The sequence below is a fragment of the Goodfellowiella coeruleoviolacea genome (assembly GCF_024171785.1).
Lineage (GTDB): Bacteria > Actinomycetota > Actinomycetes > Mycobacteriales > Pseudonocardiaceae > Goodfellowiella > Goodfellowiella coeruleoviolacea.
The window spans coordinates 395,819-446,271 of the sequence record NZ_JAMTCK010000007.1; the positions used below are offsets into that span (position 1 = coordinate 395,819).

A 50,453-nucleotide genomic window follows, 5' to 3' on the forward strand; every position below is an offset into this window, starting at 1 on the left:
ATCCGGGCGGCCGGCCTGCCGTGCGGGGTGCTCATCGCGCCGGTGCTGCCCGGGCTCACCGACGCGCCCGAGCAGCTCGACGCCCTGCTCGCCGCCATCGCCGCGGCCGGGGCCACCGGCGCCACGGTCCTGCCGCTGCACCTGCGGCCCGGCGCCAGGGAGTGGTTCGCCGCGTGGCTGCAGCGGGAACGACCGGACCTGGTGCCGGGCTACCGCAGGCTCTACGGCGCGGGCAGCTACGCGGACCGCGGCTACCGGCGGTGGCTGGCCGCCCAGGTGGCGCCGCTGCTGCGCGAGCACGGCCTGGCGCCCCGGGTGAGCCGCGAGGCCACCGGCGTGCCCGGTGACGACGAGGCCACCTGGCCGCACGGCAGCATGCCCTCGGGTGGCCGGGCCGGCCAGATCGACCAGGAGCAGCTCACCCTGCTGTGACCGGCCCTGCTGGAGTTGGTTCTCACCGGCCCAGGTGCAGGGCGCGGAACAGGGTGAGCCACTGGTCCGGTGCGACGAACGCCACGACGGTCCGCGGGTCCAGGTCGGCCCGGTGGAAGGCCGCGCTCACCCGGCCGGCCGGGTACCGGCGACGCAGCGAGGCGTGCAGCGAGCCGCCCACCCCACCGAAGCCGAGCTGGACGAACCGGGCGAAGGCGGCCAGCTGGCCGGGTGGCAGCAGGGCGCTGGGCCGGCGGTCCAGCCGCAGGATCCCCGCGTCGGTGGCCGGCACCGGGTGGAAGCTGGTCCGCGGGATCCGGCCGAGCAGCCGCCAGTGGAAACTCGGCCAGGACGACACGGTCAGCATGCTCCAGCGGCCGTAGTCGCCGCTGCGCTTCCGCGCGTACTCCCACTGGGTGAGCATGGTCGCCGAGGTGAGGGACGGGGCGCGCAGGCACCAGTCCACGATCGCGGCGGTGGCCCCGAACGGGATGTTGCCCACCACGGCGAACGGCTCGGCAGGTGGCCGGGCCAGCAGGAAGTCGCCGCGGACCACCCGCAGCCGGTGCTGGTTCCGGCCCAGCTCCGCCAGCTTCGCCGCCAGCGGGGGGTCGATCTCGTAGGCGATCAGCCCGCGGCAGTGGCGGACCAGGACGCGGGTGAGCGCCCCGTCGCCGGCGCCGACCTCCACGAGCAGGTCCTGGGCGCCGGGGCGGGCGGCGCGCACCAGGGCGGCGATGGCCGCCGGATCGCGCAGGAAGTTCTGGGACAGGCGGCGGCGCGCCTGGTGGCGTCCGCCGCGGGATCGGTGTTCGTCTTCGCGCTGGGCTGGGTGCGGCACGGCCGGTCGTCCTCTCCGGCCGGCCCGACGCGGTCGGACCGGCGGATCGTGGACAGGCGGCACGGGGCACCACGGCGGGCGCGGCGGGCGCGGTCGTGGTCGTGGTCGGCGCGATGAGGGTGGCGCGCCGAGGGTGGCGCGGCGGGACTTCCCAGCCGGCCTCGGCCGGCCACAGTGGACGGATACCGGCCGCTGCCCTCCACGGTGGACCTCGGCCGCCCCCGGTCGTCCACAGTGGACGAATGCGGGCGACGGCGCGGCACCCCGTGGCCTGTCCGAGTTGTCGGGGACTACTCGGTGGCCCGGGGTCGGCAGCAGGCAGGCGCACCCGCACACCCGCTGGGGCGGGGAGGGCAGCGTGATCGGGACGAGCGGGCCGAGACGCACCGCTCGCCGAACGACGTGCTACGGGATCAGGCGCCGAACGCGGTCTTGCCGACCGGGGCCGGACGCCCGTCCCGCAACCTGATCAGCCTGGACCAGCCCCAGGACCGGGGGCCGGCCAGCTTGGTGAAGACAGCGCACACGCTCGACACGGTAGGGGCCGGGCGCGGGCGGCACCAACGCATTTTCCGAGCGCGGGCGCTCAGGCCGACGGGTCCAGCTGCTCGGCCAGGTCGGAGAAGTCCGCCGTGTTCCACCGCTCCGGCCGCAGGGTGATGGCCACGTTGCCGGCCTGCCCCTCGTGGGTGGCGGCCACGTAGGCCGCGGCCAGGTCCGGGCCCAGGTAGCGCTCGGCGAACGCGCGCCGCTGGTCCTCGGTCACCGGGCGGGTGGCCACGACCGGCCCCTCCACGGTCACGTACCGGTAGGGCGCGCCCTCGTCCTGCACGCACAGGCTGAACCGGCCGGCCTCGGCGATCAGGCGCGCCTTGCGCAGCTGGGGCGAGGTCAGCACGGTGAGGTCGCCGCCCGGCTGGTAGTCGTACCAGATCGGCACGGACAGCGGCGCTCGGCCGACCTCGGCCTGCACGCTGAGCACGCCCACCCGGGGCTGCGCCAGGAACGCCTCACGTTCGGCAACGGTCATCTTCCGGGCCACGGTGGCCACCTCATTCCGGTAGGGAGCTGCTAAAGCAAGAACTGTTGTTTTAGCCACCCTAGTCCAGTCGGGAACGTTAAAACATCGGTTATCGCTTTAAGCTGGTCGGGTGATGGGGCAACGACCGGGCGGGCGCAGCGCGCGGGTGCGCGAGGCGGTGCACAACGCCGTGGTCGAACTGCTGGCCGAGGGCGATTCGGACGTGTCGATCGGGGAGATCGCCCGGCGTGCCGGGGTGAACCCGGCGAGCGTCTACCGGCGGTGGGGCAGCCGGGACCGGGTGATCATGGACGCCGCGGTCACCCGGCTGCGCGCCGCCTGGCCCATGCCCGACACCGGTTCGCTGCGCGGCGACCTGCGCGCCTGGGTGGCCGCCGTGGACCAGGCACTGGCCAGCCCGAGGGACGCGGTCCTGCTACGCGCCCTGCTGGCCACCCTGCCGACCACCCCGGAGCAGGGGCGGGAGCGGGCCGGCTACCTGGCGGACCGGGTGGCCGACATCCAGCGCGTGCTCGACCGCGCCGCCGACCGGGGCGAGTGCCGGCTCACCGTCGACGAGGTGCTGGACCGGCTGATCGCGCCGCTGTACGTGCGCGCCCTGTTCGGCGCGACCACGGCCGGGCACGGCCACCGGCTGGTCGACCAGCTGCTCGCCGACCACGGCCAGCCCGGGTGAGGCGGACCCGCGTCGGGTGTGGCTCACCCGGTACGGCGGCCCGGCCCGTCCGGCGGACGCGTGGCGAGCCGGTCCTGCATCCGGGCGTGCCGGAACTGGTAGGCGGAGCCGGCCTGGCGCAGCACCCCCCGCGCGTAGGCGTCCTGCAGGAAGCCCACCAGCCGCCAGGGCAGCCGTCGCCGGACCGCCAGCACGGTGCGGGCCACCAGGAACCACGCCCACGCCGTGCCCATCAGGCCCCGCGCGAGCACCCCCGCGACCCCGCCGGAGATCGCGCCCGGGATGGCCGCGGCCGGACCGAAGACCAGCGTGCACGCCGTGCCCGAGACCAGTCCGCCGGCCACGCCGATCGCCGTGCCCCGCACGGTCGCCACCAGCCGGTCCCTGCGGAGCAGGGACACCGGGCTCACCGGATGGGTGGCCTGGGTGGGCGCGGCCAGCCAGCTCGCCAGTCCGTCCGCCAGCCCGAAGACCAGCCCGTAGGCCAGGCCCACGGCCAGCCCGCTGGTCACCCCGACCACCAGGCCCACGGCCAGCCCACCCACCAGGCCGATGGCCAGGCCCACGGCCACCCCGCCGGCCAGGCCGGTCAGCAGCTCGTCCAGCAGCGGTCGCTGCCGCCGGCGCACCCGGATGTCCAGCCTGGACGGGGTGCCGGGGCCGAGCAGGACGGTGACGCAGCCGGCCAGCAGCCCGAACACCAGCGCGGCGGACAGCCCGCCGACCAGCCCGCCGACGATCCCCGAGGCCAGCCCGCACACGGCCCCGGCGGCCACGCCGACCCACAGGCCGATCACCGCCCTGGGCACGGCCCGGTGCAGCTGCCACCACTCCAGGTCCCGTCCGCTGCCCCGGCACGGCTGCACCGCCAGGAACGCCAGCCAGCGGGCCGCCTGGTCCGGGTCCCACCGCCGGTGCCGGCGCCGGGCGCTGGGCGCGTCGGGCGGTGCCACCGGCTGCGCGCTGAACGCGATGGGAATGACCTGGTCGAGCAGGTGCTGCTCGATGGCCGCGCGGTCGGGGAAGTCGCGCGGTTCGAGCAGCCGGCCCGGATCGGCGTCCCAGCGCGAGTAGACCAGGCCGGCGAGCGAGGCCATCAGCGGCGTGGTCAGCGCGCTGGCCAGTGCGCTGTCCGGCTGCTCGCGGAGGTGCTCGAACACCCGGTTCCACCGCTGTTGCCGGCCGTCGGGCGGGGTGGCCAGCCGGAGGTAGGTCTCCAGGTCGTCGACCCGGACCGGACCCAGCTCGACGACCGCGGCGCCGGTGAGCACGTCGTTGCCGACCACCGTGTCCTGGTACTCCTCGGCGCGGCAGGTCAGCACCAGCCGCTGACCGCCGTGCAGCACCTGGTTGAGTTCCCGCACGGCGGGAAACCGCAGGTTCTCGTCGATCTCGTCCAGCCCGTCCAGGACGTAGACGACCGATCCGTCGCCGGCCAGCTCGGCCAGGGCGGTGGCGCCGTAGGTGCGGTCGTCGCCCAGCCACGGGTAGTCCTCGCCCAGCCGGCGCCGCGCCCAGGCGTAGAAGTTCTCCCCGGTGGGGTTCCAGGTGGACAGCGACAGCAGCACGGGCACCGGGCCGTCCGGCCGGCGCCGGCTCAGCGCGCCGAGCACCAGCAGCACGGCGGCCACGGTCTTGCCGCCGCCCGGCTCACCCAGGATCACCATCCGCCCGGACGGCAGCCGCTCGAAGAAGTCGACCAGCCGGTCGAGGTCGCTGTCCGGGCCTGGCGCGGGCGTGCCCGCCAGCACGGCGGAGCCCAGCGCGGTCCTCGGGTGGTCGGCGACCGGGCGCCTGGTCAGCGTCCAGCGCAGCCGCAGCGGCTGGGGGTCGTGCAGGTTCCTGGACGACGCCTCCGCCGCCCACTGCGCGCGGACCGCCCTGGCCAGGCTGTCCCGCGCCTCGGTCAGCTGCGCGCGGGTGCTGGCGCTGGGCCGGCGGCCCGGACCGGCCCAGACCCAGGTGAGCACGGCCAGCACGCAGCAGCCCACGGTGACCAGGCCGGTCAGCGGCTCGCGCCCGTTCTCGACCCAGACCAGGCCCACGGCCGCGGCCAGCGTGACGGTGATGGCGGCTGCCGCCGCGGTGGACAGGGCCCGCATCAGGCCGGCCAGCGCGGTGACACGTGCGGGGAACGGCTCGCGATCATGCTGGTTCTCTCTGCTCAGCAAGACTTCGGTTGGGCGGCGCAACCACTGTTCAGCCGTATGTGCGTTGCTCCAAAGGCTACCGCCGAAAGTCGCCCATCGTGATCGACAGATCACATTTCGTGATGAAGGGCGCCGGTCGACCAGCGTGGGCGTGCGCCGCTTGACCACCGGGTGATCAGCCAGCACGCTGCGTGGCGCGGGGTGATCAGGAGCCGCCCCGGCGGCGGGAGCGAGGAGGCTGCCCACGTGACCGACCTGGCGAGCGTGCTGGCCGACCTGCGCGCGGAGAGCGCGGAACTGGAATCCCTGGTGGTGGGGCTCGACGCGCCGGGGCTGGCCACCCCCACGCCGGCACCCGGCTGGACCGTCGCCCACCAGCTCAGCCACCTGTGCTGGACCGACCAGCAGGCGGTGTGGGCGGCCACCGACCCGGCCGGCTTCTCCGCGCACTACCAGCACATCAGCCCGGAACAGCTGGGCGAGCGGGTCGAGGCCGGCGCGGCCGAGGGCGTCGGCCGGCCACCGGCCGACCTGCTGGCTGACTGGCGCGCCGGACGCGACGCCCTGGCCGACGCGCTGCGCGCGCTCCCGGCCGACACCCGGGTGGTGTGGTTCGGGCCGGCCATGAGCCCGACCTCCATGGCCACCGCCCGGCTGATGGAGACCTGGGCGCACGGTCAGGACATCGCCGACGCCCTGGGGCGGCGCCGACGGCCCACCGCCCGGTTGCGGCACGTGGCCCACCTCGGCGTCCGCACGTTCGGCCACGCGTTCCGCACGCACGGGCAGCCCGTGCCGGACGAGCCGGTCCGGGTCGAGCTGCGCGGTCCGGACGGCGAGTCGTGGACCTGGGGGCCGACCGAGGCGGCCAACCGGGTCACCGGCCCGGCACTGGACTTCTGCCTGCTGGTCACCCAGCGGCGCCACCGCGACGACCTCGGGGTGCGCGCCCAGGGCGAAATCGCCACCCGGTGGCTGGCCCTGGCCCAGGCGTTCGCCGGACCGCCCGGGCCGGGCCGGACCCCCGGACAGTTCTCCTGACCGCTTTTCCCGGCCGCGTCCGTGAATTCCGGCCGGCCGGTTTCACCGGATTTCCCGTGAATTCCGGGCAGGCCGGAGGAACGACTGCGCGGAAACTGCGGCGATCGCGTCGAAAACCGATGTGGGAATTTCCGCGAACAGCGTGGTGAACCAATCCGCGCGCGGTGCTTCTGATCGCTCGGGGAAATCGCACGCGGAAAACGCGCGGTGGGCGCCGGCGCGCGGAAACAGTGGACTACCGGTGGCGACAGGCGGCGCTGGCCACCCGGAGCAGGTCGATGTGCCGGCGGCGGGAGTGCCGGGACACCAGTGCGCCTCGGGCGCCGGGGCACAGGGCCCGGTCGGTCGGAATGGCCACCGGCTGCTCCTCTCCTGGTGCGCCGGACGCGGCCGGGGCGGGTCCGCGGCCACCACCGATGGAAACCGGCCGACTCCGCCGGGTCAACCAGCGGCGCTGGTCGTCCGGGATGTGGGAGCGGCTTGCGCCGGGTCGGCCGGCCACTCCCAGCGCAGCTCCACGCTGCCCGGCCCGAAGTCCAGGACCACCGCGTGCGCGAACCCGTCCTCGGCCACGGCCACGATGCGGGTGGGCGCCAGCGGCCGCCCGTCCGGGGCGTGCGCCTGGCGCAGGCAGCGCACCGGCAGCGCCGCCGGGGCGAAGCGCACCTCGACCAGGTACTCCCGCACCGGCAGCCGGAACTTGCGGCAGAACGTGTCATCGGGGTGCGGGCCGGGCCGGGTGTGCACCAGCTCGTACTCCACGACGGTGGTCTCGCCCCGGCGCAGCGGGCGGGGGAACAGCAGCTCGGCGGCGAGCAGCCCGAGGGCGGGATCGCTGGTCAGCCGGCCGAGCCGGGCCGAGCGCACCGGCCGCACCTCGGGCAGCCGGTTGGCCGAGGACATCCCGTGGAAGACCAGCACCCACCGGTCCACCGCGTCCCGCTCGGCCCGCAGCACCTGCCTGACCCGGACCGCGCGCAGGCTCCGGTCCGCCCCGATCTCCACCTGGTCGTGCTGGCTGATCCTGGTCAGCGCCGAGTCCGCGGTGGTGTCCAGGCCGGCCACCAGCGCGGCCACCCGCCGGTCCCGCCACAGCGCGGCGACGGGCAGCGCGCGCCCGGTCCGGGTGGCGGTCCTGCCCCGCGGCCGGGGCGGCCCGAGCAGGCTGCCCAGCGTGCCCACGGGCAGGTCGAGCACGTCCTCCAGGTGACGCAGCGCGGCCAGCGACTCCGGCCGCTCCGGCCGCCGCCGGCCGGACTGCCAGTAGCTCAGCGCGGTGACGCTGATGGGCACGCCCCGCTCGTGCAGCCGCCGCTGCAGCCGCTGCAGGCTCAGCCCCCGCGCCCGGATCGCCGCCCGCAGCGCGGCCGCGAACGGTCCGGTGCTGAGCAGGTCGGCCAGTTCGGCGCCGGCCGGCTGGCCCGAGGTGGCCCGCCGGGAATCGGGTGGGGAGCTGCTCCGAGTCGTGGCCGGACGTGACATCTCCACTCCCCGTTCATTCGTGACGCGCTGAACCAGATTACGTCCGCGGTGTTCGCGGTGATACGGCCGAACGGTCCCATCCCGCCGAATTGCGGGCCGGCTGTGCGCGAATCGGTCGAATGGCAACTGGGAAATTCTGACACTTCCGCGACGAGTGCGCCCGTTCGTAATGTCGATGCCGTTGGGAAAGGGCGACGGGGCCCGGGAATTCGGTTCGAGGAGAGCGGGAAACACAGATGCGAAGGACAGGATTGGCGCGCTGGCTCGGCGGTGTGGGCCTGGCCACCCTGGTCACGGCACTGGCCGCGACCGGCACACCGGCGCAGGCCGCACCCGACGCGGCTACCGAGGGCGCGGTGCTCGCGGCCGACTCGGCCACCGCCGTGCCAGGCAGCTACCTGGTGGTGCTCAAGGACTCGGTGCGCGCCCAGGCGGCGACCGCGGCCACGGCCGACGCGCTGGCCGGCCGGTTCGGCGGCCGGGTGGAGCGGGTGTACCAGCACGCGCTGCACGGCTTCTCGGTGACGAACCTGTCGGCGGCGCAGGCCCGCCGGCTGGCCGCCGACCCGGCGGTGGCCTCGGTGGAGCAGAACCAGGTGGTGCGGGTCGACGAGACGCAGACCAACCCGCCGTCCTGGGGGCTGGACCGGGTCGACCAGCAGAACCTGCCGCTGAACAGCCAGTACTCCTACACCACCACCGGTTCCGGCGTGAACGTCTACGTGGTGGACACCGGCGTGCGCGTCAGCCACCAGACCTTCGGCGGCCGCGCCCACTCCGGCTACGACTTCGTCGACAACGACAGCAACGCCGACGACGGCTACGGCCACGGCACGCACGTGGCCGGCACGATCGCCGGCGCCCAGTACGGCGTGGCCAAGGACGCCCAGGTCTGGGCGGTCCGGGTGCTGGACAGCAACGGCAGCGGCACCACCGCCGGGGTGATCGCCGGCGTCGACTGGGTGACCCAGAACGCCCGCAAACCCGCCGTGGCCAACCTGAGCCTGGGCGGCGGCGCGTCCACCACGCTGGACAACGCGGTGCGCTCGTCCATCGCCTCCGGCGTGACCTACGCGATCGCCGCGGGCAACTCCAACGCCAACGCCGGCAACTACTCGCCGGCCAGGGTGACCGAGGCGCTCACCGTGGGCGCCACCACCTCGACCGACGCCAGGGCCAGCTACTCCAACTACGGCGCGGTGGTCGACCTGTTCGCCCCTGGCTCGACCATCACCTCGGCCTGGAACAACAGCGACACCGCCAGCTACACCGGCAACGGCACCTCCTTCGCCGCGCCGCACGTGGCCGGCGCCGCCGCCCGGTACCTGCAGAGCAACCCGGGTGCCACCCCGGCGCAGGTGGGCTCGGCCCTGGTCGGCGCCGCCACCAGCGGCAAGGTGACCAACCCCGGCACGGGCTCGCCGAACAAGCTGCTCTACCTCGCGCCGTGACACCCGCCCGTGACATCCGCCCATGGACACCGCCGCCGCACCTGGCGGCCTGACCAGGTGACCAGCTGATCCGCCGCCGAACCCGGGCTGGCCGTGCCTTCTCGCGCACGGCCAGCCCGGACGCGTGTCCGGGGCGAGCGCCGCCCACGACGGGGGAAACCTGCTGGACAGGGTGTTCGAGGGGTTGGCTAGCCTTTTCGGCGAAGGTCGGCGCGCTGGCGCCGGCCGCTCCACCCGCGACAACCCCGATGAGGAGAGCACACCCGTGATGCGCACGCACGAGGCCGGAACACTCCGGGCCGAGCACGCCGGGCACACCGTCACCCTGACCGGGTGGGTGGCGCGTCGGCGCGATCACGGTGGAGTGATCTTCATCGATCTGCGGGACGCCTCCGGCGTGGTGCAGGTCGTCTTCCGCGAGGGCGAGATGGCCGAGCGCGCCCACCGGCTGCGCGCCGAGTTCTGCCTGCGCGTGGTCGGCGAGGTCGCGGTGCGGCCGCAGGGCAACGAGAACCCGGAGATCCCCACCGGCGAGATCGAGGTGCTGGCCACCGAGCTGGAGGTGCTCAGCGAGTCGGCCCCGCTGCCGTTCCCGCTGGACGAGCACCTGGAGGTGGGCGAGGAGGTCCGGCTCCGGCACCGCTACCTGGACCTGCGCCGCTCCGGCCCGGCCCGGGCGCTGCGGATGCGCAGCGAGGTCAACCGGATCGCCCGCGAGGTGCTGCACGCCCAGCGGTTCGTCGAGGTCGAGACCCCCACCATGACCCGGTCCACGCCCGAGGGCGCGCGCGACTTCCTGGTGCCGGCCCGGTTGCAGCCCGGCTCGTGGTACGCGCTGCCGCAGTCGCCGCAGCTGTTCAAGCAGCTGCTGATGGTCGCCGGCATGGAGCGCTACTACCAGATCGCCCGCTGCTACCGCGACGAGGACTTCCGCGCCGACCGCCAGCCGGAGTTCACCCAGCTCGACATCGAGATGAGCTTCGTCAGCCAGGAGGACGTCATCGCGCTGGGCGAGGACATCCTCACCGCGCTGTGGGGCGAGCTGGCCGGCCACCAGATCCCCCGGCCGTTCCCCCGGATCAGCTACGCGGACGCCATGGCCCGCTACGGCAGCGACAAGCCGGACCTGCGCTTCGACCTGGAACTCACCGACCTCACCGAGTTCTTCAAGGACACCCCGTTCCGGGTGTTCCAGGCGCCGTACGTGGGTGCGGTGGTCATGCCGGGCGGGGCCAGCCAGCCGAGGCGGACGCTGGACGCCTGGCAGGAGTGGGCCAAGCAGCGCGGCTACAAGGGCCTGGCCTACGTGCTGGTCGGCGAGGACGGCACGCTGTCCGGTCCGGTCGCCAAGAACCTGGCCGAGCACGAGCGGGAGGGCCTGGCCAAGGCGGCCGGCGCCCAGCCGGGCGACTGCGTGTTCTTCTCGGCCGGCGAGCCCACCGACGCGCGCACCCTGCTCGGCGCGGTCCGGCTGGAGGTCGGCCGGCGCTGCGGGCTGATCGACGAGTCGGCCTGGTCGTTCGTGTGGGTGGTGGACTTCCCCATGTTCGAGCCGGCCGGCAAGTCCGGTGACGTGCCGACCGGCCACAGCCAGTGGACCGCGCTGCACCACGCGTTCACCTCGCCCACCCCCGAGTGGATCGACCGGTTCCAGGACGACCCGGGCAACGCCCTGGCCTACGCCTACGACATCGTCTGCAACGGCAACGAGATCGGCGGCGGGTCCATCCGTATCCACAACGCGAACGTGCAGCAGCGCGTGTTCGAGGTGATGGGCATCGGGCCGGAGGAGGCCAAGGAGAAGTTCGGCTTCCTGCTGGACGCCTTCCAGTACGGCGCGCCCCCGCACGGCGGCATCGCCTTCGGCTGGGACCGCGTCTGCATGCTGCTGGCCGGCGCGGACTCGCTGCGCGACGTGATCGCCTTCCCCAAGTCCGGTGGCGGCTTCGACCCGCTCACCGGCGCGCCCGCGCCGATCAGCGCGGAGCAGCGCAGGGAGGCCGGCGTGGACGCCAAGCCGGCCGCGGTCAAGGCCAAGTAGGGCCCGACCGGCCGTGCTGCTGCACCTGCGGGTGCTCTGCCCCGCCGAGCAGACCCAGGACGTGCTGGCCCGGCTGGCCGACCAGCCGGGTGTGACGCACCTGGTGCTGCTGCGCGGCGCGGCCGTGCGCCCGGCCGGCGACGTGGTCGAGGCCGACGTGGCCAGGGAGGCCGCGGACGAGGTGCTGGACCGGCTCTGCCAGCTCGACCTGGACCACACCGGCGGGATCACCCTGGAACAGGTGGACACGGCCGTGTCCGACCACGCCGAGCGGGCCGAGCGGGCGGCGCCCGGGGACGGGGCCGACGCGGTGGTGTGGGAGGAACTGCTCGCCCGCACCGGCGACGAGGCCCGGTACACCGCGACCTTCCAGGCGTTCCTGGTGATCGCCTGCCTGCTGGCCGCGGTGGGCGTGGTCACCGACTCCCCGGTGACCATCGTCGGCGCCATGGTCGTGGGGCCGGAGTTCGGGCCGCTGGCCGCGATCGCGGTCGGCCTGGTGCTGCGACGCTGGCGGCTGGTCCGGTCCGCGGCGCTGGCGCTGGCCGTGGGCTTCCCGGTGGCCATGCTGGCCACCGCCGGCGCCACCGTGCTGGCCGAGTGGACCGGGCTGCAGGACCGGGCCGCGCTGGTCAACGGCCACCAGGTCGACTTCGTCTACCAGGTCGGCCCCTACTCGCTGATCGTCGCGCTGCTCGCCGGCGCGGCCGGCATGCTGGCGATGACCTCGGCGAAGTCGGCCGCCCTGGTGGGCGTGTTCATCTCGGTGACCACCGTGCCCGCGGCCGGCTACGCGGTGGTGGCCGCGCTGCTCGGCGAGTGGGGCCGGGCCGGCCAGTCCTTCGCGCAACTGGTCGTCAACCTGGTGGGAATCGTCGCGGCCGGCGTGGTGGCACTGCTGCTGCGCCGCCGCGCCGAGGGCCGGGCGAACCGGCGGGCCAGCCCCGGTACTGCCCGCACCGGCCGCGCCCCGGTCCGGCTGCCCTGACCGTGCGGCTGCCCTGACCGTCCGGCCGACCTGCGGCAGGGGCTGGAACGGGGCGGCGGACGGCGCCGCCGGCCGGTTCCGCCACGAACCCGTTACCAAGCCGTGGTAGTGGATGCTGCCACGCAACGATTACGGTCTCTTGCGCCTTCGCATCCGGTCGGGACACGACTCGCCGTCGCGCCCCGGCGTCACCCAGCAACCGTCGTGCGTCAACCACGGAGAGTAGGGTCGGAGGAGATGAGTGTGGAGATCACCGCCGACCAACCGCTGATCGGGGATGCGGCTGGTCCGGAGGTCATGGAGGCGGTGGCCGCCGCGGAGTCGGTGCTCAGCCGGCGGTACGGCGCGGCCATCCGGTTAGCCGACCCGGAGGAACTCGACGGCACGGGTCGTTCGGTGGTGGTCCGGGTCCGGGTCGCCGCCACCCCGTTCGCCATGCCACGCACCCTGGTGGTCAAGCGGTACCCGCCGGCGGTGGGCGACCGCGACCCGTTCGCCCACGAGGCCGTCAGCCACCAGCTGTTGACCGCGCTGCCCGTGGAGGACCGGCCGGCCCCGGAGATGCTCGCCCACGACGTGGGCAAGCGACTGGTGGTGCTGGAGGACCTGGGCCGGGCGCCCCGGCTGGCCGAGAAGCTGCTGGGCGCCGACGCCAGGGCCGCCGAACGCGGCCTGCTGGCCTGGGCGCGGGCCATGGGCCGGCTGCACGCCACCACCGCCGGCCGGGAGGCCGACTTCGACGCGCTCATGCGCCGGCAGGGCGTGAAGTGCTGCCAGGACCCACTGGCCTCGGACATCGGCGCGGCCCTCGCCCGGCTGCCCGACCTGCTGGCCACCTCCCTGGGCGTGGTCACCAGCGAGGCCGCCGCCACCGCGGCCAGGCAGAGCGGCCGGCGGGTGGAGACCTCCCGGTTCCGCGCGTTCAGCTCGTCCACCTCCTGCCCGGACAACAACCTGGTCACCAGCAGGGGCGTGCGCTTCCTCGACTTCGAGGGCGGCTGCGTGCGCGACGTCGTGTTCGACGCGGCCTGCCTGCGCGTGCCGTTCCCGTCCTGCTGGTGCGCGTTCGCCCTGCCACCCGGCATGTCCGAGGCCATGCTCGCGGCCTGGCGGGCCGAGGTCGGCTCGGTGTGGCCGGAGCTGGACGACGACGCCGTGCTGCTGCCCCGCCTGCTGGACGCCCAGCTGCTGTGGGTGTGGCTGTCCACCTGGCGCGCGCTGCCCCGCATGCTCGACCCGCTCACCGCCGGCGCCCACGACATCCAGGTGCCGCCGCGCAGTGCCGTGCTGGCCGCGCGCTGGTCGCGGCTGCGGGAGAACGCCGCGGCCCTGGGCGTGGGCGAGATCGCCGACCACGCCGACGCCGTGGTGGCCGGGCTGCGCGGCCGGTACGGGTCCGCGGCGATCGAGCTGCCGGTGTACTGGGCCTTCCGCCAGTCGAACTAGGGTGCCGGGTATGGCCATGGCTGACCGCATCCTGCTCGGACCCGGACCGTCCAACCCCTACCCGGAGGCCACCTCGGCGCTGGCCGCGCCGCTGCTCGGCCACCTGGACCCGGAGTTCCTGCGCATCCTCGACCAGACCTGCGAACGCCTGCGCCAGGTGTGGGGCACGGCCAACCGGCGCACCCTGCCGCTGTCCGGCACCGGGTCGATCGGCATGGAGGCCGCCTTCGCCAACCTGGTCCGGCCGGGCCAGCCCGTGGTGGTGGCGGTCAACGGCCTGTTCGGCGAGCGCATGTGCGACGTGGCCGCCCGCTACGGCGCCACCGTGCACCGGGTGGACCACGAGTGGGGCCAGCCCGTGGACGTCGACCGGGTGCTCGCCGCCCACCCGGCGCCGGCCCTGGTCGGCGCGGTGCACGCGGAGACCTCCACCGGGGTGCGCAGCGACATCGCCGCGCTCGGGGCCGCGCTGCGCGCCCGCGACGAGGACACCCTGCTGCTCGCCGACTGCGTGACCTCGCTGGGCGGCATCGAGGTCGCGGTGGACGACTGGGGTGTGGACGTGGCCTACTCGGGCACGCAGAAGTGCCTGGGCGTGGCGCCGGGGCTGGCCCCGTTCACCATCTCCGAGCGGGCCTGGGCGCACCGGGTGGAGCACCCGCCCACCTGGTACCTGGACCTGGGCATGATCGGCGACTACGTGAGCGGCACCGCCTCGGGCGGCCGCACCTACCACCACACCGCGCCGGTGGCCATGATCGCCTCGCTGCACGCGGCGCTGGGCCGCGTCCTCGACGAGGGGCTGGACGCGGTGGTGCGCCGACACCACGCGGCCGGCCAGCGGCTCCAGGACGGCCTGGTCGACCTGGGGCTGGAGCTGTTCGCCGCCGACGGGCACCGGCTGCCCGAGCTGACCACCGTGCGCGTGCCGGACGGGGTGGACTCGGCGCAGGTGCGCGGCCGGCTGCTGACCGAGTACGGCATCGAGATCGGCGCCGGCGCCGGCAAGTACGCCAGTACGGTCTGGCGGATCGGCCTGATGGGCCACAACGCCCGGCTCGACCGCGCCGAACTGGTGCTGGCCGCGCTCCGCCAGGTCCTGCGCCGCTGACCGCCCGCGCTGCCCGCCAGCGCTGCCCGACGGCCTGCGCCCGCTGAGCCAGCGCGGTGGCCGGCGCCTACCTGGCCGCCGCGCCCACCGCGCCCACCGGGGCCAGCGCGGCCAGGTCGAGGCGGGCCCTGGCCGGGTCGGCCCGGCGCATGCCGTTGGCCAGCCCCCGGCGCACCACGGCCGGCTGGTTGCGCCACAGCCGCAGGCCCCGGCGGACGAGCACCGGCACCGGCTTGCGCGCCTCGGCCAGGTCCCTGGTCAGCCGGCGCAGGAAGGTGACGGGCGCGGCCGAGCAGAGCAGGATCGCGTCGGCGAGGACACCGGCCCGCGCGCAGTCGGCCACCAGCAGGTCGGCGAACAGCCCTTCGGCCACGAACACCGGGGCACCGTCCAGTCGCACGGTCCTGCTGCCCACCCGGCGGTCCTCGCCGAGCGCGTACACCGGCGCCTCCACCGTCCCGGTGCTGGCCAGGGTCAGCACCGCGGCCAGGGCGTCCTCGGCGTGCCAGGACTCGGGCCGGTCCCAGTCCACCCGGCCGGCCGGGTCAACGGGCAGCAGCGGATCGCCGGCCTCGCGGTAGAAGTCGTCCAGGCGCAGCACCGGCCAGCCCAGCTGGCGGGCCAGGGTCGACTTGCCACCACCGGACGGGCCGGCGAGCAGCACGACCCGGGCCTGGACGGCGTCGGAACGGGGGATCTCGGGGAGCGAACCGGCGATGGGAGAGGGCACGGGACACAAGTTTCGCATGAGGTGTTGGGGTGTCAGTGGTGGCGGGTAGCGTCGGACGGGTGGATGCCCCACTGGAGGACGACCCGCTGGAGGACACCCTGTTCGATGACGGGCTGTTCGACACGGCACCGGCGCGTGACGACCACCCGGCCCCGACCCGGCCGGCCGCCGGGATGAGCCGGCCTGGCCTGAACCGGCCGCTGGCGGTGCGGATGCGCCCGCGGTCGCTGGACGAGGTGGTCGGGCAGCAGCACCTGCTCGGACCGGGCGCGCCGCTGCGCCGACTGGTCGAGGGCGCCGCGCCCGCGTCCGTGCTGCTCTACGGCCCGCCGGGCACCGGCAAGACCACCCTGGCCACCCTGGTGTCCCAGGCCACCGGGCGGCGGTTCGTGGCGCTGTCCGCGCTGTCGGCCGGGGTCAAGGAGGTGCGCGGGGTCATCGAGGAGGCCCGCCGCCGGCTGGTCCGCGGCGGCGAGGCCACCGTGCTGTTCATCGACGAGGTGCACCGGTTCTCCCGGACCCAGCAGGACGCCCTGCTGGGCGCGGTCGAGGACCGGATCGTGCTGCTGGTCGCGGCCACCACGGAGAACCCGTTCTTCTCCGTGGTCTCCCCGCTGCTGTCCCGGTCGCTGGTGCTGCAGCTGCGCTCGCTGGACGACGCGGACGTGCGCGCGCTGATCCGCAGGGCCGTGGCCGACGAGCGCGGCCTGGACGGCACGGTCACGCTGACCGACGAGGCCGAGGACCACCTGGTCCGGCTGGCCGGTGGCGACGCCAGGCGCGCGTTGACCGCGCTGGAGGCGGCGGCCGAGTCGGCCACCGACACCGGTTCCGGCGTGGTCGACCTGGCCACGGTGGAGCGGACGGTGGACCGGGCCGCGGTCCGCTACGACCGCGCCGGCGACCAGCACTACGACGTGACCAGCGCGTTCATCAAGTCGATCCGGGGATCGGACGTGGACGCCGCACTGCACTACCTGGCCAGGATGATCGAGGCGGGGGAGGACCCGAGGTTCATCGCCCGCCGGCTGGTGGTGCACGCCAGCGAGGACGTGGGCATGGCCGACCCGACCGCGCTGCAGACCGCGGTGGCCGCCTACCACGCGGTGCAGTTCATCGGCATGCCCGAGGGCAGGCTGGCGCTGGCCCAGGCCACCGTGCACCTGGCCACCGCGCCCAAGTCCAACGCGGTGGTCATGGCCATTGACGCGGCACTGGCGGACGTGCGCGGCGGCGCCGCCGGCACGGTGCCGGCCCACCTGCGCGACGGGCACTACGCGGGGGCGAGTCGGCTGGGCAACGCGCGCGGCTACCGCTACCCGCACGACGTGCCCGAAGGGGTGCTCGCCCAGCAGTACCCGCCGAACGAGCTGGTCGGCCGCGACTACTACCAGCCGACCCAGCGCGGCGCGGAACGGGTGCTGGCCGACCGGGTGCCCCGGCTGCGCCGGGTCGTGCGCGGGCAGGATCAGGCGTAGCGGGCGTCACGCCGGCTCGGCCGGTTGGTCGAGCCGGTGGCTGCCGGGGCGCACCCGGGGCAGCTGGCGTTCGGCCCAAACCCGGCTGACCGCCCTCGGCACCGTTTCCCGGACGCGCCGGACTGACTACCCTCCGGATTGGGAGCGCTCCCAAAGAGGGGCGCGCTTCGTCCGTGAGGAGATCAACGATGATGCCTCAGCGAGGAACAGCGGGCCCGCGCACGGCGCTCGCCCGAGGACTCGCCGTCGTCGCGGCCGCACTCGCCGGGTTCGGCCTGGTCACGGCGGGCACCGGTGCCGCGCAGCCCGGAGCGGCCAGCGCGCCGGGCACCGCGGCCGCGGTGGCGGCCTGCGGCTCCGACGGCTTCTGCGACGGGTTCGAGGACCAGACCGGCAGCGCGCCCGGTGGCCGCTGGCAGGTCAGCTACCCGAACTGCCAGGGCAGCGGCACCGCGGTGGTGGACACGAGCACGGCACACGCCGGCAGCAGGTCGATCCGGATCACCGGCACGGCCGGCTACTGCAACCACGTGTTCGTGGGCACCGCGCTGAGCACGGCCAGCAAGGTCCACTACGGACGCTTCTACGTCCGGCACAGCACGCCGCTGCCCAGCGCCCACGTCACCTTCCTGGCCATGCGCGACACCAGCAACAGCAGGGACCTGCGGATGGGCGGCCAGAACCAGGCGCTGCAGTGGAACCGCGAGTCCGACGACGCCACCCTGCCCGAGCAGAGCCCGAACGGCGTCGCGTTGAGCCGGCCGCTGCCGGTGAACACCTGGACGTGCGTGGAGTTCGTGGTCGACGGCAACCAGGGCCAGTTGCGCACCTGGGTCAACGGCGCGGAGGTGGCCGGGCTGGTCGTCGACGGCGTGCCCACCCAGGACGTGGACGGGCAGTGGCTGCGCGGCGCGACCTGGCGGCCGGCCCTGACCGATTTCCGGCTGGGCTGGGAGAGCTACGGCAACGGCGACGACACCCTGTGGTTCGACGACGTGGCCGTGTCCTCGACCCGGATCGGCTGCTGACCGGGCGCCGGCCGGGCACCGCGTCACGGTGATCTTGGGTCGCCCAACCGGATGAACACCCACGCCCATGTGGTGATCCCGCCTGACGGAACCAGGGCCGACGTGGCAGAAACACGGCCTGATCCGCCCAGGCGGGGCGGAGTGCGCAGAAGGGATGCCGTGATGGGTGTCGTCGGAGACTTCATCGTTGTCAAGCCGCCGGAGGAGCCAGACCTGAGCGCGGTCGAGCGGCAGCGACTGGCCGAGGTCGACCACGACGACGCGGCGGAGAACTGAACCCCGCGTCAGGTCACCCCGAACACCGCCCACGTGCCGGCGGGACGCGACCGGACCGCGCCCGCCGGCACCGGCCTACCAGCCGGGAGGAAGCCCCGACCGTGAGTAGCGAACTGCTGCACGCCACCGTCGCCCCGATGCGCGGCACGCTCGACGCCGCGCTCCCCACCACCTTCGGGGCCACCACCCTCGGGACCGGCGCTCTCGGCACCGGCGCCCTCGGACCAGGCGCGCTGGGGCCCGGCGCGCTCGGTGCCGCCGAGCGGGCGGTCCCCCTGGCCGAGGCGCACGCCCTGGGCCTGGCCGCCATGGGCCACCTCGGGCTGCGCCCGCTGCTGCGCGACCTGGGCCGGGACGGCGAGCTGACCGCGTGGACCTGCACGCTGCGCGGACCGGACGGGGTGGTGGCGCCGCAGGCCAGGGGCGCCGGCAAGGGGCACCGGGCCGAGGCCAGGGTCGGCGCCATGTTCGAGGCGCTGGAGCACTTCCTGTCCGGCCCGGCCCGGTTCGACCACGACCAGGTCGAGCTGTGCCCGGCCAGCTGGCTGGCCAGGGGAGAGCTGGCGGCCGAGGCGAGCGCGGTGCTGCTCGCCGAGGGCGGCGAGCAGCCGCTGGCCTGCGCCAGCTACGCCGGACTGCTCGACGGCAGGGAACTGCTGGCCCCGCTGTACCTCTCGCAGCCGTGGTACACCGCGCCGGCCAGCCACCAGCTGCGCGCGCGCTGCGGCGACCACTACGACTACCGGCAGCTGGCCCGCTACTCGGTCAACAGCGGCAGCGCCATCGGCGTCACCGAGGCCGAGGCGGTGGTGCACGCGCTCAACGAGACCATCGAACGCGACGCCTTCTCCCTGCTGCTGGTCCGCGCCTTCCTCACCGCCGGCCAGCGGCTGACCGTGATCGACCCGGGCAGCCTGCCGGCGGGGCTGGCCGCCGAACTCGACCAGGTGCGCCGCCGCGTCGGCACCGAGGTGCACCTGCTCGACATCACCACCGAGCTGGGCGTGCCCACCGTCCTGGCGTACGTGCCGCCCACGGCCGAGCGCCCGCACCTGCGCGGCGCCGGCACCTCGCTGAGCGCGCACCACGCCATGCACCGCGCCATCAGCGAGCTGCTGCAGTACGCGCTGGGCTGCGCCACGCTGCCGCGCCAGGCCGACCCGTTCGCGCACCTGGCCCCGCTGCGCTGGCACGCCGGCCTGCACGCCTGCGGCCGGTTCGACCTCACCGCCCACCTGGCCAGGGCGCGCCGGGTCGCGTTCGTCGAGCGGTTCGCCCCCGAACACCCGCAGGGGCACCTGGACCGGCTCGTGTCGATCCTGACCGGGCACGGGTTCATGCCCTACCTGCGCCGGCTGGCCACGCTGCCCGGCGGGATCACCGCCGTGCACGTGCTGGTGCCCGGGCTGGAGCGGTTCATGGTGATCGCCGACGGGGTGCTGGTGCTGCCCGGTCCCCGGGCCCTGCGGGCGCGCACCGAGTGGCGGCGGCGCACCGTCGGCCGGCCCGAGTCGGTGCCGCGCTGAGCGTGCCCGGACCGCGCCACGCCGGCTCGTCGCTACCGTGGGTAACCGGAATCCGGCGCGCTCTGGTCCGACTGGGCGCGGTAGCCTGACCTCCAATCACAAGACGGCGAATTCGCCAATCACGCAAGGAGGGCCTGTGTCGCCAGGGCAGATCGCCGCGCTGATCGCAGCAGGCGCGTTCGTGCTGCTGGTGCTGTTGCTAGCGATCCCGTTGCTCAAGCTCGGACGGACGCTGGACGAGGCCACCATTGCGATCCGCAAGGCGCACGAGAACAGCGACCCGCTGTTCGACCAGGCCAACTCCACGTTGACCCACGTGAACACCCAGTTGGAGCGGGTCGACGGGATCACGGCCAACGCGCGCGCGGTGACCGGCAACGTCTCCGCGCTCACCTCGCTGTTCACCGCCACCCTGGGTGGTCCGCTGGTGAAGGCGGCGGCGCTGTCCTACGGGGTCAGCAAGGCCGTCCGCCGGCGCCGCAGGGCCGCGGCGGAGAAGGCGGAGCGGACTTCCCGGCGTCGGGGAGGCCGACGGTGAGCCGGCTGTTCTGGTTGGGCGTCGGGGTGGCCGCCGGTGTGGCCATCACCCGCAAGGTGAGCGGGGTGGCCAGGCAGGCCACCCCGGCCGGGGTCGCCGCCAACGTCAGCGACGCCCTGCGCGAGCTGGCCGAGGCGGTGGGCGCGTTCGGCGCTGACGTGCGGGTCGGAATGGCTGAGCGGGAGCGGGAGTTGTACCAGGTCGTGGAGCACCAGACGGGAATCGCCCCGGGTGCTCGGCCGGCGCTCGACCAGGGCGCCGACCGGTGGGGCTACGGGGCGGACAGCCAGACCCCGGCCCGCCTGCCGAGGAACGCGGCAGCCGGGCGGGGCGCCCGCGCGCGAGCTCGCCGGGCGGACGGCTGACCCGCGCGAGGACTTCCGCGAGGACTTCTCGGCACCGCCGCCCGCCGCCCAGACCCCCACACCGACCCCGGTGCCGGCGCGCCGCTGACCTCGGCGCGCCGAGCCCGCTCTCCACGAGGGACCAACCGTGCAGACCCACGAAATTCGCAGGCGCTTCCTGGACCACTTCGAACGTCACGGGCACACCGTGGTGCCGAGCGCGTCGCTGCTGTCCGACGACCCCACGGTGCTGTTCACCATCGCCGGGATGGCCCCGTTCAAGCCCTACTTCCTGGGTGAGGCCCCGCCGCCGTTCCCCAGGGCCACCAGCGTGCAGAAGTGCGTGCGCACCCTGGACATCGACAACGTCGGCCACACCACCCGGCACAACACGTTCTTCCAGATGGCCGGCAACTTCTCGTTCGGCGACTACTTCAAGGACCGGGCCATCGAGCTGGCCTGGGAGCTGATCACCAAGTCCCAGGAGGACGGCGGCTACGGGTTCGACCCCGAGCGCATCTGGGTGACCGTCTACCAGGACGACGACGAGGCGTTCGAACTCTGGCGCAGGATCGCCGGCCTGCCGGAGGAGCGCATCCAGCGCCGCGGCGGCGAGGACAACTACTGGGACATGGGGGTGCCCGGTCCCGGCGGCCCGTGTTCGGAGATCTACTACGACCGTGGTCCCGCGCACGGCGCGGAGGGTGGCCCCGTCGCCGACGAGGACCGCTACCTGGAGATCTGGAACCTGGTGTTCATGCAGGACATCAGGGGTGAGCAGAGCCCCAAGTACGGCCACCCGCCGATCGGGGTCCTGCCGAAGAAGAACATCGACACCGGGCTGGGCGTGGAGCGGGTCGCGTTCCTGCTCCAGGGCGTGGACAACGTCTACGAGACCGACCTGGTCCGCCCGGTGATCAGCAAGGCCGAGCAGCTGTCCGGCCGGCGCTACGGCGCCGACGAGGGCGACGACGTGCGCTTCCGGGTGATCGCCGACCACGCGCGCAGCGGGGTCATGCTGGTCGGTGACGGGGTCACGCCGGGCAACGAGGCCAGGGGCTACGTGCTGCGCCGGCTGCTGCGCCGGATCGTGCGCGCCTCCCGCCTGCTGGGCATCGACCAGCCGGTGCTGCCGGCCTTCGCCGAGGTCGTGCGGGACGCCATGGGGCCGTCCTACCCGGAGCTGGTCCGCGACTTCGACCGGATCGTCTCGGTGGTGCGCACCGAGGAGGAGACCTTCCTGACCACGCTCACCAGCGGGTCGCGCATCTTCGACCTGGCCGCGGCCGAGACCAAGGCGGCCGGGCGCGGCGTGCTGTCCGGGGACAAGGCGTTCCAGCTGCACGACACCTACGGCTTCCCCATCGACCTGACCCTGGAGATGGCGGCCGAGCAGGGGCTCACCGTCGACGAGACCGGGTTCCGCGCGCTCATGGCCGAACAGCGGGCCAGGGCCAAGGCCGACGCGGCCGCCCGCAAGACCGGCCGCGGTGACGTGTCCGCCTACCGGGCGGTGCTGGAGCAGCACGGCCCCACCGAGTTCCTCGGCTACACCGACCTGGAGTCGTCCAGCCGGGTCATCGGGCTGCTGGTGGACGGCGTGCCGGTGGCCTCGGCCAGCGCCGGCACCGACGTCGAGCTGGTGCTGGACCGCACCCCGTTCTACGCGGAGAGCGGTGGCCAGATCGCCGACACCGGCCGACTGGTGGGCTCCGGCGTGGAACTGCACGTGTCCGACGTGCAGAAGCTGGTGCCCGGGCTGTTCGTGCACCGGGCCACCGTGGTGGCCGGCGAGGTCGGCCTGGACACCACCGTGGCAGCCGCGGTGGACGTGGCCCGGCGCAACGCCATCCAGCGGTCGCACTCGGCCACCCACCTGGTCCACGCGGCCGTGCGCGGCGCCTACGGCAAGCGCGCCGCCCAGGCCGGTTCGCTGAACTCGCCCGGCCGGATGCGGTTCGACTTCACCACGCCCGCCCCGGTCTCGGCCGACGTGCTGGCCCAGGTCGAGGAGGAGGTCAACGACTACCTCCAGGACGACGTCGAGGTCACCAGCTACACCACCACCAAGGACAAGGCGCTGGAACTGGGCGCGGTGGCCCTGTTCGGCGAGAAGTACGGCGACCAGGTCCGGGTGGTGGACATGGGCGAGTACTCCCGCGAGCTGTGCGGCGGCACCCACGTCCAGCGGATCGGCCAGCTCGGCGTGGTCAAGCTGGTCGGCGACTCCTCCATCGGCTCGGGCGTGCACCGGGTCGAGGCCCTGGTCGGCATGGACGCGCTGCGCTTCATCAGCAAGGAGCACCTGCTCGTCGGCCAGCTCGCCGACCAGCTCAAGGTGCCGCGCGACGAGATCCCCACCCGGATCTCCAGCGTGCTGGAGCGGCTGCGCTCGGCCGAGCGCGAGCTGGAGCGGCTGCGCGTCGCCCAGCTGCTCTCCTCCGGCGGCCAGCTCGCCGACACCGCCGAGGACGTGCACGGGGTGTCGGTGGTGGCCACGGCCGTGCCCGACGGGGTGCCCGGCAACGACCTGCGGGCGCTGGCCACCGACGTGCGCAACCGGCTGGCCAGCCGGCCGGCCGTGGTGGCGCTGTTCTCCGTGGACGGCCCCAAGGTCAGCTTCGTGGTGGCCACCACCCCGGCCGCGCGCGACCTCGGCCTGGCCGCCGGCCGGCTGGTGCCCGCGTTCGGGCCGGCCGTGGGCGGCCGGGGCGGCGGCAAGCCGGACATGGCCCAGGGTGGCGGCACCGAGCCGGCCGGCGTGCCCGAGGCCGTCGCCGCGCTGCGCCGGGAGATCGAACACGCGGTGACGCAGGCGTGAGCAGGCACGGGTCCGGGGCGGGCGGGCGAGCACCCGACCGCCCCGGGGTCGACGACCCGGGATCGGGGCGCCGGCTCGGGGTCGACGTGGGAGCGGTCCGGGTCGGCGTCGCGCTGAGCGATCCGGCTCCACTGCTGGCCACGCCGCTGGTTACGCTGTCCCGCGACGAACAGGCCAGCCGCGACCTGGACGAGCTGGCCCACCTGGTGGCCGAGCATGAGGTGGTCGAGGTGGTGGTGGGGCTGCCCCGCACGCTGGCTGGCCGACACGGCCCCGCGGCCCAGGCCGCCGAGTCCTACGCCGCCGCACTGGCCGAGCGGATCGCGCCGGTGCCGGTGCGCCTCACCGACGAGCGGCTGACCACGGTGACCGCCAGCCGGGTGCTCGCCCAGCGCGGGGTGCGCGGCCGGCGCCAGCGCGCCGTGGTCGACCAGGCGGCGGCCGTGGAGATCCTGCAGTCGTGGCTGGACGGCCGGGCGCGCCAGCTGGCCCGCCCCTGAGACCGAAGGACGCCCCGTGAACGACGATCTCGGGTTGTTCGCAGACAACAACGCGGACTCCGACGCCGAGTCCGACGACGCCGGCCGGGGCAGAGACACGGCCGACGCCAACCGAGGCGCACGCGGCCTGTTCACCCGGTGGCGGCGCAACCGGCCGGTGCTGCTGGCGGTGGGCCTGGTGGTGCTGCTGGTGGTCGGTGGCGGTGCCTGGTACGGGGCGCAGCAGCTGCTGGGCATCGGCGACTACGCGGACTACCCGGGCAACGGGGACTCCGAGGTGGTCGTGCAGGTCAAGGACGGCGACTCGGTGGGCCAGATCGCCAGCCGGCTCAAGGAGAAGGACGTCGTGGCCAGCGCCAGGGCGTTCGTCGTGGCCAGCGACGCGGACAAGCGGGTGCTCGCCATCCAGCCCGGCTACTACATCATGAAGACCAAGATGTCCGGCGCGTCGGCGGTGACCAGGATCGTCAAGCCGGAGGTCAAGGTCGGCACGCTGGAGATCAAGGGCGGCTACCAGCTGCACGACATCACCCAGCCGGACGGCACGGTCAAGGAGGGCGTGCTCTCCCTGCTGGCCAAGGCGACCTGCGCGGAGCTGAACGGCAAGAGCACCTGCATCCCGGTGGAGCAGATCCGCCAGGCCGCGGAGACCGCGGACCTGGACGCGCTGGGCGTGCCGGACTGGGCCAAGACCGACGTGGCCAACGCCGAGCCCAAGAACCGGCTCGAAGGCCTGATCGTGCGCGGGGTGTACAGCGTGGAGCCGGGCGCCTCCGCCGAGAACGTGATCAAGAGCGTGATCACCGCGTCGGTGGCCAAGCTCCAGGCCGCCGGCCTGCCCAAGGGCGCCGACGCCACCGGCTTCCGCCCCTACGAGGTGCTGATCGTGGCCTCCCTGGCGGAGAAGGAGGGCATCGAGAAGGACTTCGGCAAGGTCGCCAGGGTCGTCTACAACCGGCTGGCCAAGCCCATGTCGCTCGGGCTCGACTCGACCATCAACTACGAGCTGGAACGGCCCACGCTGCTGACCAACGACCAGGACCGGGAACGGTCCGGGCCGTACAACACCTACGACCTGCAGGGCCTGCCGCCGACCCCGATCGGCTCGCCCAGCGACCAGGCGGTCAAGGCCGCCATCCAGCCCGAGGACGGCACCTGGCTGTTCTTCGTCAAGTGCGACAAGGACGGCACGTCCTGCTTCGCCGACACCTACGACCAGCACAACGAGAACCGGCACCTGGCCGAGCAGCGGGGTGCCTACTGATGTCGGCGCGGGCGAGCCAGCCGGAGGCGGCCGACCGGCGCGCGGCCGTGGTGGGCTCCCCGGTGGGCCACTCGCTGTCCCCGGTCCTGCACCACGCCGCCTACCAGGCCCTGGGGCTGACCGGGTGGCGCTACGACCGGCTGGAGTGCGACGCCGGGGGACTGCCCGCCCTGGTGGCCGGCCTGGGGCCGGAGTGGGCCGGGCTGTCCGTGACCATGCCGGGCAAACGCGCGGCACTGGCGCTGGCCAGCGAGGTCACCCCGAGGGCCGCCGTGGTGGGCGCGGCCAACACCCTGGTACCGACCGAACAGGGGTGGCGGGCCGACTGCACCGACGTGGACGGCGTGCTCGGCGCGCTGCGCGTGGCCGGCGGCTACCAGGACCAGCCGGGCGGGCACGGTCTGGTGCTCGGCGCCGGCGGCACCGCGTCGGCCGCGCTGGCGGCCCTGCCGGAACTGGGGCTGTACCAGGCCACGCTCGTGGTGCGCGAGCCGGCCAGGGCGGGCGAGGCCGTGGCCTGCGCGGAGCGGGCCGGCCTCAAGGTGACCGTGCTGCGCTGGGCCGACGTGGACCTCGGCGCGCTGGCCGCGGCCGCCGCGGTGGTGGTGAGCACCGTGCCGGCCGAGGCCACCGCCGACTGCGCCGACCAGCTCGCGCTGGCGCCCTGCCTGCTGGACGTGATCTACCACCCGTGGCCCACCCCGGTGGCGCTGGCCGTGCACCGCCGAGGCGGTCGGCTGGCCACCGGTCTGGACATGCTGCTGCACCAGGCGTTCGGCCAGGTCGAGCAGTTCACCGGGCAGCCGGCCCCCAGGCAGGCCATGCGCCAGGCGCTGCGCGCGGCCACCGGCGGGGCACTGGAACTCCCGGTCGACTGACGACCGTCTGCCCTGCGCTGATCCGCGGTGACCCGCGTCCCCCGGCCGGTCGACCAGGGGACGCGGGTGTGCTCAGCTCTCGTCCAGATCGGTGGAGATGATCTTGACGATCGCCTCCAGCGCGGTTTCCGCGCCGTCGCCGTCAGCGGCCAGCACCACCTCGTCGCCGTGCATGGCGCCCAGCGTCATCAGGTTGAGCACGCTGGCCGCCGGCACCGGCTGGCCGTCCGGCTTGCGGATGGTGATCGTCACCGGCTGTTCGGCCGCGGCCTTGGCCAGCAGCGCGGCCGGCCGCGCGTGCAGTCCGACCCGGCTGGCCACGGTGACCCGTCGTTCGGGCATGTCCCACTCTCCCTGTTCGCTGCGCCGGCCACCTCAGGCGGGGGCGGCGTCCCCGGTCTTGCTGGTCGTTGCCTTGTCCGCGTCGGACTTGTCCGCCGCCGCCCCGCCGTCCTCGGGGGCGGCACCACTGCCGGCGGTGCCCTTGCCGGTGGTGCCCTTGTCGGCGGTCGGCTTGCTGGCCTCGGCCTCGGGCGTGGCGTCGTCCTCGCGGCCCGGCGTCTTCAGGTTCCACTTGGTGATCACCCAGCGGAACAGGAAGTAGTAGACGACCGCGTAGACCAGGCCGATCGGGATGAGCAGCAGCGGGCTGGTGGCGATGCCGAAGTTCAGCAGGTAGTCGATGGCGCCGGCGGAGAACGAGAACCCGTCGTGGATGCCCAGCGCGTTGGTGATGGCGTGCGACGTGCCGGTGAGCAGCGCGTGGATCAGGTACAGCGGCCAGGCCACGAACATGAACGCGAACTCCAGCGGCTCGGTCACGCCGGTGATGAACGCGGTGAGCGCGGCCGAGCCCATGATGCCGCCGACGATCTTCTTCTGCGACGGCCGCGCCGTCTGCCAGATGGCCAGGGCGGCGGCGGGCAGGGCGAACATGAAGATCGGGAAGAACCCGGTCTGGAAGGTGCCCGCGGTGGGGTCGCCGGCCAGGAACCGGTTGATGTCGCCGGTCTTGCCCTCGAACTCGCCGAACTGGAACCACACCACGTTGTTGATGATGTGGTGCAGGCCCAGCGGGATCAGCAACCGGTTGAGCACGCCGTAGAGGAACGCGCCGACGATCGTGCTGCCGGTGACCGCGTCACCGACCGCGGTCAGGCCCTGGTTGAACCAGGGGTAGATCAGGCCGAACACCACGCCGAGCAGCATCAGCACGAACGCGTTGATGATCGGCACAAACCGCCGGCCGCCGAAGAACGCCAGGTAGGGCGGGAGCTTGGTGCGGTGGAAGCGCTGCCACAGCAGGGCGGTCACGATGCCGACGATGATGCCGGCCAACACCCCGTAGGGCCACTTGGTCGGGTTCAGCGCGTTCTTCGGGTCCACCGGGGCGAAGACCTGGACGACCTGGGTGAACACCACGAAGCCCACGGCGGCGGCCAGACCGGTCGAGCCGTCGCCCTTGCGGGCGAAGCCCACGGCCACGCCCACCGCGAACAGCAGCGGAAGCCAGTTGAACAGCGACCCGCCCGCTGCGGCCATGACGGCCGCGACCTTCTTCAGCGGGGCGAACTGGCCGAGCATGTCGTCGGCGCCGAGCCGCATCAGCAGGCCGGCCGCGGGCAGCGCGGCGATGGGCAGCATCAGGCTGCGGCCGAGGCGTTGCGCCACGGCTAGCCCCTTGATGTCTCGACCGCCGGTCGCCGAGGTGGCGCTGGCGCTCATGGGGTACCTCCCTGGGCGGAGTGCGGACCAGAACCCGGGCCGTTCCGGTCCAACTGCATGGTCACCTGGTAGAGATCACCCCGGTACCAGGACGTCATGTCCTCCACCGGCTGTCCGCTGGCGCTGGACGTGCGGTGGAAGACCAGAACCGGGCTGCCCACGCGGATTCGCAGCAGCCGGGCGGTTTCCGCGTCGGCGGCGTCGGCCCACACCGTCTGCCGCCCCTGGTCGAGTTGGACGCCGTAGTGCTCGGCCAGCTGGGTGTACATCGAGCCGGTCAGGTCGTGGTCGAGCAGACCGGGCACGACCCGGGGGTTGTACCAGCCGCGTTCCACGGCCAGCGGCATGCCGTCCGCGCGGCGCAGCCGGAACAGCCAGTACCCGGGTTCGTCCTCGGCCAGCCCCAGGGTGTCGCCGACCGCGGGCGGCGGCGTCTGCTCGCCGCAGGCCAGCACCTCGGTGTCCGGGGTGAGGCCGCGCCTGCGCATGTCGTCGGTGAACGACTCCAGGTAGAGCTGGGTTTCCACCCGCCGCCGCGCGGTGAACGTGCCCTTGCCGGCTGCCCTGATCAGCAGGCCCTCGGCAACGAGCTGGCCGACGGCGGTGCGCACGGTGAGCCGGGAGACCCCGTACCGCTCGGCCAGCTCGCGTTCGGACAGGATCGGCGATCCCGGGGGCAGCTCGCGTTCGGCGAGCCGGCGCAGGATCTCGCGCAGCTGCACGTGCTTGGGCTGGGGCCCGTCCACGATCGGGGAGACGCCAGTGGTCGAGCCGGTGTGGCGCGGCCGTTCTGTCATGACACCTCCTGTTCGCGTGGTCCTCGGGCGGTTGTCCGTGCGTGTGCCGGGTGCTGGTGACCGAGGTGGCCCGTCGTGGCCGCCCAGTGGGGCCTGGCACTCGATCTCAGCCGGCGGGATTGGTACTTTCCGGTCTAGACCAGTTGGTTCGGGGAGGATGCTCCGCCCGGTGAGCGGGTGTCAACCCGCCGTTACGTGTTCGTGCTGGCGCATGGCACGATCCGGCGAACCCCGCGCGCGACTGGCGGCAGGAACGGGGGACCCGGGCACGGGCCCGACCGTGCCCCGACACGGGCAGGAAAGGACACCTGAGGTGGCTGACAACAGGGCGGAGAAGATCCTCGCGGCGATCGGCGGCGCGGACAACGTCGTGGAGATCGAGCCGTGCATCACCCGGCTCCGCTGTGAGCTGGAGGACGGCTCGCTGGTGGACGAGGCCGCGCTCAAGGCCGCCGGCGCGCACGGCGTGATGCGGGCGGGCAAGGCCGTGCAGATCGTGGTCGGCCCGGAGGCCGACACCATCGCCAGCGACATCGAGGACCTGCTGTGACGCCGCTCGCGGTGAACAGCCCGGTCAGCGGGCGGGTGGTGCCGCTGACCGAGGTGCCCGACCAGGTGTTCGCCAACGCCATGGTCGGCCCCGGGCTGGCCGTGGAGCCGGACCGCGCCGCCGGGGCCGCCCTCGCCCCGGTGGACGGCACGGTCGCCGCGCTGCACCCGCACGCGTTCGTGGTGGCCACCGAGGACGGCGCGGCCGTGCTGGTGCACCTGGGCATCGACACGGTCAAGCTCAAGGGCGAGGGCTTCACCCTGCACGTGGTCAAGGGGGAGAAGGTGCGGGCCGGCCAGCCCATCGTGAGCTGGAACCCGGCCGATGTCGAGGCCGCTGGCTACGCGCCGATCTGCCCGGTCGTCGCGCTCGACGCGGTGGCGGAGACCCTCGAACCGCGCCAGGCCGACGGCCCGGTGGGCGCGGGCGAGGTGCTGTTCTCCTGGCGGCGCTGAGTTTCCTGGCAGTGCTGAGTTTCCTGGCGGCGCTGGGGCCGTCCGGCTGAGCGGTCGGGCTGGGGCCACCGGCTCGCCCGGTCGAGTTCTCGCCGGTGTCGCCGCATCCGAAGCCGACCGGCCGGCGCTCACGCTGGTCGGGTTCGGAGCGGTGGCGGGCAGGGCCCCGGGATGCGCCACGCTTGTCACTGGGAAGCGCCACGCTTGTCACTCACTCGGGTGTGGTGTCGAGTGAATGGCGCCTCCCGCCCAACAGGTGCTGGCCAGCGGTTGGGGCGGTGGCCCACGGTGGGGGCATGCGCACCAACGGCACGCTCGCCCTCGGCCCGTCCGCTCCTCGGGACCACGCCGGTCCGGTGGACCTGGCCGCCCTGTTGCCGCCGCCCGGGCACCCGTGGCTGCCGCCCGTGGTGGTCGCCGGCCTGTTCCTGGCCGGGGTGGCCGCCGGCCACGTGGGCGCGCGCCTGCTGGCCCGGCTGCGCCGGGGAACGCGGGTGCCGCCGCCGTGGTGCCAGCTGGCGGTCGGGCTGCTCTGGGCGCTGGTCGCGGCCAGATGGGCCGGTGGCGGCCTGTCCGGCTGGTGGCTGCCGGTTCCGTTGGCCCTGGCCTGGTTCGGGGTGCTGCTGTCCGCGGTCGACCTCATCCACCAGCGGCTGCCCAACGCGCTGACCCTGCCCGCCTACCCGGTGTTCGCCGCGCTGCTCGCGGTGGCCGCCGGCTGGGCCGGCGGCTGGCCGGTGGCGGTGCGCGCGCTGCTGGGCTGCCTGGTGTTCGGCGGCCTGCACCTGCTGGTCCACCTGGTGGCCCCGGCCGCGCTCGGTGCCGGCGACGTGAAGCTGTCCGGATCGCTGGGCGCGGTGCTCGCCGCGCTGTCCTGGTCGGCGCTGCCCGTGGCGGCCGTGGTCGCGGCCGGGCTCACCCTGGTGCTGGGCGGGCTCGCCCGGTTCACGCCGGTCCGTTGGGGCCGTGCCGGCATCCCGCACGGGCCTGGCCTGCTGGCCGCCACCTGGCTGGTGGCCACCTTCTCCGGGGCGGCGCCCGCCGGTGCCGGCCCCGCCCCGGCCCCCGAACTCGTCGCCCACCCGGTGACCCCGGCCGCGCTCCGCGCCGGCCCCGTGCCCCGTGCTAGCCCCGGCTACCAGCCAGAACACCCGAGCCGGCCGTCCGGTCGGGGCGCGTGGTGGCCCGGGTCACCTGATGGCCCCAGCGCGGCCGTGGCGTCCGCCTCATGTTGGCCGTCCAGCCTGTGGGCGGTAGCCGCTGATGGGCCGGGGCGTGGCAGGATCGCGTGGTGCGTTGGATCACCGCTGGGGAGTCACACGGCCCCGCCCTCGTCGCCGTGCTGGAAGGCATGGTGGCCGGCGTCGAAGTCACCACAACCGACCTCACCGAACAGTTGGCCCGTCGTAGGCTGGGGTTCGGGCGCAGTCCCCGGATGGGCTTTGAGACCGACCAGGTGGAGTTCCTCGGCGGTGTGCGGCACGGCCGGACCCAGGGCGGTCCCATCGCGGTCCGGATCGACAACACCGAATGGCCCAAGTGGGAGCAGGTGATGGCCGCCGACCCGGTCGACCCGGCGGAGCTGGCCGGCCTGGCCCGCAACGAACCGCTGACCCGGCCCCGGCCGGGCCACGCCGACCTGCCCGGCATGCTCAAGTACGGCTTTGACGAGGCACGGCCCGTGCTGGAGCGGGCCAGCGCCCGGGAGACCGCGGCGCGGACCGCGCTCGGCACGGTGGCCAGGGCCTTCCTCCGCCAGGCGCTGGGCGTGGAGGTGCTCAGCCACGTGGTGTCCATCGGCGCGGCCGAGGCACCCGACGGACCGCCGCCCCGGCCCGAGGACCTGGCCGCCATCGACGAGAGCCCGGTGCGGGCGTTCGACCCGGCCGGCACCGAGGCCATGGTCGCCGAGGTCGAGCAGGTGAAGAAGGCCGGCGACACCGTGGGCGGGGTCATCGAGGTGCTCGCCTACGGCCTGCCGCCCGGGCTGGGCTCGCACGTGCACTGGGACCGGCGACTGGACGCCCGGCTCGCCGCCGCCCTGATGGGCGTGCAGGCGATGAAGGGCGTGGAGATCGGCGACGGGTTCGCCACGGCGCGGCGCTGGGGCAGCAAGGCGCACGACGAGATCGACCCGGCCGGTGGGGTCAACGGCGTCCGGCGGCGCAGCAACCGGGCCGGCGGGCTGGAGGGCGGCATCACCAACGGCGAGCCGCTGCGCGTGCGGGTGGCCATGAAGCCGATCTCCACCGTGCCCAAGGCACTGGCCACCGTGGACGTGGCCACCGGCGAGCCGGCCGTGGCCATCCACCAGCGCTCGGACGTGTGCGCGGTGCCCCGCGCCGGCGTGGTGCTGGAGTCCGTGGTGGCGCTGGTGCTGGCCGAGACCGCGCTGGAGAAGTTCGGCGGCGACTCGCTGCCGGAGACCAAGCGCAACGCCGAGGCGTACCTGCGTGAACTGGAGGCCCGCTGGTGAGTCCCCGCGTGGTGGTCCTCGGCCCGCCAGGGGCCGGCAAGACCACCGTTGGCCAACTGCTGGCCCAGCGGTTGGGCGTGCCGTTCCGGGATGTCGACGACGACATCGTGGCCCGGGCCGGCAAGGCCATCTCGGACATCTTCACCACCGACGGTGAGCCGGCCTTCCGGGCCATGGAGGAGCAGGCCGTGGCCGACGCGCTGGCCGAGCACACCGGGGTGCTCGCCCTGGGCGGTGGCGCGGTGCTGGCCGAGGCGACCCGCCGGCGGCTGGCCGGCCACACCGTGGTCTTCCTCAACGTCGGCATGGCCGAAGGCGTGCGCCGCACCGGCCTGTCCACGGCACGGCCGCTGCTGGCCGGGGTCAACCCCCGGGCCACGTTCAAGGCGCTGCTCGACGCCCGGCTGCCGCTCTACCGGGAGGTCGCGCTGATCGAGGTGAGCACCGACGACCGCGAGCCGGACCAGGTCGTCGACGCCGTGCTGGCCGCGCTGGCCGGGGTGGCTGAGCAGCAGCCGGCTGGGCAGCAGCCGACAGGACAGCAGCCGACAGGACAGCAGCCGACAGGACAGCGGCCGACATCGTGAGGCGCGGCAGGTGCTGAGCTGGGCGGGGCCGGCGCCGACGTGCGCCCGGGGGCCCCGGGGCGGAAACACAGCGGAACGACGAAAGGCAGGGCGATGAGCGAGCCGGCGCGCATCCGAGTGGGTGCCGAACATCCCTACGACGTGGTGGTGGGGCGCGGCCTGCTCGGTGAGTTGGTCGAGACGGTCCGGCACACACCCACGGCCGCGATCGTGCACCAGCCGACGCTGACCGAGACCGCCGAGGCGATCCGGGAGGAGCTGGCCGGCGCGGGCGTGGACGCGCACCGCGTGGAGATCCCCGACGCGGAGAACGGCAAGAACCTGGCCGTCGCCGGGTTCTGCTGGGAGGTGCTGGGCCGGATCGGCCTGGACCGCACCGGCACGGTGATCGGGCTCGGCGGTGGCGCCGTGACCGACCTGGCCGGGTTCGTCGCCGGCACCTGGATGCGCGGGGTGCGCGTGGTGCACGTGCCCACCACCCTGCTCGGCATGGTCGACGCCGCGGTGGGCGGCAAGGCCGGCATCAACACCGACGCGGGCAAGAACCTGGTCGGGGTGTTCCACGAGCCGGCCGCGGTCCTGGTGGACCTGGCCACCCTGGAGACCCTGCCGCGCAACGAGCTGGTCGCGGGCATGGCCGAGGTGGTCAAGTGCGGCTTCATCGCCGACCCGGTGATCCTCGACCTGATCGAGGCCGACCCGGCGGCCGCCCTCGACCCCACCGGTGCGGTCCTGGGCGAACTGGTGCGGCGGGCCATCCAGGTCAAGGCCGACGTGGTGTCCGCGGACCTGCGCGAGTCGTCCCTGCGCGAGGTGCTCAACTACGGGCACACCCTGGGCCACGCCATCGAGCGCCGGGAGCGCTACCGCTGGCGGCACGGCGCCGCCATCAGCGTCGGCCTGGTCTTCGCCGCCGAGCTGGCTCGGCTGGCCGGACGCCTCGACGACGCCACCGCCGACCGGCACGCCAGGGTGCTCGCCGCGCTCGGCCTGCCCACCAGCTACGACCCGGACGCCCTGCCCCAGCTGATGGAGGGCATGCGCACCGACAAGAAGACCCGGGCCGGGGTGCTGCGGTTCGTGGTGCTGGACGGCCTGGCCAAGCCGGGGCGGCTGGAGGGCCCCGACCCGGCGCTGCTCGCCGCGGCGTACTCGGCCGTGGCCGCGGAGTCGCCGAAGTCCGGGAGTGTGCTGCTGTGAGCGCGCACCCCTCGCCGGCCAGGGGCACGGCAGCGCAGCCGGCCGGCTCCTCCGGGCGGATCCTGGTGCTCAACGGACCCAACCTCGGCCGGCTCGGCACCAGGGAGCCGCAGGTCTACGGCGCCACCACGCACGCCGAACTCGTCCAGCTGTGCGTGGAGACCGGCCGTGAGCTGGGCGTCGAGGTCGAGGTGCGGCAGACCGACCACGAGGGCGAGATGCTCGCCTGGCTGCACGAGGCCGCCGACCACGGGCTGCCCGTGGTGCTCAACGCCGCCGCGTGGACGCACTACTCGATCGCCGTGCGGGACGCGTGCGCGCAGCTCACCGCGCCCCTGATCGAACTGCACATCTCCAACACCCACCGGCGTGAGGAGTTCCGCAAGCACAGCTACATCTCGGAGAAGGCCACCGGGGTGATCCTCGGCCTCGGCGTGCGCGGCTACGCCCTGGCCATCCGCTGGCTCGCCGAACAGGCCACACCCGGACCGGCCCAACGACCATGAGCGTGGTGCGGTTGAGCGGCGGCTGCCGGTCCCGTCGGTTCCTGTTCGACGGGACCGATTCCGCCGCGTTCGTGGCCGAGGTCGCCCGAACCTGCGGGTGGTCGCGGCTGCCGCCGAGGCCCAGGGACCAGACCGATGCCGGCGGGATCACCCTCCGCTGGGACGTGGATCGCGAACTCGACCCCGGTCTGCGGGTGACCTACACGGCGAACCCGCTGATCAACGCCTCGCACGTCATGGTCTCGTACCTGGTGGGGGACTGGACCCCGACCACCCGCGACGGGGCGCGACGCCGGGTGGAGAGCACCGCGGCGGTGTTCGCGGCGCACTGGTCGGTGCTGACCTTCGACGCGTTGCTCGCCGCCGTGGACACCGCACACGATCCGGACACCCGGTCGCTCGCGGTGCTGCGGGCCGGGCTTGGCGCGCCCGAAGACGTCGACCAGCGCTTTGTCGACCGGATCGGCGGGTGTGCCGGCAGCGAGGACGACCTCGTCCGCGAACACGCGGTCTGGGCGATGGCCTATGCCGAGTGGGCCGCGTTCCGGCCGACCCTGAGCCGGATGGCGACCGGAGACCCAGCCGACCGCCTGCGCGACATGGCGGCCGCGCCGCTGCGGGCCTTTGACCGCAGCGGCGTGCCCAACCCTGAAACCGACTAGCCGGAACCAGAACAGCCGGAACCAGAACAGTCCGAACCAGCCTGACCGCCGGCCGGAGTTCACCCGCCCGGCTCGTCCTCGGCCCCGCGTCCGGCGGCCTGCCTGGTGGCCAGCAGGCGCCCGAGCAGCAGACCCGCCGCGGCGGGCACCAGCACGAGCAGCGCGGTGAACGCGGCGCCGCCGGTCAGCGCGGGGCCCAGCGCCTCAAGCCCGGTCTGGTCGACCAGGACCGCCCGGGCGATCACCCCGAGCAGCCCGGCCAGGGGACCGGCGATCAGGGCCGCCACGAACCAGTCCATGCTTTGTCCCGGCCGGTTCCGCCGTCCGTCCAGCCCGCCCCAGGCCAGGGCGATGGCCACCACCACGGCCAGCGCGACCGGGCGCAGGGTGGCGCCCAGGTCGGGCTGGCGCACCGCGAGTGCGGCCAGCGCGGTCTGCACGGCGGCGTGTGCCACGGCCATGGCGGACGCGCGAATTACCCACCGGTACATGTGCACAGCTTAGGCAGCCGGCCGCCCGCCGGACACCGGTTCGCCGGCGCTGAACAGGCCGTCCCCCGAACCCGGCCGGGCGGCTCAGCCGGCCGCGGGTGTGCGCGAGATCACCCGTCGGCGACCTCGGCGGAGGTGGGCAACCGAGGTGGGCAACACTGACCAGGAGCGGTGCCGGTAGACTCTGGAGCGGTTTGCGGTCACCGTCGCAGCCGCGGGCCAGCCCGCGGCAACCGCGTCGGGGGCCGCGTCAGGGACACGCTGGAGGGCGACCCGCCAAGACCGCGGGCCTGGCCGGAGGTCGGGCCGCTCGCTCGGGACCGGGCGGCGGCTTCGCGGGAGGGGGATCACGCCAGGCGTACCACGGCCGTGTCCTGCGGCCCGCCGTGTCCGCGGCAGGCAGGCAACCATCCACCGAACGCACGAGACCTGGTAGCAGGCTCGCGTCACCACCACGGGAGAGACCACCACAGTGGCCACCACCAACGACCTGAAGAACGGGCTGGTGTTGAACCTGGACGGCCAGCTTTGGACCGTCGTGTCGTTCCAGCACGTCAAGCCGGGCAAGGGCGGCGCCTTCGTGCGCACCACGCTGAAGCACGTGCTCTCCGGCAAGGTGGTCGACAAGACATTCAACGCCGGGACCAAGGTCGACACCGCCACGGTGGACCGGCGCGAGATGACCTACCTGTACCGCGACGGCAACGACTACGTGTTCATGGACACCGACACCTACGACCAGATCACGGTGCCGGCCGAGACCGTGGCGGACGCGGCCAAGTACATGCTGGAGAACCAGAGCGTGATGGTCGCCACGCACGAGGGCAGCGCGCTGTACGTGGAGCTGCCCGCGTCGGTCGAGCTGGTGATCCAGCACACCGACCCCGGTCTGCAGGGCGACCGCTCCACCGGCGGCACCAAGCCGGCCACCCTGGAGACGGGCGCCGAGATCCAGGTCCCGCTGTTCGTCAGCACCGGCGAGAAGGTCAAGGTCGACACGCGGGACGGACGCTACCTCGGTCGCGTCAACAGCTAGTCAACCCACTCGTGGAACGGATCTGAACATGGGAGCACGCAGCAAGGCGCGCAAGCGTGCGGTCGACGTGCTCTATGAGGCGGACGTGCGCGGTGCGGACGCGGTGACCCTGCTCGCCGAGCGGGTCGGGTCACCCGATGTTCCGCCGGTCAACGACTACACCGTCACCCTGGTCGAGGGGGTGACCGCGCACCAGGCCCGGATCGACGAGCTGATCACCGAGCACGCCGAGGGGTGGACGCTGCAGCGCATGCCCGCGGTGGACCGGGCCGTGCTCCGGGTCGGCCTCTACGAGCTGCTGTGGGCCGGTGACGTGCCGGACGCGGTGGCCATCGACGAGGCCATCGAGCTGGCCAAGGCGCTGTCCACGGACGACTCGCCGCGGTTCGTCAACGGTGTGCTCGGCCGCATCGCGGTCATCGCCGACCAGCTGCGGGCCGTGCTCTGACGCCTGCTCCGGCCGCCGTCGCTGCCGTCAGCGGGCCTCCGGCCGCCGTGGCTCCCGGTCGTGGGGCCACGCCGGCCCACCGGCTGGCCGGCGTGGACCGCGGGCGCGCGCCCTGGCCGCCCAGGACCGGCGCTCACCGCGAATCCTGGTCGTCCCGGGTCAACGCCTGCCGCGGCCACAACGGCACGGCAACACCTGCCACGGGGCCCGTCAGCGCGACTGCCGCGCTGACGGGCCCCGTGGTGTTTCACCTGGTGACTCAGTCCTCCTTGGCTGGACGGGCTTCCGGCGGCAGCACGCCCCAGTCGATCAGCTGCTCGGTCAGCTCGCCCGGTGTCATGTCGTAGATGATCGCGAGGGAACGCAGGTCCTCGGTCCGGATGGACAGCACCTTGCCGTTGTAGTCACCGCGCTGGCTCTGGATGGTCGCGGCGTACCGGGCCAGCGGCCCGACCTTCTCCGCTGGTAGCTGCTGCAACCGTTCCAGGTTGATGACGATCTTTGTGGCTGGTTCGGCTCCAGAGGGCACCCGCCCCTCAGGCAGCAGTTCTGCCACGGGGACCCCGTAGAAGTCCGCGAGTTCCGCCAGCTTCTGCACGGTGACCGCACGGTCGCCGCGCTCGTAGGAGCCAACGACCACGGCTTTCCAGCGGCCGCCGGACTTCTGCTCAACGCCGTGCAGTGACAAACCCTGCTGCTGGCGGATAGCGCGGAGCTTGGCCCCCAGCGCCTTGGCGTAGTCGCCCATGTGGCGGTTCTCCGTTCATTCGCCCCGTCAGCCGGTAGGGGAGTGCCGCGGGGAGGCTTAGATCGATACGCAGAGTAATGGTCGCTCGCTGTCGTCACCAGGTCAAGCTGATCTCACTGCGTCAGCCGGGCGAGAGGTCCGACACCACCCGGAAGATTGACGTTCAGAGCCTGATACCGTGCAGGTCAGCCCGGTAAACGCCGGGTCCAGGCGTCCTTTAAGGACCCGTCCAGTGAGGCGGGGAAGGAGGTCCCTCCGTGGCGCCACGTGAGCGTGGCGCGACGGATCCGGCCGGGGAGCGAGAGCTTCTGACGGCCGGAGACGTCGCGCGCACCGTCGCCCGAATGGCCCATCAAATCATCGAAAAGACCGCTTTGGGCGCACCCAGCGCATCCAAAGTCGTCCTGCTGGGTATCCCTACCCGGGGAGCCCCGCTCGCCCGGCGGCTGGCCGCCCACATCGCCGAGTTCAGTGGCGTGGACGTGCCCACCGGCACCCTCGACGTCACCCTGTACCGGGATGACCTGCGCCGACGCCCGAACCGGCCGCTGGAGACCACCACGCTGCCCGCCGGTGGCGTGGACAATCGTTTGGTCGTGCTCGTCGACGACGTGCTGTTCTCCGGGCGGACCATCCGGGCGGCGCTGGACGCCCTGCGCGACCACGGTCGGCCCAACGCGGTCCAACTGGCCGTGCTGGTCGACCGGGGCCACCGCGAACTGCCCATCAGGGCCGACTACGTCGGCAAGAACGTTCCCACGGCACGCAGCGAGGAGGTCGCGGTCCTGCTCGCCGAGACCGACGGCCGCGACGGCGTGCTGCTGCGCCGAGGGCCGAGTCGCGAGGTGACTTCGTGAGGCACCTGCTCTCCGCCGAAGGGCTCGACCTGGCCGCGGCCACCGCCGTGCTGGACACGGCGGACAGCCTCAAGCAGGCCCTGCTGGGCAGGGAGGTCCGCAAGCTGCCCACCCTGCGCGGCCGGACCGTGGTGACGATGTTCTACGAGAACTCCACCCGCACCCGGGTCTCCTTCGAGGTCGCCGGCAAGTGGATGAGCGCCGATGTGGTCAACGTCTCAGCCAGCGGGTCGTCCGTGGGCAAGGGCGAGTCGCTGCGGGACACCGCGCTGACCCTGTCCGCGGTCGGCGCCGACTGCGTGATCGTCCGCCACCCCGCCTCGGGCGCGGCCCACCGACTGGCCGGGTGGCTGGACGGGACCGGGACCTGCGTGGTCAACGCGGGTGACGGAACTCACGAGCACCCCACCCAGGCCCTGCTGGACGCGGCCACGCTGCGGGACCGGCTCGGCGAGCTGGCCGGCCGCCGGGTGGCCATCGTGGGTGACGTGCTGCACAGCCGGGTGGCCCGGTCCAACGTGCACCTGCTCACCACGCTGGGCGCGGAGGTGGTGCTGGTCGCCCCGCCCACCCTGCTGCCGGTCGGCGTGGACACCTGGCCGGTGACCGTGTCCCACCACCTGGACGCCGAGCTGCCGAGCCTGGACGCGGTGATGCTGCTGCGGGTGCAGGCCGAGCGCATGCACGGCGGGTTCTTCCCGTCGGCCAAGGAGTACTCGCTGGCCTACGGCCTCAACCAGGCCCGGCTGCGGCTGCTGCCCGAGCACGCCGTGGTGCTGCACCCCGGACCCATGCTGCGCGGCATGGAGATCGCCTCGGCCGTGGCCGACTCGCCCAGGGCCGCCATCACCGACCAGGTGCGCAACGGGGTGCACGTGCGCATGGCCGTGCTCTACCACCTGCTCGCCGGAGAGGAGGCCGTCGCGTGACGAGCCAGCAGTCGGAGCGGACCGCCGGGCACAGCCGGGCGGCAGCCGCGACAACCCTGATCACCGGTGTCCGCTGCTACGGCGAGGGCGAACCGGTGAACCTGCTCCTGCGCGACGGCGTCATCGCCGAGATCGGCGCCCAGGTGCGCGACGCCGACGCCGAGGTGCTGGCCGCGGACGGGCTGATCGCCCTGCCCGGTTTCGTGGACCTGCACACCCACCTGCGCGAACCCGGCCGGGAGGACACCGAGACGATCGCCACCGGCTCGGCCGCGGCCGCGCTGGGCGGGTACACGGCGGTGTTCGCCATGGCCAACACCGACCCGGTCGCGGACAACGCCGTGGTCGTGGAGCACGTGTGGCGGCGGGGCCGCGAGGTCGGCCTGGTCGACGTGCACCCGGTGGGCGCGGTCACCGTGGGCCTGGCCGGGCAGAAGCTGGCCGAGCTGGGCACCATGGCCGCCTCCGCCGCGGGCGTGCGGATGTTCTCCGACGACGGCCACTGCGTGGCCGACCCGCTGGTGATGCGCCGGGCGCTGGAGTACAGCAAGGCGCTGGACGTGGTGATCGCCCAGCACGCCGAGGAGCCCCGGCTGACCGTGGGCGCCCAGGCCCACGAGGGGGAGCGGGCCGCCCGGCTCGGCCTGGCCGGGTGGCCGGCCGCGGCCGAGGAGGCGATCGTGGCCAGGGACTGCCTGCTCGCCCAGCACCTGTCCGCCCGGCTGCACGTCTGCCACGTGTCCACCGCGGGCACCGCCGACGTGCTGGCCTGGGCCAAGCAGCGGGCCGGCGGCGCGGGCATCTCCGCCGAGGTCACCCCGCACCACCTGCTGCTCACCGACGAGCGGCTGGCCAGCTACGACCCGGTGAACAAGGTCAACCCGCCGCTGCGCGCCAGCACGGACGTGGCCCGGCTGCGGACCGCGCTGGCCGAGGGCGTGATCGACTGCGTGGCCACCGACCACGCCCCGCACGCCCCCCAGGACAAGGACTGCGAGTGGGCCGCGGCCCGCCCGGGCATGCTCGGCCTGCAGACCGCGCTGTCGGTCGTGGTGCACACGATGGTCCGCTCTGGTTTGCTCGACTGGCGAGGGGTGGCCAGGGTGATGAGCGAACGGCCGGCCGAGATCGCCGGACTGCCCGACCAGGGCCGTCCCATCGCCGTTGGCGAGCCGGCGAACCTGGTGCTGGTGGACCCCGAGGCCACCTGGACCGTGCGCGGCGCCGAGCTGGCCAGCATTGCCGAGAACACCCCGTACGAGGGCATGGACCTGCCCGCGCGTGTGGTCTGCACCGTGCTGCGCGGCCGGGTGACCGCCCATGAGGGAAGGATTCGCCCGTGACCAGGGTGTTGTTGACGTTGGCCGTGGTGGCGTTCTTCGCGCTGTGCGTGTTCGGCATGTGGCGCGGCTGGCGGGCCAGGGCCCGCCGCCAGGCCGCCGTGCTGCCGCCGCTGCCCGCCGCACCGGCCGACCTGACCGCCGCACCGCTGCTGCCCGAGACGACCGGCGTGTACGTGGGCAGCACCACCGCCGGTGACTGGCAGGACCGGATCGCCGTGGGTGATCTCGGGTTCCGCTCGGCCGCCGTGCTCCGGTTGACCGGCGAGGGACTGCTGATCGACCGCACCGGTGCCCAGCCGCTGTGGATCCCGGCCGCCCAGCTGCGCGACGCGCGCACCGACCGGGCCCTGGCCGGCAAGGTGATGAGCCGCGACGGGCTGCTGGTGGTGCGCTGGCAGCTGGGCGACCAGCTGCTGGACACCGGCTTCCGCGGCGACCACAAGGACGTCTACCAGCGATGGGTGGCCCAGCTGCGCTCGTTGGCCGGTATCGAGGAGCAGGAGACCGTGTCGGGAGGGGCGCGAGCATGACCACACACACACCCGCGGTGCTGGTGCTGGAGGACGGCAAGGTCTTCCGCGGCGAGGCCTACGGCGCCGAGGGCAGTGCCCTGGGCGAGGCGGTGTTCGCCACCGGCATGACCGGCTACCAGGAGACCCTGACCGACCCGTCCTACCACCGGCAGATCGTGGTGCAGACCGCGCCGCAGATCGGCAACACCGGCTGGAACGACGAGGACGACGAGTCGGCCCGCATCCAGGTCGCCGGCTACGTGGTGCGCGACCCGGCCCGCATCCCGTCCAACTGGCGGGCCACCCGCTCCCTGGCCGACGCACTGCGCGACCAGCACATCGTCGGCATCTCCGGAGTCGACACCAGGGCGCTGACCAGGCACATCCGCGAACGCGGCGCCATGCGCGCCGGCGTGTTCTCCGGTGCCGCCCTCACCGACGAGCAGCGCATGCTGGAGCAGGTGCTGGCCAGCCCGTCCATGGCGGGCGCCGACCTGGCCGGCGCGGTGACCACACCCGAGCCCTACGTGGTGCCCGCGGTGGGGGAGCGCCGGTTCCGGGTGGCCGCGCTGGACCTGGGCATCAAGTCCAACACGCCGAGGATGATGGCGGCGCGCGGCATCGAGGTGCACGTGCTGCCGGCCGGCGTCAGCGCCGAGGACCTGCTCGCGGTCGAACCGGACGGGGTGTTCCTGTCCAACGGGCCGGGCGACCCGGCCACCGCGGACCACCCGGTGGCGTTGACCAGGGCCGTGCTGGAGCAGCGGATCCCCCTGTTCGGGATCTGCTTCGGCAACCAGATCCTCGGCCGCGCCCTGGGCCTGGGCACCTACAAGATGCGCTACGGGCACCGGGGCATCAACGTGCCGGTGATCGACACCGCGAGCGGGCGGGTCAGCATCACCGCGCACAACCACGGGTTCGCCCTGGCCGGCGAGGCCGGACAGCGCTTCGACTCGCCGTTCGGCCAGGCCCAGGTCAGCCACTACTGCCCCAACGACGGCACCGTCGAGGGCATCCGCTGCCAGGACGTGCCCGCGTTCAGCGTGCAGTACCACCCCGAGGCCGCGGCCGGACCGCACGACGCCGCGCCCCTGTTCGACGAGTTCTGTGACCTGATGGCCGGTTCCACCGGCGGTAACCGGATGAGTGAGGCTGGCTGATGCCCAAGCGGACCGACCTTTCCCATGTGCTGGTGATCGGCTCCGGGCCGATCGTGATCGGCCAGGCGTGCGAGTTCGACTACTCGGGTACCCAGGCCTGCCGCGTGCTGCGCGAGGAGGGCCTGCGGGTCAGCCTGGTCAACTCCAACCCGGCCACCATCATGACCGACCCGGAGTTCGCCGACGCCACCTACATCGAGCCGATCACCCCCGAGTTCGTCGAGAAGGTGATCGCGGCCGAGCGGCCGGACGCCCTGCTGGCCACGCTCGGCGGGCAGACCGCGCTGAACACCGCGGTGGCCCTGCACGAGCGCGGCGTGCTGGAGAAGTACGGCGTGGAGCTGATCGGCGCCGACATCGACGCCATCCAGCGCGGCGAGGACCGGCAGAAGTTCAAGGACATCGTCGCGCAGGTCGGCGGCGAGACACCGCGCAGCCGGGTGTGCCACTCCATGGACGAGGTGCGCGCCACCGTGGACGAACTCGGGCTGCCCGTGGTGATCCGGCCGTCGTTCACCATGGGCGGCCTCGGCTCCGGCATGGCCCACACCGGTGAGGAGCTGGAGCGGCTGGCCTCCACCGGCCTGGCCGAGAGCCCGGTGCACGAGGTGCTGATCGAGGAGAGCGTGCTCGGCTGGAAGGAGTACGAACTCGAACTCATGCGCGACCACCGCGACAACGTGGTGGTGGTGTGCTCGATCGAGAACGTCGACCCGATGGGCGTGCACACCGGCGACTCGGTGACCGTGGCCCCGGCCATGACCCTGACCGACCGCGAGTACCAGCACATGCGCAACGTGGGCATCGCCGTGCTGCGCGCGGTCGGCGTGGACACCGGCGGCTGCAACATCCAGTTCGCCATCAACCCGGAGAACGGCCGGATGGTGGTCATCGAGATGAACCCGAGGGTCTCCCGGTCCTCGGCGCTCGCCTCCAAGGCCACCGGCTTCCCGATCGCCAAGATCGCCGCCAAGCTGGCCATCGGCTACACCCTGGACGAGATCCACAACGACATCACCGGCGAGACCCCGGCCAGCTTCGAGCCGACCCTGGACTACGTGGTCGTGAAGATCCCCAGGTTCGCCTTTGAGAAGTTCCCCGGGGCCGACCCCGCGCTGACCACCACCATGAAGAGCGTGGGCGAGGCCATGGCGCTCGGCCGCAACTTCGTCGAGGCGCTGGGCAAGGCCATGCGCTCGATGGAGACCAAGGCCGCCGGCTTCTGGACCACCCCCGACCCGGCCGGCGCCACCCTGGAGTCCACCCTGGCCCAGCTGCGCACCGGCCACGACGGCCGGCTCTACACGGTGGAACGCGCGCTGCGGCTGGGCGCCAGCGTGGCGCAGGTGGCCGAGGCCTCCGGCGTCGACCCGTGGTTCGTCGACCAGATCGCCTCGCTGGTGCGGCTGCGCGAGGAGATCCTGGCCGAGCCGGTGCTGTCCGAGACGCTGCTGCGCCGGGCCAAGCGGGCCGGGCTGTCCGACCGGCAGATCGCCGCGCTGCGCCCGGAGCTGGCCGGCGAGGACGGCGTGCGCGCGCTGCGGCACCGGCTGGGCGTGCGCCCGGTGTTCAAGACCGTGGACACCTGCGCGGCCGAGTTCGCCGCCCGCACCCCGTACCACTACTCGGCCTACGAGTCCGACCCGGCCGCCGAGTCGGAGGTGACCGAGCAGCGCGACCGGCCCAAGGTGCTGATCCTGGGCTCCGGGCCCAACCGGATCGGCCAGGGCATCGAGTTCGACTACTCGTGCGTGCACGCGGCCATGGCGCTGCGCGCGGCCGGCCTGGAAACCGTCATGGTCAACTGCAACCCGGAGACGGTGTCCACCGACTACGACACCTCCGACCGCCTCTACTTCGAGCCGCTGACCTTCGAGGACGTGCTGGAGGTGGTGCACGCCGAGCAGGCGTCCGGCGAGGTGGCCGGGGTGATCGTGCAGCTGGGCGGGCAGACCCCGCTGGGCCTGGCGCGGCGGCTGGCCGACGCCGGCGTCCCGATCGTGGGCACCCCGCCGGAGGCCATCCACCTGGCCGAGGACCGGGGCTCGTTCGGCGAGGTGCTGGCCGCCGCCGGGCTGCCGGCGCCGCGCTACGGCACGGCCACCTCGTTCGCCGGCGCCAAGCGGGTCGCCGACGAGATCGGCTACCCCGTGCTGGTGCGGCCCTCCTACGTGCTGGGCGGGCGCGGCATGGAGATCGTCTACGACGAGGAGTCGCTGGCCGCCTACATCGCCAGGGCCACCGAGGTCAGCCCGGAACACCCGGTGCTGGTCGACCGGTTCCTCGACGACGCCATCGAGATCGACGTGGACGCGCTGTGCGACGGCACCGAGGTCTTCCTGGGCGGGGTCATGGAGCACATCGAGGAGGCCGGCATCCACTCCGGTGACTCCTCCTGCGCGCTGCCCCCGATCACCCTGGGCCGCACCGACGTGGCCGCGGTGCGCCGCTGCACCGAGGCCATCGCCAAGGGGATCGGCGTGCGCGGCCTGCTCAACGTGCAGTACGCGCTCAAGGACGACGTGCTCTACGTGCTGGAGGCCAACCCCAGGGCCAGCCGGACCGTGCCGTTCGTGTCCAAGGCCACGGCCGTGCCGCTGGCCAAGGCGGCGGCACGGATCATGCTCGGCGCCAGCATCGCCGAGCTGCGCGCCGAAGGCCTGCTGCCAGCCCGCGGCGACGGCGCCGACCTGCCCGAGGACGCCCCGATCGCGGTCAAGGAGGCCGTGCTGCCGTTCCACCGGTTCCGCACGCCCGAGGGGCACGGGGTGGACTCGCTGCTGGGTCCGGAGATGAAGTCCACCGGCGAGGTGATGGGCATCGACACCTCGTTCGGCCAGGCCTTCGCCAAGTCCCAGACCGCCTCCTACGGCTCGCTGCCCACCTCCGGCCGGGTGTTCGTGTCCGTGGCCAACCGGGACAAGCGCTCGGTGGTGTTCCCGGTCAAGCGCCTGGCCGACCTGGGCTTCGAAGTGCTGGCCACCTCCGGCACCGCCGAGGTGCTGCGGCGCAACGGCATCCCGTGCACCGTGGTGCGCAAGCACTTCGAGGGTGACAAGAACATCGTGGACGAGATCCTGGCCGGCACGGTCGACCTGGTGATCAACACACCCTACGGCAACAGCGGTCCCCGCATCGACGGCTACGAGATCCGCACCGCCGCGGTGGCCAGGGACATCCCCTGCGTCACCACCATCCAGGGCGCCGCCGCGGCCGTGCACGGCATCGAGGCCCTGATCAGGGGCGACATCGGGGTCCGGCCGCTGCAGGCGTTGCAGGCCGCGCTGCGGGCCCAGCGGTGAGCCGGGCTGCCGAGGCGGCGCACGCCGAGCAGGGACGCCGCCGGGAGACGGGCCGCCGGGCGAGGAGCCGCCGGGGAGAGGAGACGCCGTGGTGAACCCGCGACCGTTCGGCGCGCGGCTGACCGAGGCGGTCGCCGCCAGGGGACCGCTGTGCGTGGGCATCGACCCGCACCCGGGCCTGCTGCGCGACTGGGGCCTGTCCGTGGACGTGGCCGGGCTGGAACGCTTCGCCATGACCTGCGTGGCCGCCCTGGCCGAGGACATCGCCGTGCTCAAGCCCCAGTCGGCGTTCTTCGAGGCGTTCGGCTCGGCCGGGGTGGCCGTGCTGGAGCGGGTCATCGCCGAGGCCAGGCAGGCCGGGACCGTGGTGCTGCTGGACGCCAAGCGCGGCGACATCGGCTCCACCATGGCCGCCTACGCCTCGGCCTACCTCACCGACGGCTCGCCCCTGGCCGCCGACGCCGTGACGCTGTCGCCCTACCTGGGCTTCGGCTCGCTGGAGCCGGCCCTGACCGCGGCACGGGCCAGCGGGCGCGGCGTGTTCGTGCTCGCGGCGACCTCCAACCCCGAGGCCGGTGAACTGCAGGGCGCGCTCGTGCCGGCCGACCCGCCGGGGCCGGTGGCCGCGCCCACCTCCCCGGGCCGGGCCGGCCCCGCCGGGCGGAGCGTGGCCCAGTCCGTGGTGGCCGCGGCGGCGGCCCGCAACGCCGGGCTGACCCCGCTGGGCGATGTCGGCGTGGTGATCGGCGCGACCCTGGGCCGCAACGGGGGCGACGCCCCCGAGTTCGACCTGACCGGGCTCAACGGGCCGATCCTGGCCCCCGGCTTCGGCGCCCAGGGCGCCACCGTGGCCGATCTGGCCAGGCTGTTCGGCGACAACCTGCGCCACGTGCTGCCCACCTCGTCGCGGGACGTGCTCCGGCACGGCCCGAACGAGGCGGCACTGCGGGACGCCGCGCTGCGCACGCGTGACGAGGTGAGCGCGCTGCGTGAGGGACACGGCTGACATGCCGACGCGACACCGGGCGGGCCGCTGCGGCCGGGCGGCCCACCCGGTGTTCGCGGGTGTCTTCGCGCGTCATTGTGACCTGACACGCCCGCGCCGTCCCGCGTTTTCCGCAGTTTTCGCGCCCGAATCACAGCCGCGGCGCCGGTGCCGTGACGGGAAGCTCACTTTTGCTCGGCGTGTGCGCGGTGAGCTGCGAAGACGCTTCGGAAGTCCGGTTCGTCGCCGAATTCGGCGACACCTGGATGACACCCTATTGACCGCAGGTGATGATCCATACCACACTGCCCGTAGCTGGCACGTCACCGGTGGCGGTGATAAAGCTGTCAGGGAGTATTGGTAGTACTTCCTCTCGCCGCGCACCACGACCGCGCGCAAGTCTTACCCGACCGGGTGGGGCCGTTGTCTCCGACACGGGTCTGCATTGACCGAGGAGGCTTCCCGGACCCACGTTGTACCGAGTCAGATGCGGTCGGTACGGTCGCGGCACCGATCCAGATGGAAACCCACACCACGGAGGAAATCGTGGCCCTTCCCCAGCTGACCGAGGAGCAGCGGGCCGCAGCGCTGGAGAAGGCTGCTGCCGCCCGTCGCGCCCGGGCTGAGCTCAAGGAGCGCCTCAAGCGCGGCGGCACCAGTCTGAAGGACGTGCTGGCCGCTGCGGACAGCGATGAGGTCCTGGGCAAGATGAAGGTGTCCGCGCTGCTTGAGGCTCTGCCCGGCGTCGGTAAGGTCCGTGCGCAGCAGATCATGGAGCGGTTGGAGATCGCTTCGAGCCGTCGACTGCGCGGCCTGGGCGAGCGGCAGCGCAAGGCGCTGCTCACCGAGTTCAGCGGCGAGTGAGTAGGACCGAGCCGGGGTTGGGCGGCGACGCCCGGCCCCGGCTCACCGTGGTGTCCGGCCCATCCGGGGTCGGTAAGTCGAGCGTGCTCGCCGAAGTGCGCCGGCGACGACCCGAGGTGTACTTCAGCGTCTCCGTCACCACCAGGAAGCCCAGGCCTGGCGAGGTGGACGGAGTGCACTACCACTTCGTGGACCCCGAGACCTTCCGGAACCTGGCCGACACCGGTGAGCTGCTGGAACAGGCCGAGTACGCGGGCAACCGCTACGGCACGCCGAGGGGCCCGGTGCAGCGGGCGCTGGACGCGGGCCGGCCGGCCCTGCTGGAGATCGAGCTGCAGGGCGCGCGGCAGGTTCGGGCGCGGATGCCCGAGGCCCAGCTGGTCATGCTGGTGCCGCCGTCCTGGGACGAACTGGTCGCCCGGTTGACCCGCCGGGGCACCGAGGACCCGGCCGTCGTGGCCAGGCGCCTTGAGGTGGCCAGGCAGGAACTGGCGGCCGAGGACGAGTTCGACGCGGTCGTGGTGAACACCGACGTGCTCACCGCCGCCGATGAGTTGGTAGCCTTGGTGGTCGGGCAAGGACCCGGCGCTGCCACGCGGCCAGACCGCGGACCGGTACGTGGCGCGTCGAGGACGAGGCGGGGCTGACGGCTCCGCCGTCGGACCCGCCACCTGATTCTGACGAGCGCAGGAGCGTTGCGAGTGACCACCACCCCCACCGAGCTGGGTGAGCTGACCGGCTCCCCCGAGGGCATCACCAACCCGCCCATCGACGACCTGCTCGCGCAGGTCAGCTCCAAGTACGCCCTGGTGATCTACGCCGCCAAGCGGGCTCGCCAGATCAACGACTACTACGCGCAGCTCGGCGAGGGGCTGCTGGAGTACGTCGGCCCGCTGGTCGAGCCGGGTCCCCGGGAGAAGCCCCTGTCGATCGCCCTGCGTGAGATCCACGCGGGCATGCTCGAACACACCGAGGGCGAGTGAACCTGGGTCAGCCGGTCGGCGCGGCCGACGCCGGACAGCGGCGTGCGGCCGGTGACGTGCTGGCCGATCCCACCCCGAGCAGACCCCGGGTGGTGCTCGGGGTCGGCGGGGGGATCGCCGCGTTCAAGTCGTGCGAGCTGCTGCGTCGGCTGACCGAGTCCGGACACGACGTGACCGTGGTGCCCACCGAGGCGGCACTGCGGTTCATCGGTGCGGCCACGTTCGAGGCACTGTCCGGTCACCCGGTGCGCACCGGCGTGTTCGAGGACGTCCCCGAGGTGCGCCACGTGCGCATCGGGCAGGAGGCCGACCTGATCGTGGTGGCCCCGGCCACCGCCGACCTCATCGCCAGGGCCGCCCACGGCCTGGCCGACGACCTGCTCACCGCCACCCTGTTGACCGCCCGCTGCCCGGTGCTGCTGGTGCCCGCCATGCACACCGAGATGTGGGAGCACCCGGCGACCAGGGACAACGTCGCGCTGCTGCGGTCGCGGGGAGTGGTGGTGGCCGAGCCGGCCAGCGGTCGGCTCACCGGCGTGGACACCGGCAAGGGCCGGATGCCCGAGGCCGTGGAGATCGCCGAACTGGCCCGGCTGCTGCTGGCCAGGCCCGACGCCCTGCCCAGGGACCTGACCGGCACGCGGGTGGTGGTCTCGGCCGGCGGCACCCGCGAGCCCCTCGACCCCGTCCGCTACCTGGGCAACCGCTCCTCCGGCCGGCAGGGTTTCGCGCTGGCCAGGGTCGCCGCCCAGCGCGGTGCCGAGGTCACCCTGGTGGCCGCGCACACCGCCGACCTGGTTCACCCGGCCGGCGTCACCGTGCGGCGGGTGGGCACCGCCGAGGAACTGCGCCAGGCCGTCCACGAGGAGGCCGCCACCGCTGACGTGGTGGTGATGGCCGCCGCCGTGGCCGATTTCCGCCCGGTGGACACCGCGGCGCACAAGATCAAGAAAACCGACCGGGACCCGGACCCGGTCGTGCTGACCCGCAACCCCGACGTGCTGGCGGAGCTGGTGGCCAAGCGCCGCCCCGGCCAGTTGATCGTGGGCTTTGCCGCGGAAACCGGTGACCCAGGCGCTGACGTGCTGGAACACGGCCGTGCCAAGCTCAGGCGCAAGGGCTGCGACCTGCTGGTGGTCAACGCGGTCGGCGAGGGCGGCGCGTTCGAGGGTGAGGACAACGCGGGCTGGCTGCTGGCCGCGGACGGCACCGAGACACCGATCCCGCGGGGGAGCAAGGCCCAGTTGGCCGCCGTGCTGTGGGACGCCGTCCACCTACTGAGCGACTGACCGGGACTGGACCCCGCTCAGTACCCTGCACCTGTAACTGATCCCGAAATTGGGGGTGCCGTGAGCACGCACAACCGTCGCCTTTTCACCAGCGAGTCGGTGACCGAAGGACATCCGGACAAGATCTGCGACGCGATCAGTGACTCGGTGTTGGACGCGTTGCTCGCGGCGGATCCGCGGTCGCGGGTGGCGGTGGAGACGCTGGTGACCACCGGTCAGGTGCACGTGGTCGGTGAGGTGACCACGGATGCGTACGTGGACATCCCCAGCATTGTGCGGGATGTGATCCTGCGGATCGGGTATGACTCGTCGGCCAAGGGGTTTGACGGCAACTCGTGCGGGGTGAACGTGGCCATCGGGTCGCAGTCGCCGGACATCGCGCAGGGGGTGGACGCCGCGTACGAGGCGCGGGTGGACAACGCGATCGATGAGATCGACCGGCAGGGTGCTGGTGACCAGGG

49 protein-coding genes and 1 pseudogene (1 of these 50 cut by a window edge) are annotated in these 50,453 nt (G+C 73.5%); 39 read left to right on the forward strand and 11 right to left on the reverse strand.

Annotation, left to right across the window (positions count from 1 at the left end; genetic code table 11):
- On the forward strand, nucleotides 1-432 hold the 3' end of the coding sequence (locus tag LX83_RS17725) for an Rv2578c family radical SAM protein (protein ID WP_253772692.1). 624 nt of this gene lie to the left of the window's left edge; 432 of the gene's 1,056 nt are visible here — the last part of the coding sequence; its start codon lies off the left edge, out of view; it ends in the stop codon at nucleotides 430-432.
- 22 nt (nucleotides 433-454) lie between these two features.
- Here the strand turns inward: LX83_RS17725 and erm are convergent, their stop codons facing one another.
- On the reverse strand, nucleotides 455-1,273 hold the full coding sequence (gene erm, locus LX83_RS17730; protein WP_253772694.1) for an ErmE/ErmH/ErmO/ErmR family 23S rRNA (adenine(2058)-N(6))-methyltransferase: 819 nt from the start codon (nucleotides 1,271-1,273) through the stop codon (nucleotides 455-457).
- A gap of 586 nt (nucleotides 1,274-1,859) precedes the next feature.
- Nucleotides 1,860-2,303, reverse strand: coding sequence for a pyridoxamine 5'-phosphate oxidase family protein (locus tag LX83_RS17735; protein ID WP_253772696.1), 444 nt, complete (start codon nucleotides 2,301-2,303; stop codon nucleotides 1,860-1,862).
- A gap of 124 nt (nucleotides 2,304-2,427) precedes the next feature.
- Between LX83_RS17735 and LX83_RS17740 the strand changes: the two genes are divergently transcribed.
- Nucleotides 2,428-2,991: a TetR/AcrR family transcriptional regulator gene (locus tag LX83_RS17740; RefSeq protein WP_253772698.1), complete on the forward strand. Its 564-nt coding sequence runs from the start codon at nucleotides 2,428-2,430 to the stop codon at nucleotides 2,989-2,991.
- A gap of 23 nt (nucleotides 2,992-3,014) precedes the next feature.
- Here LX83_RS17740 and LX83_RS17745 read toward each other — a convergent pair whose 3' ends face one another.
- On the reverse strand, nucleotides 3,015-5,162 hold the full coding sequence (locus tag LX83_RS17745; protein WP_253772700.1) for an NACHT domain-containing protein: 2,148 nt from the start codon (nucleotides 5,160-5,162) through the stop codon (nucleotides 3,015-3,017).
- A 225-nt stretch (nucleotides 5,163-5,387) separates the two neighbouring features.
- Between LX83_RS17745 and LX83_RS17750 the strand changes: the two genes are divergently transcribed.
- Complete coding sequence (locus LX83_RS17750; RefSeq protein ID WP_253772702.1) at nucleotides 5,388-6,182, forward strand: TIGR03084 family metal-binding protein; 795 nt, start codon at nucleotides 5,388-5,390, stop codon at nucleotides 6,180-6,182.
- Nucleotides 6,183-6,417: 235 nt separating this feature from the next.
- On the opposite strand, the gene LX83_RS37850 is transcribed toward LX83_RS17750, so the two are convergent.
- A complete protein-coding gene (locus tag LX83_RS37850) occupies nucleotides 6,418-6,540 on the reverse strand; it encodes a putative leader peptide (RefSeq protein ID WP_301328368.1) in 123 nt (40 codons plus the stop codon).
- An 83-nt stretch (nucleotides 6,541-6,623) separates the two neighbouring features.
- Entirely contained in the window at nucleotides 6,624-7,664 is a 1,041-nt protein-coding gene (locus LX83_RS17755; protein ID WP_253772703.1) for a hypothetical protein, read from the reverse strand.
- A 236-nt stretch (nucleotides 7,665-7,900) separates the two neighbouring features.
- Here LX83_RS17755 and LX83_RS17760 point away from each other — a divergent pair, with 236 nt between their 5' ends.
- From LX83_RS17760 to LX83_RS17780, 5 genes are all read left to right on the forward strand, one after another.
- The gene (locus LX83_RS17760; RefSeq protein WP_253772704.1) at nucleotides 7,901-9,115 is read left to right on the forward strand and encodes a S8 family peptidase; all 1,215 of its coding nucleotides are present in this window, start codon (nucleotides 7,901-7,903) and stop codon (nucleotides 9,113-9,115) included.
- Nucleotides 9,116-9,380: 265 nt separating this feature from the next.
- Nucleotides 9,381-11,156, forward strand: a complete 1,776-nt coding sequence (gene aspS, locus LX83_RS17765) for an aspartate--tRNA ligase (RefSeq protein ID WP_253772705.1) — start codon at nucleotides 9,381-9,383, stop codon at nucleotides 11,154-11,156.
- 16 nt (nucleotides 11,157-11,172) lie between these two features.
- Entirely contained in the window at nucleotides 11,173-12,144 is a 972-nt protein-coding gene (locus LX83_RS17770; protein ID WP_253772820.1) for a DUF389 domain-containing protein, read from the forward strand.
- A gap of 237 nt (nucleotides 12,145-12,381) precedes the next feature.
- Nucleotides 12,382-13,590, forward strand: a complete 1,209-nt coding sequence (locus tag LX83_RS17775) for a hypothetical protein (protein ID WP_253772706.1) — start codon at nucleotides 12,382-12,384, stop codon at nucleotides 13,588-13,590.
- A 10-nt stretch (nucleotides 13,591-13,600) separates the two neighbouring features.
- The gene (locus tag LX83_RS17780; protein WP_253772707.1) at nucleotides 13,601-14,701 is read left to right on the forward strand and encodes a pyridoxal-phosphate-dependent aminotransferase family protein; all 1,101 of its coding nucleotides are present in this window, start codon (nucleotides 13,601-13,603) and stop codon (nucleotides 14,699-14,701) included.
- A 67-nt stretch (nucleotides 14,702-14,768) separates the two neighbouring features.
- Here LX83_RS17780 and LX83_RS17785 read toward each other — a convergent pair whose 3' ends face one another.
- Nucleotides 14,769-15,431 carry a uridine kinase family protein gene (locus LX83_RS17785; RefSeq protein ID WP_253772708.1) on the reverse strand — a complete coding sequence of 221 codons (663 nt, stop codon included), beginning with the start codon at nucleotides 15,429-15,431 and terminating at the stop codon, nucleotides 14,769-14,771.
- An 86-nt stretch (nucleotides 15,432-15,517) separates the two neighbouring features.
- On the opposite strand from LX83_RS17785, the gene LX83_RS17790 reads away from it, so the two are divergent.
- The 9 genes from LX83_RS17790 to LX83_RS17830 all read left to right on the forward strand — a co-directional run bounded on the left by LX83_RS17790 (nucleotide 15,518) and on the right by LX83_RS17830 (nucleotide 26,084).
- Nucleotides 15,518-16,909, forward strand: a complete 1,392-nt coding sequence (locus LX83_RS17790; protein WP_407649607.1) for a replication-associated recombination protein A — start codon at nucleotides 15,518-15,520, stop codon at nucleotides 16,907-16,909.
- 191 nt (nucleotides 16,910-17,100) lie between these two features.
- A complete protein-coding gene (locus LX83_RS17795) occupies nucleotides 17,101-17,937 on the forward strand; it encodes a LamG-like jellyroll fold domain-containing protein (protein WP_253772710.1) in 837 nt (278 codons plus the stop codon).
- A 377-nt stretch (nucleotides 17,938-18,314) separates the two neighbouring features.
- Nucleotides 18,315-19,739, forward strand: a complete 1,425-nt coding sequence (locus tag LX83_RS17800) for a YcaO-like family protein (RefSeq protein WP_253772712.1) — start codon at nucleotides 18,315-18,317, stop codon at nucleotides 19,737-19,739.
- Nucleotides 19,740-19,875: 136 nt separating this feature from the next.
- Complete coding sequence (locus tag LX83_RS17805; protein ID WP_253772714.1) at nucleotides 19,876-20,277, forward strand: DUF948 domain-containing protein; 402 nt, start codon at nucleotides 19,876-19,878, stop codon at nucleotides 20,275-20,277.
- A complete protein-coding gene (locus tag LX83_RS17810; protein ID WP_253772717.1) occupies nucleotides 20,274-20,642 on the forward strand; it encodes a hypothetical protein in 369 nt (122 codons plus the stop codon). Before LX83_RS17805 ends, LX83_RS17810 begins: the two co-directional genes overlap by 4 nt.
- Before the next feature lie 127 nt (nucleotides 20,643-20,769).
- A complete protein-coding gene (gene alaS / locus LX83_RS17815) occupies nucleotides 20,770-23,442 on the forward strand; it encodes an alanine--tRNA ligase (protein ID WP_253772719.1) in 2,673 nt (890 codons plus the stop codon).
- A complete protein-coding gene (gene ruvX, locus LX83_RS17820; RefSeq protein ID WP_253772721.1) occupies nucleotides 23,439-23,942 on the forward strand; it encodes a Holliday junction resolvase RuvX in 504 nt (167 codons plus the stop codon). The genes alaS and ruvX overlap by 4 nt, the downstream gene beginning before the upstream one ends.
- A gap of 16 nt (nucleotides 23,943-23,958) precedes the next feature.
- Nucleotides 23,959-25,206 carry an endolytic transglycosylase MltG gene (gene mltG, locus LX83_RS17825; protein ID WP_253772723.1) on the forward strand — a complete coding sequence of 416 codons (1,248 nt, stop codon included), beginning with the start codon at nucleotides 23,959-23,961 and terminating at the stop codon, nucleotides 25,204-25,206.
- Nucleotides 25,206-26,084 (forward strand): shikimate dehydrogenase, encoded by an 879-nt coding sequence (locus LX83_RS17830; RefSeq protein ID WP_253772725.1) that lies wholly within the window; start codon nucleotides 25,206-25,208, stop codon nucleotides 26,082-26,084. Before mltG ends, LX83_RS17830 begins: the two co-directional genes overlap by 1 nt.
- 72 nt (nucleotides 26,085-26,156) lie before the next feature.
- On the opposite strand, the gene LX83_RS17835 is transcribed toward LX83_RS17830, so the two are convergent.
- From LX83_RS17835 to LX83_RS17845, 3 genes are read right to left on the reverse strand one after another with little or no spacing between them, the layout of a single operon-like run.
- Nucleotides 26,157-26,426, reverse strand: a complete 270-nt coding sequence (locus tag LX83_RS17835) for an HPr family phosphocarrier protein (protein ID WP_253772727.1) — start codon at nucleotides 26,424-26,426, stop codon at nucleotides 26,157-26,159.
- Nucleotides 26,427-26,459: 33 nt separating this feature from the next.
- Entirely contained in the window at nucleotides 26,460-27,809 is a 1,350-nt protein-coding gene (locus LX83_RS17840; protein ID WP_253772729.1) for a PTS transporter subunit EIIC, read from the reverse strand.
- Nucleotides 27,806-28,606, reverse strand: a complete 801-nt coding sequence (locus LX83_RS17845) for a GntR family transcriptional regulator (RefSeq protein WP_253772731.1) — start codon at nucleotides 28,604-28,606, stop codon at nucleotides 27,806-27,808. The genes LX83_RS17840 and LX83_RS17845 overlap by 4 nt, the downstream gene beginning before the upstream one ends.
- A gap of 313 nt (nucleotides 28,607-28,919) precedes the next feature.
- Between LX83_RS17845 and LX83_RS17850 the strand changes: the two genes are divergently transcribed.
- From LX83_RS17850 to LX83_RS17885, 8 genes and pseudogenes are all read left to right on the forward strand, one after another.
- Nucleotides 28,920-29,156, forward strand: a complete 237-nt coding sequence (locus LX83_RS17850) for a glucose PTS transporter subunit EIIB (RefSeq protein ID WP_253772733.1) — start codon at nucleotides 28,920-28,922, stop codon at nucleotides 29,154-29,156.
- Complete coding sequence (locus tag LX83_RS17855; protein WP_253772735.1) at nucleotides 29,153-29,611, forward strand: PTS sugar transporter subunit IIA; 459 nt, start codon at nucleotides 29,153-29,155, stop codon at nucleotides 29,609-29,611. The genes LX83_RS17850 and LX83_RS17855 overlap by 4 nt, the downstream gene beginning before the upstream one ends.
- Nucleotides 29,612-29,907: 296 nt before the next feature.
- A pseudogene (locus LX83_RS17860) lies at nucleotides 29,908-30,528 on the forward strand (prepilin peptidase); the annotation flags it as partial.
- 371 nt (nucleotides 30,529-30,899) lie between these two features.
- Nucleotides 30,900-32,087 carry a chorismate synthase gene (aroC, locus tag LX83_RS17865; RefSeq protein ID WP_253772737.1) on the forward strand — a complete coding sequence of 396 codons (1,188 nt, stop codon included), beginning with the start codon at nucleotides 30,900-30,902 and terminating at the stop codon, nucleotides 32,085-32,087.
- Nucleotides 32,084-32,674 (forward strand): shikimate kinase, encoded by a 591-nt coding sequence (locus tag LX83_RS17870; RefSeq protein WP_253772739.1) that lies wholly within the window; start codon nucleotides 32,084-32,086, stop codon nucleotides 32,672-32,674. The genes aroC and LX83_RS17870 overlap by 4 nt, the downstream gene beginning before the upstream one ends.
- Before the next feature lie 93 nt (nucleotides 32,675-32,767).
- On the forward strand, nucleotides 32,768-33,874 hold the full coding sequence (gene aroB, locus LX83_RS17875) for a 3-dehydroquinate synthase (protein WP_253772741.1): 1,107 nt from the start codon (nucleotides 32,768-32,770) through the stop codon (nucleotides 33,872-33,874).
- Complete coding sequence (gene aroQ, locus LX83_RS17880) at nucleotides 33,871-34,380, forward strand: type II 3-dehydroquinate dehydratase (RefSeq protein ID WP_253772743.1); 510 nt, start codon at nucleotides 33,871-33,873, stop codon at nucleotides 34,378-34,380. Before aroB ends, aroQ begins: the two co-directional genes overlap by 4 nt.
- 5 nt (nucleotides 34,381-34,385) lie before the next feature.
- Complete coding sequence (locus LX83_RS17885) at nucleotides 34,386-35,042, forward strand: HEAT repeat domain-containing protein (protein WP_253772745.1); 657 nt, start codon at nucleotides 34,386-34,388, stop codon at nucleotides 35,040-35,042.
- A gap of 59 nt (nucleotides 35,043-35,101) precedes the next feature.
- Here the strand turns inward: LX83_RS17885 and LX83_RS17890 are convergent, their stop codons facing one another.
- Nucleotides 35,102-35,533: a B-4DMT family transporter gene (locus LX83_RS17890; RefSeq protein WP_253772747.1), complete on the reverse strand. Its 432-nt coding sequence runs from the start codon at nucleotides 35,531-35,533 to the stop codon at nucleotides 35,102-35,104.
- Between the two features lie 472 nt (nucleotides 35,534-36,005).
- Here LX83_RS17890 and efp point away from each other — a divergent pair, with 472 nt between their 5' ends.
- Nucleotides 36,006-36,569: an elongation factor P gene (gene efp, locus LX83_RS17895; protein ID WP_253772749.1), complete on the forward strand. Its 564-nt coding sequence runs from the start codon at nucleotides 36,006-36,008 to the stop codon at nucleotides 36,567-36,569.
- A 28-nt stretch (nucleotides 36,570-36,597) separates the two neighbouring features.
- Entirely contained in the window at nucleotides 36,598-37,017 is a 420-nt protein-coding gene (gene nusB, locus LX83_RS17900; protein ID WP_253772751.1) for a transcription antitermination factor NusB, read from the forward strand.
- A 259-nt stretch (nucleotides 37,018-37,276) separates the two neighbouring features.
- Here the strand turns inward: nusB and bldD are convergent, their stop codons facing one another.
- Entirely contained in the window at nucleotides 37,277-37,765 is a 489-nt protein-coding gene (gene bldD / locus LX83_RS17905) for a transcriptional regulator BldD (RefSeq protein WP_015103676.1), read from the reverse strand.
- Nucleotides 37,766-38,022: 257 nt separating this feature from the next.
- Between bldD and pyrR the strand changes: the two genes are divergently transcribed.
- The 12 genes from pyrR to LX83_RS17965 all read left to right on the forward strand — a co-directional run.
- A complete protein-coding gene (pyrR, locus tag LX83_RS17910) occupies nucleotides 38,023-38,622 on the forward strand; it encodes a bifunctional pyr operon transcriptional regulator/uracil phosphoribosyltransferase PyrR (protein ID WP_308203998.1) in 600 nt (199 codons plus the stop codon).
- Nucleotides 38,619-39,551 carry an aspartate carbamoyltransferase catalytic subunit gene (locus LX83_RS17915; RefSeq protein WP_253772755.1) on the forward strand — a complete coding sequence of 311 codons (933 nt, stop codon included), beginning with the start codon at nucleotides 38,619-38,621 and terminating at the stop codon, nucleotides 39,549-39,551. Before pyrR ends, LX83_RS17915 begins: the two co-directional genes overlap by 4 nt.
- On the forward strand, nucleotides 39,548-40,894 hold the full coding sequence (locus tag LX83_RS17920) for a dihydroorotase (RefSeq protein WP_253772757.1): 1,347 nt from the start codon (nucleotides 39,548-39,550) through the stop codon (nucleotides 40,892-40,894). Before LX83_RS17915 ends, LX83_RS17920 begins: the two co-directional genes overlap by 4 nt.
- Nucleotides 40,891-41,424, forward strand: a complete 534-nt coding sequence (locus LX83_RS17925) for a PH-like domain-containing protein (RefSeq protein WP_253772759.1) — start codon at nucleotides 40,891-40,893, stop codon at nucleotides 41,422-41,424. The genes LX83_RS17920 and LX83_RS17925 overlap by 4 nt, the downstream gene beginning before the upstream one ends.
- Entirely contained in the window at nucleotides 41,421-42,569 is a 1,149-nt protein-coding gene (gene carA, locus LX83_RS17930) for a glutamine-hydrolyzing carbamoyl-phosphate synthase small subunit (protein ID WP_253772761.1), read from the forward strand. Before LX83_RS17925 ends, carA begins: the two co-directional genes overlap by 4 nt.
- Nucleotides 42,569-45,871 carry a carbamoyl-phosphate synthase large subunit gene (gene carB / locus LX83_RS17935; RefSeq protein WP_253772763.1) on the forward strand — a complete coding sequence of 1,101 codons (3,303 nt, stop codon included), beginning with the start codon at nucleotides 42,569-42,571 and terminating at the stop codon, nucleotides 45,869-45,871. Before carA ends, carB begins: the two co-directional genes overlap by 1 nt.
- Before the next feature lie 91 nt (nucleotides 45,872-45,962).
- Nucleotides 45,963-46,877, forward strand: coding sequence for an orotidine-5'-phosphate decarboxylase (gene pyrF / locus LX83_RS17940; RefSeq protein WP_253772824.1), 915 nt, complete (start codon nucleotides 45,963-45,965; stop codon nucleotides 46,875-46,877).
- Between the two features lie 525 nt (nucleotides 46,878-47,402).
- On the forward strand, nucleotides 47,403-47,720 hold the full coding sequence (gene mihF, locus LX83_RS17945; protein ID WP_253772826.1) for an integration host factor, actinobacterial type: 318 nt from the start codon (nucleotides 47,403-47,405) through the stop codon (nucleotides 47,718-47,720).
- Nucleotides 47,717-48,367, forward strand: coding sequence for a guanylate kinase (gene gmk / locus LX83_RS17950; RefSeq protein WP_253772765.1), 651 nt, complete (start codon nucleotides 47,717-47,719; stop codon nucleotides 48,365-48,367). The genes mihF and gmk overlap by 4 nt, the downstream gene beginning before the upstream one ends.
- Before the next feature lie 54 nt (nucleotides 48,368-48,421).
- Complete coding sequence (gene rpoZ, locus LX83_RS17955) at nucleotides 48,422-48,703, forward strand: DNA-directed RNA polymerase subunit omega (RefSeq protein WP_253772768.1); 282 nt, start codon at nucleotides 48,422-48,424, stop codon at nucleotides 48,701-48,703.
- A gap of 92 nt (nucleotides 48,704-48,795) precedes the next feature.
- Nucleotides 48,796-49,992, forward strand: coding sequence for a bifunctional phosphopantothenoylcysteine decarboxylase/phosphopantothenate--cysteine ligase CoaBC (gene coaBC / locus LX83_RS17960; RefSeq protein ID WP_253772828.1), 1,197 nt, complete (start codon nucleotides 48,796-48,798; stop codon nucleotides 49,990-49,992).
- Between the two features lie 60 nt (nucleotides 49,993-50,052).
- A partial coding sequence (locus LX83_RS17965) for an S-adenosylmethionine synthetase N-terminal domain-containing protein (protein ID WP_308203999.1) occupies nucleotides 50,053-50,453 on the forward strand: 401 nt, incomplete at its 3' end.

Coding starts and splice junctions, on each gene's coding strand:
- LX83_RS17835 (WP_253772727.1), bottom strand. CDS start 26,426: ATGCCCGAACGACGGGTCACCGTGGCCAGCCGGGTCGGACTGCACGCG.
- LX83_RS17740 (WP_253772698.1), top strand. CDS start 2,428: ATGGGGCAACGACCGGGCGGGCGCAGCGCGCGGGTGCGCGAGGCGGTG.
- LX83_RS17890 (WP_253772747.1), bottom strand. CDS start 35,533: ATGTACCGGTGGGTAATTCGCGCGTCCGCCATGGCCGTGGCACACGCC.
- LX83_RS17840 (WP_253772729.1), bottom strand. CDS start 27,809: ATGAGCGCCAGCGCCACCTCGGCGACCGGCGGTCGAGACATCAAGGGG.
- LX83_RS17760 (WP_253772704.1), top strand. CDS start 7,901: ATGCGAAGGACAGGATTGGCGCGCTGGCTCGGCGGTGTGGGCCTGGCC.
- aroB (WP_253772741.1), top strand. CDS start 32,768: ATGAGCGAGCCGGCGCGCATCCGAGTGGGTGCCGAACATCCCTACGAC.
- LX83_RS17845 (WP_253772731.1), bottom strand. CDS start 28,606: ATGACAGAACGGCCGCGCCACACCGGCTCGACCACTGGCGTCTCCCCG.
- LX83_RS17780 (WP_253772707.1), top strand. CDS start 13,601: ATGGCCATGGCTGACCGCATCCTGCTCGGACCCGGACCGTCCAACCCC.
- nusB (WP_253772751.1), top strand. CDS start 36,598: ATGGGAGCACGCAGCAAGGCGCGCAAGCGTGCGGTCGACGTGCTCTAT.
- carB (WP_253772763.1), top strand. CDS start 42,569: ATGCCCAAGCGGACCGACCTTTCCCATGTGCTGGTGATCGGCTCCGGG.
- LX83_RS17795 (WP_253772710.1), top strand. CDS start 17,101: ATGCCTCAGCGAGGAACAGCGGGCCCGCGCACGGCGCTCGCCCGAGGA.
- carA (WP_253772761.1), top strand. CDS start 41,421: ATGACCACACACACACCCGCGGTGCTGGTGCTGGAGGACGGCAAGGTC.
- LX83_RS17735 (WP_253772696.1), bottom strand. CDS start 2,303: ATGACCGTTGCCGAACGTGAGGCGTTCCTGGCGCAGCCCCGGGTGGGC.
- LX83_RS17775 (WP_253772706.1), top strand. CDS start 12,382: ATGAGTGTGGAGATCACCGCCGACCAACCGCTGATCGGGGATGCGGCT.
- LX83_RS17830 (WP_253772725.1), top strand. CDS start 25,206: ATGTCGGCGCGGGCGAGCCAGCCGGAGGCGGCCGACCGGCGCGCGGCC.
- bldD (WP_015103676.1), bottom strand. CDS start 37,765: ATGGGCGACTACGCCAAGGCGCTGGGGGCCAAGCTCCGCGCTATCCGC.
- LX83_RS17755 (WP_253772703.1), bottom strand. CDS start 7,664: ATGTCACGTCCGGCCACGACTCGGAGCAGCTCCCCACCCGATTCCCGG.